The 56,377-nt window shown below is 66.4% G+C and carries 54 protein-coding genes (2 of these 54 running past the window's edge); 19 read left to right on the forward strand and 35 right to left on the reverse strand.

All coding sequences use genetic code 11. From position 1 onward, the window contains the following. The 9 genes from BG61_RS08760 to BG61_RS08800 all read right to left on the reverse strand — a co-directional run. A protein-coding gene (locus BG61_RS08760) for a GMC family oxidoreductase (protein ID WP_035939157.1) crosses the window boundary here: on the reverse strand, positions 1-216 show its start. Its footprint begins 1,353 nt before the window's first position; the window shows 216 of its 1,569 coding nt (coding positions 1-216); the start codon lies at positions 214-216; its stop codon lies beyond the left edge, outside the window. A gap of 35 nt (positions 217-251) precedes the next feature. Next, positions 252-887, reverse strand: coding sequence for a twin-arginine translocation signal domain-containing protein (locus tag BG61_RS08765; protein ID WP_129572318.1), 636 nt, complete (start codon positions 885-887; stop codon positions 252-254). A gap of 40 nt (positions 888-927) precedes the next feature. Beyond that, complete coding sequence (locus BG61_RS08770; RefSeq protein ID WP_035939159.1) at positions 928-1,323, reverse strand: VOC family protein; 396 nt, start codon at positions 1,321-1,323, stop codon at positions 928-930. Positions 1,324-2,323: 1,000 nt separating this feature from the next. Continuing rightward, positions 2,324-3,796, reverse strand: a complete 1,473-nt coding sequence (locus BG61_RS08775) for a heavy metal sensor histidine kinase (RefSeq protein ID WP_035939162.1) — start codon at positions 3,794-3,796, stop codon at positions 2,324-2,326. Continuing rightward, positions 3,793-4,497: a heavy metal response regulator transcription factor gene (locus BG61_RS08780; protein ID WP_035939164.1), complete on the reverse strand. Its 705-nt coding sequence runs from the start codon at positions 4,495-4,497 to the stop codon at positions 3,793-3,795. The genes BG61_RS08775 and BG61_RS08780 overlap by 4 nt, the downstream gene beginning before the upstream one ends. A 71-nt stretch (positions 4,498-4,568) precedes the next feature. Then, on the reverse strand, positions 4,569-6,038 hold the full coding sequence (locus BG61_RS08785; RefSeq protein ID WP_035939166.1) for an efflux transporter outer membrane subunit: 1,470 nt from the start codon (positions 6,036-6,038) through the stop codon (positions 4,569-4,571). After that, a complete protein-coding gene (locus BG61_RS08790) occupies positions 6,035-7,309 on the reverse strand; it encodes an efflux RND transporter periplasmic adaptor subunit (RefSeq protein WP_035939169.1) in 1,275 nt (424 codons plus the stop codon). Before BG61_RS08790 ends, BG61_RS08785 begins: the two co-directional genes overlap by 4 nt. 45 nt (positions 7,310-7,354) lie before the next feature. After that, entirely contained in the window at positions 7,355-10,555 is a 3,201-nt protein-coding gene (locus BG61_RS08795; RefSeq protein ID WP_035939171.1) for an efflux RND transporter permease subunit, read from the reverse strand. 351 nt (positions 10,556-10,906) lie between these two features. After that, positions 10,907-11,191: a DUF4148 domain-containing protein gene (locus BG61_RS08800; protein WP_035939173.1), complete on the reverse strand. Its 285-nt coding sequence runs from the start codon at positions 11,189-11,191 to the stop codon at positions 10,907-10,909. Positions 11,192-11,402: 211 nt separating this feature from the next. On the opposite strand from BG61_RS08800, the gene BG61_RS08805 reads away from it, so the two are divergent. The 4 genes from BG61_RS08805 to BG61_RS08815 all read left to right on the forward strand — a co-directional run bounded on the left by BG61_RS08805 (position 11,403) and on the right by BG61_RS08815 (position 15,477). Beyond that, positions 11,403-11,705, forward strand: coding sequence for a putative quinol monooxygenase (locus BG61_RS08805; protein ID WP_035939175.1), 303 nt, complete (start codon positions 11,403-11,405; stop codon positions 11,703-11,705). A 90-nt stretch (positions 11,706-11,795) separates the two neighbouring features. Beyond that, positions 11,796-11,957 (forward strand): hypothetical protein, encoded by a 162-nt coding sequence (locus tag BG61_RS42750; protein WP_161783667.1) that lies wholly within the window; start codon positions 11,796-11,798, stop codon positions 11,955-11,957. A gap of 118 nt (positions 11,958-12,075) precedes the next feature. After that, positions 12,076-12,981 (forward strand): hypothetical protein, encoded by a 906-nt coding sequence (locus tag BG61_RS08810; RefSeq protein WP_035939177.1) that lies wholly within the window; start codon positions 12,076-12,078, stop codon positions 12,979-12,981. A 96-nt stretch (positions 12,982-13,077) separates the two neighbouring features. Further along, positions 13,078-15,477: a DNA polymerase II gene (locus BG61_RS08815; protein ID WP_035939180.1), complete on the forward strand. Its 2,400-nt coding sequence runs from the start codon at positions 13,078-13,080 to the stop codon at positions 15,475-15,477. A gap of 80 nt (positions 15,478-15,557) precedes the next feature. On the opposite strand, the gene BG61_RS39945 is transcribed toward BG61_RS08815, so the two are convergent. Further along, positions 15,558-15,728: a DUF3563 family protein gene (locus tag BG61_RS39945; protein ID WP_075584135.1), complete on the reverse strand. Its 171-nt coding sequence runs from the start codon at positions 15,726-15,728 to the stop codon at positions 15,558-15,560. A gap of 695 nt (positions 15,729-16,423) precedes the next feature. On the opposite strand from BG61_RS39945, the gene BG61_RS08820 reads away from it, so the two are divergent. Next, positions 16,424-17,695 (forward strand): right-handed parallel beta-helix repeat-containing protein, encoded by a 1,272-nt coding sequence (locus BG61_RS08820; protein ID WP_232256422.1) that lies wholly within the window; start codon positions 16,424-16,426, stop codon positions 17,693-17,695. A gap of 117 nt (positions 17,696-17,812) precedes the next feature. Here BG61_RS08820 and BG61_RS08825 read toward each other — a convergent pair whose 3' ends face one another. The 3 genes from BG61_RS08825 to BG61_RS08835 all read right to left on the reverse strand — a co-directional run bounded on the left by BG61_RS08825 (position 17,813) and on the right by BG61_RS08835 (position 21,347). Next, positions 17,813-18,439, reverse strand: a complete 627-nt coding sequence (locus tag BG61_RS08825; protein WP_035939184.1) for a cysteine hydrolase family protein — start codon at positions 18,437-18,439, stop codon at positions 17,813-17,815. 39 nt (positions 18,440-18,478) lie between these two features. Then, positions 18,479-20,185, reverse strand: a complete 1,707-nt coding sequence (locus BG61_RS08830; RefSeq protein ID WP_035939186.1) for an FAD-dependent oxidoreductase — start codon at positions 20,183-20,185, stop codon at positions 18,479-18,481. Between the two features lie 424 nt (positions 20,186-20,609). After that, positions 20,610-21,347 carry a DUF899 family protein gene (locus BG61_RS08835; RefSeq protein ID WP_035939188.1) on the reverse strand — a complete coding sequence of 246 codons (738 nt, stop codon included), beginning with the start codon at positions 21,345-21,347 and terminating at the stop codon, positions 20,610-20,612. A gap of 326 nt (positions 21,348-21,673) precedes the next feature. On the opposite strand from BG61_RS08835, the gene BG61_RS08840 reads away from it, so the two are divergent. Continuing rightward, positions 21,674-21,841: a hypothetical protein gene (locus BG61_RS08840; RefSeq protein WP_174479715.1), complete on the forward strand. Its 168-nt coding sequence runs from the start codon at positions 21,674-21,676 to the stop codon at positions 21,839-21,841. Between the two features lie 49 nt (positions 21,842-21,890). Here BG61_RS08840 and BG61_RS08845 read toward each other — a convergent pair whose 3' ends face one another. From BG61_RS08845 to BG61_RS08875, 7 genes are all read right to left on the reverse strand, one after another. Next, positions 21,891-23,408: an efflux transporter outer membrane subunit gene (locus tag BG61_RS08845; protein ID WP_035939193.1), complete on the reverse strand. Its 1,518-nt coding sequence runs from the start codon at positions 23,406-23,408 to the stop codon at positions 21,891-21,893. Then, complete coding sequence (locus BG61_RS08850) at positions 23,405-24,412, reverse strand: efflux RND transporter periplasmic adaptor subunit (protein WP_035939196.1); 1,008 nt, start codon at positions 24,410-24,412, stop codon at positions 23,405-23,407. The genes BG61_RS08845 and BG61_RS08850 overlap by 4 nt, the downstream gene beginning before the upstream one ends. Positions 24,413-24,430: 18 nt before the next feature. After that, complete coding sequence (locus BG61_RS08855) at positions 24,431-24,634, reverse strand: DUF1656 domain-containing protein (protein ID WP_035939199.1); 204 nt, start codon at positions 24,632-24,634, stop codon at positions 24,431-24,433. Between the two features lie 28 nt (positions 24,635-24,662). Further along, the gene (locus BG61_RS08860) at positions 24,663-26,744 is read right to left on the reverse strand and encodes an FUSC family protein (protein ID WP_035939202.1); all 2,082 of its coding nucleotides are present in this window, start codon (positions 26,742-26,744) and stop codon (positions 24,663-24,665) included. Continuing rightward, positions 26,741-27,232 (reverse strand): MarR family winged helix-turn-helix transcriptional regulator, encoded by a 492-nt coding sequence (locus BG61_RS08865; RefSeq protein ID WP_081868017.1) that lies wholly within the window; start codon positions 27,230-27,232, stop codon positions 26,741-26,743. Before BG61_RS08865 ends, BG61_RS08860 begins: the two co-directional genes overlap by 4 nt. A 199-nt stretch (positions 27,233-27,431) precedes the next feature. Next, positions 27,432-27,746, reverse strand: coding sequence for a DUF4148 domain-containing protein (locus BG61_RS08870; RefSeq protein ID WP_051672383.1), 315 nt, complete (start codon positions 27,744-27,746; stop codon positions 27,432-27,434). A 213-nt stretch (positions 27,747-27,959) separates the two neighbouring features. Continuing rightward, positions 27,960-28,811: a LysR family transcriptional regulator gene (locus tag BG61_RS08875; protein WP_035939205.1), complete on the reverse strand. Its 852-nt coding sequence runs from the start codon at positions 28,809-28,811 to the stop codon at positions 27,960-27,962. Positions 28,812-28,936: 125 nt separating this feature from the next. On the opposite strand from BG61_RS08875, the gene BG61_RS08880 reads away from it, so the two are divergent. Both BG61_RS08880 and BG61_RS08885 read left to right on the forward strand, forming a co-directional pair. After that, complete coding sequence (locus BG61_RS08880) at positions 28,937-29,641, forward strand: haloacid dehalogenase type II (RefSeq protein WP_035939208.1); 705 nt, start codon at positions 28,937-28,939, stop codon at positions 29,639-29,641. A 28-nt stretch (positions 29,642-29,669) separates the two neighbouring features. Beyond that, entirely contained in the window at positions 29,670-30,458 is a 789-nt protein-coding gene (locus BG61_RS08885; protein ID WP_035939211.1) for an aldolase, read from the forward strand. An 826-nt stretch (positions 30,459-31,284) separates the two neighbouring features. On the opposite strand, the gene BG61_RS08890 is transcribed toward BG61_RS08885, so the two are convergent. The 3 genes from BG61_RS08890 to BG61_RS43225 all read right to left on the reverse strand — a co-directional run bounded on the left by BG61_RS08890 (position 31,285) and on the right by BG61_RS43225 (position 33,357). Beyond that, on the reverse strand, positions 31,285-31,701 hold the full coding sequence (locus tag BG61_RS08890) for a hypothetical protein (RefSeq protein WP_075584138.1): 417 nt from the start codon (positions 31,699-31,701) through the stop codon (positions 31,285-31,287). A gap of 84 nt (positions 31,702-31,785) precedes the next feature. Beyond that, positions 31,786-33,093: a PQQ-dependent sugar dehydrogenase gene (locus BG61_RS08895; protein WP_035939216.1), complete on the reverse strand. Its 1,308-nt coding sequence runs from the start codon at positions 33,091-33,093 to the stop codon at positions 31,786-31,788. A 96-nt stretch (positions 33,094-33,189) separates the two neighbouring features. Then, complete coding sequence (locus BG61_RS43225; protein WP_169743294.1) at positions 33,190-33,357, reverse strand: hypothetical protein; 168 nt, start codon at positions 33,355-33,357, stop codon at positions 33,190-33,192. Positions 33,358-33,561: 204 nt separating this feature from the next. On the opposite strand from BG61_RS43225, the gene BG61_RS43230 reads away from it, so the two are divergent. Further along, positions 33,562-33,729, forward strand: coding sequence for a hypothetical protein (locus BG61_RS43230; RefSeq protein ID WP_169743293.1), 168 nt, complete (start codon positions 33,562-33,564; stop codon positions 33,727-33,729). A gap of 65 nt (positions 33,730-33,794) precedes the next feature. On the opposite strand, the gene BG61_RS08900 is transcribed toward BG61_RS43230, so the two are convergent. From BG61_RS08900 to ehuB, 7 genes are all read right to left on the reverse strand, one after another. Continuing rightward, a complete protein-coding gene (locus tag BG61_RS08900; protein ID WP_035939217.1) occupies positions 33,795-34,178 on the reverse strand; it encodes a DUF3175 domain-containing protein in 384 nt (127 codons plus the stop codon). A 33-nt stretch (positions 34,179-34,211) separates the two neighbouring features. Continuing rightward, positions 34,212-34,829, reverse strand: a complete 618-nt coding sequence (locus BG61_RS08905) for a UdgX family uracil-DNA binding protein (RefSeq protein WP_035939220.1) — start codon at positions 34,827-34,829, stop codon at positions 34,212-34,214. A gap of 6 nt (positions 34,830-34,835) precedes the next feature. After that, positions 34,836-36,374 carry an FAD-dependent oxidoreductase gene (locus BG61_RS08910; protein ID WP_035939290.1) on the reverse strand — a complete coding sequence of 513 codons (1,539 nt, stop codon included), beginning with the start codon at positions 36,372-36,374 and terminating at the stop codon, positions 34,836-34,838. Between the two features lie 109 nt (positions 36,375-36,483). After that, complete coding sequence (gene ehuA, locus BG61_RS08915; protein WP_035939291.1) at positions 36,484-37,308, reverse strand: ectoine/hydroxyectoine ABC transporter ATP-binding protein EhuA; 825 nt, start codon at positions 37,306-37,308, stop codon at positions 36,484-36,486. A 73-nt stretch (positions 37,309-37,381) separates the two neighbouring features. Next, positions 37,382-38,041, reverse strand: a complete 660-nt coding sequence (ehuD, locus tag BG61_RS08920; protein ID WP_035939223.1) for an ectoine/hydroxyectoine ABC transporter permease subunit EhuD — start codon at positions 38,039-38,041, stop codon at positions 37,382-37,384. Then, the gene (gene ehuC / locus BG61_RS08925) at positions 38,038-38,709 is read right to left on the reverse strand and encodes an ectoine/hydroxyectoine ABC transporter permease subunit EhuC (protein WP_035939226.1); all 672 of its coding nucleotides are present in this window, start codon (positions 38,707-38,709) and stop codon (positions 38,038-38,040) included. Before ehuC ends, ehuD begins: the two co-directional genes overlap by 4 nt. Before the next feature lie 88 nt (positions 38,710-38,797). Continuing rightward, the gene (ehuB, locus tag BG61_RS08930; protein WP_051672390.1) at positions 38,798-39,652 is read right to left on the reverse strand and encodes an ectoine/hydroxyectoine ABC transporter substrate-binding protein EhuB; all 855 of its coding nucleotides are present in this window, start codon (positions 39,650-39,652) and stop codon (positions 38,798-38,800) included. A 251-nt stretch (positions 39,653-39,903) separates the two neighbouring features. Between ehuB and ehuR the strand changes: the two genes are divergently transcribed. The 8 genes from ehuR (at position 39,904) to BG61_RS08970 (ending at position 49,107) form a co-directional block, all read left to right on the forward strand. Then, positions 39,904-41,301: a MocR-like ectoine utilization transcription factor EhuR gene (gene ehuR / locus BG61_RS08935; RefSeq protein WP_035939231.1), complete on the forward strand. Its 1,398-nt coding sequence runs from the start codon at positions 39,904-39,906 to the stop codon at positions 41,299-41,301. A gap of 78 nt (positions 41,302-41,379) precedes the next feature. Next, positions 41,380-42,342 carry a hydroxyectoine utilization dehydratase EutB gene (gene eutB, locus BG61_RS08940; RefSeq protein WP_035939234.1) on the forward strand — a complete coding sequence of 321 codons (963 nt, stop codon included), beginning with the start codon at positions 41,380-41,382 and terminating at the stop codon, positions 42,340-42,342. Position 42,343: 1 nt separating this feature from the next. Continuing rightward, positions 42,344-43,336, forward strand: a complete 993-nt coding sequence (locus BG61_RS08945) for a cyclodeaminase (RefSeq protein ID WP_035939236.1) — start codon at positions 42,344-42,346, stop codon at positions 43,334-43,336. A 9-nt stretch (positions 43,337-43,345) separates the two neighbouring features. Further along, entirely contained in the window at positions 43,346-44,569 is a 1,224-nt protein-coding gene (gene doeA, locus BG61_RS08950; protein WP_035939238.1) for an ectoine hydrolase DoeA, read from the forward strand. A gap of 3 nt (positions 44,570-44,572) precedes the next feature. Then, positions 44,573-45,601 (forward strand): N(2)-acetyl-L-2,4-diaminobutanoate deacetylase DoeB, encoded by a 1,029-nt coding sequence (gene doeB / locus BG61_RS08955; protein WP_035939240.1) that lies wholly within the window; start codon positions 44,573-44,575, stop codon positions 45,599-45,601. A gap of 4 nt (positions 45,602-45,605) precedes the next feature. Then, on the forward strand, positions 45,606-46,073 hold the full coding sequence (locus BG61_RS08960; protein WP_035939294.1) for an Lrp/AsnC family transcriptional regulator: 468 nt from the start codon (positions 45,606-45,608) through the stop codon (positions 46,071-46,073). 127 nt (positions 46,074-46,200) lie between these two features. Further along, a complete protein-coding gene (locus BG61_RS08965) occupies positions 46,201-47,682 on the forward strand; it encodes an NAD-dependent succinate-semialdehyde dehydrogenase (RefSeq protein ID WP_035939242.1) in 1,482 nt (493 codons plus the stop codon). Positions 47,683-47,709: 27 nt separating this feature from the next. Beyond that, the gene (locus BG61_RS08970; protein ID WP_035939244.1) at positions 47,710-49,107 is read left to right on the forward strand and encodes an aspartate aminotransferase family protein; all 1,398 of its coding nucleotides are present in this window, start codon (positions 47,710-47,712) and stop codon (positions 49,105-49,107) included. Between the two features lie 168 nt (positions 49,108-49,275). Here BG61_RS08970 and pqqA read toward each other — a convergent pair whose 3' ends face one another. The 3 genes from pqqA to BG61_RS08980 all read right to left on the reverse strand — a co-directional run bounded on the left by pqqA (position 49,276) and on the right by BG61_RS08980 (position 53,786). After that, positions 49,276-49,350, reverse strand: coding sequence for a pyrroloquinoline quinone precursor peptide PqqA (gene pqqA / locus BG61_RS44635; RefSeq protein ID WP_008353049.1), 75 nt, complete (start codon positions 49,348-49,350; stop codon positions 49,276-49,278). A gap of 327 nt (positions 49,351-49,677) precedes the next feature. After that, positions 49,678-52,569 carry a bifunctional diguanylate cyclase/phosphodiesterase gene (locus BG61_RS08975; RefSeq protein ID WP_051672385.1) on the reverse strand — a complete coding sequence of 964 codons (2,892 nt, stop codon included), beginning with the start codon at positions 52,567-52,569 and terminating at the stop codon, positions 49,678-49,680. A gap of 257 nt (positions 52,570-52,826) precedes the next feature. Next, on the reverse strand, positions 52,827-53,786 hold the full coding sequence (locus BG61_RS08980; RefSeq protein WP_035939297.1) for a GlxA family transcriptional regulator: 960 nt from the start codon (positions 53,784-53,786) through the stop codon (positions 52,827-52,829). A gap of 120 nt (positions 53,787-53,906) precedes the next feature. Between BG61_RS08980 and BG61_RS08985 the strand changes: the two genes are divergently transcribed. Continuing rightward, positions 53,907-54,611, forward strand: coding sequence for a DJ-1/PfpI family protein (locus tag BG61_RS08985; protein WP_035939247.1), 705 nt, complete (start codon positions 53,907-53,909; stop codon positions 54,609-54,611). A gap of 15 nt (positions 54,612-54,626) precedes the next feature. Here the strand turns inward: BG61_RS08985 and BG61_RS08990 are convergent, their stop codons facing one another. After that, positions 54,627-55,061 carry a GNAT family N-acetyltransferase gene (locus BG61_RS08990; RefSeq protein ID WP_035939250.1) on the reverse strand — a complete coding sequence of 145 codons (435 nt, stop codon included), beginning with the start codon at positions 55,059-55,061 and terminating at the stop codon, positions 54,627-54,629. Between the two features lie 43 nt (positions 55,062-55,104). After that, the gene (locus tag BG61_RS08995; protein ID WP_035941629.1) at positions 55,105-55,845 is read right to left on the reverse strand and encodes an ABC transporter substrate-binding protein; all 741 of its coding nucleotides are present in this window, start codon (positions 55,843-55,845) and stop codon (positions 55,105-55,107) included. 133 nt (positions 55,846-55,978) lie between these two features. Between BG61_RS08995 and BG61_RS09000 the strand changes: the two genes are divergently transcribed. Beyond that, positions 55,979-56,377, forward strand: the 5' portion of a protein-coding gene (locus BG61_RS09000; protein WP_035929402.1) for a cupin domain-containing protein. The gene runs 120 nt beyond the window's last position; only the first 399 of its 519 coding nucleotides appear in the window; its start codon is at positions 55,979-55,981; the stop codon falls past the right edge of the window.

Genomic DNA, 56,377 nt, shown 5'->3' on the forward strand with positions numbered 1-56,377 from the left:
CCAGTTTCCCGAGGTCGTGCGCGTATCGGTCCAGGCGAGCTGGCCGAACGATTTCCATTCGTCGTTGACGAAGGTGGCCGACGACTGGCGCTTGCCGGCCTCGAGCAGAACAACCTTCACCCCTTTCTGGCACAGCTCGTTCGCAAGCGTCCCGCCGCCCGCGCCCGAGCCGACGATCACGACGACCGAGTCGTCGCTGTAGTCGAACCTGGTCATGCTAGCCTCCTCGGCCTGGATTGAGCGAAACCATTTCAGGCGACGGGCGGACTGGCGTCCGCCGGCGGATTCGGCAGCCACGTGAGGTCGTTGAACCCGCGCGTGAGGTAGCCGCCGTGGCTGAACGCCTCGCCCTGATAGCCGAAGTGCGCGTAGGCCATGTCGTTGTCGTAGAGCGATGTGATGCACTGGCCGCGCACGAGCTGGATGAACGGGTCCGACTGATTCGCGGTCACGATCGCGGTGCGCGCATCGGCGCTCGCGTTCGTCCACTTGCCGGCTGCCTGCTGGTCGAGCTTCGCCACGCCCGCGCTGATCAGGGCGGCCGTTTTCGGGTCGGCGGCCTTCACGTCGAGATCCTTCACGACGAGCGCATAGACGGCGTCGGGCAGGGTCGGGTGCGGGTAGAGCGTGCGGGCGAGGTCCATGAGCGCGTTTGCCTGCGCCTGGTCGATGTGCGTGAGCGCGACGGCCCATGCGCGGCTGGGCGCGAGGAGCGCGATCGGCGTGCCCGCGACGAGGAGGCCCGACAGTACCGTGGAGCCTTCGAGGAAGCGCCGGCGGGCGGTGCTCGCGGGCGCCTCTTGCGCGGCGCGGCGGGCGGTCGCGCCGACGGCCCCGGCTGCAAGGGCCGGGATGGCGCGGATGTATATGGGGATTGCCTTTGGCATGATTGTCTCCGTTTATATTTTGTGTGCTGCCGGTGCTACTTCATACGTAATGTCCCTCCCTTGAAAGCACTTCGATCTTGTAGCCGTCGGGGTCGGTGATGAAGAAGAAGCGCGCCGCAACGTAGTCGCCATGAGAGAGCGACTTGAGTTCGCCGGGTTGCAGGCCAAGCGACAGCAGCCTGTCGCGAAAGCTCTCGATGTGATCGACGGCGAACGCGACGTGACCGTAGCCTGTGCCGTGCGTGTAGGGCGTCGTGGTGGCCTTGTTCAGCGTGAGCTCGATCTCGGCGCCGCTCTCCGGCTCGCGGAGGTAGACGAGGGTGAAATCGCTGAAATCGAGACGATGCGATTCGGTCATGCCGAAGGCACTGCGGTAGAACCCGATCGAGCGATCGAGATCTGCGACGCGGATCATCAGGTGGATGAGTTTTGGCATCGAAGCCCCCCGAGGTGTTGCGTCGGATCAGTATGCGACGATGTCGGGGGATTGGGTAATAATCGGCTATTACTTTCCGGTTTGCTCGAGAGTGGATGTTGGCGCTGGCGCTTGGACGGGGGGCGGGCGTGGTGTGTTTGCACCGTCTGATGCGCTGTGCTTCTATGAAACTTGCTTTGCTATCGGTCTATCAGCTTCGCCCCTGTGCGGGGCGGCAGTCACTTTCTTTGCACAGGCATGCCGCTGGCGCTTGCGTTGGGTGTTTTTTGAACCGTTTGATGCGCTTGCGCTTCTATGAATCTTGCTTTGTTCGCGTTCTATTAGCACGCCCCTGTGCGGGGCAGCAGTTACTTTCTTTGCTGCTGCAAAGAAAGTAACCAAAGAAAGCAGCTATGGGCTCAGTGGTGTCAGGAGGGGATCGCATCGAGTCTTTCAAAGTGGCCCGACCGTGGGAGTGTCCACCTCGGTATGTTGAGCGGATGGGTACGCGGACCCACTGCGCCCTCGCACCTTCAAACGGAGTGGTAAGGCAGTCATCCATCCGTCCTCGCTTCGCTCGGACGCAGGGTTTTTTGCTACGACCCAATTCCTTCGCTTGTTGCAGTGCGCATTCAAGGCGCCTTGCTATGTAGAAGCTTTGCCATCCTGCCGTGCCTTACCGCCTTGAAAGTCTTTCGTCGGGCACGCAGTGCCGAGACGGATGAATGACTGCCTTACCACTCCGTTCAAGGGCGCGACGACGCAGTGGGTCCGCGTACCTATCCGGCTGAAATACAGAGGTGGACGCTCCAACGGTCGGGCCACTCTGAAAACTCAAACGTGGTCACGTCCTAACACCGCTTGCCCCATAGCTGCTTTCTTTGGTTACTTTCTTTGCAGCAGCAAAGAAAGTGACTGCTGCCCTGCACAGGGGCGAAGCTTATAAACCAAAGCCAATACAAGTTTCATAGGAGCACAAGCGCATCAAACGGTTCAAAAATTCGGCTCGCGGCCCGGCCGCTCAACTGACCGAGCGCCTGCGTCGCTCATCGAGCGCGACATCGCGCGCGCCGCGGCCCGCCGCCGCCGGCACCGCAGACCCGGGGGGCGGGCCCATCGTGCGGTGATCGGCCTCGAAGCGCGCGACCGAGAACGCGAACGTGTTGATGCCGCTCGCGCTCGTCGCCGACACCGTGCCGCGATGCATCTCCGCCACCGCCTTGACGATCGCGAGGCCGAGGCCGTGGTTCTCGCGGCTGTTGGTCCGCGAACTCTCGGCGCGGTAGAAGCGGTCGAAGAGGTGATCGAGCATCTGCGGGGCGATCGGCTCGCCTGGATTGGCGACGGCGATCTGGATCCGGTCCCGGTCTCGCGTGATCGCGACCGAGATGGTCGCCCCGGGCGCGCAGTGCTGGATCGCATTCATCACGAGATTGGTGAGCGCGCGCCCGAAGAGCGACGTGTTGACGAACGCGCGGGCGTCGCCCGTCGCCACCGCGCGCACCTGCGCCTCGTCGAGCGGGATCTCGAGAAATTCCAGCGTACGCGTGACCTCGGCCGCGAGCGACACCTCCACGAGCCCCGTCGCGCGCTCGCCCTGGTCGGCGCGGGCGAGGAACAGCATGTCGTTGATGATCGCGCGCACGCGCTCGAATTCCTCGAGGTTCGACTGGAGCGTGTGGCGCAGTTCGTCGATGGAGCGGTCGCGCGTCAACGCCACTTCGGTCTGCCCGATCAGGATCGTGACCGGCGTGCGCAATTCGTGCGCGACATCGGCGTTGAACGATTCGAGGCGCGCGTACGACCGGTCGAGCCGCTCGAGCGCGCCGTTGAACGACTTCGCGAGATCTTCCAGTTCGTAAGGCAGCGAGAGCGCGTTCAGGCGCTGCGAACGGTTGTTCGGACTGACGCCGGACGCGTCCCGCGTGAGCCGCGTGAGCGGCTCGAGCCCGATTTTCGCGACCGAATAGCTGAGCAGCAGCACGGTGATGGTGCCGAGCGCCGTCAGCGCGGCGAGCGCGAAGCCGAAGACGCGCAGCGTGCGCACGTTCGGCGAGCAGTCCACGCCCACGAGAAGCCGCAGCGGCGGACGCTCGTTGTGCGCCGGGATCGCGACCTCGGTCATCAGCATGTCGTAGGCGCGGCCGGTCGGGCGAAAGCGCATGTAGCCGTCCGGCATGCGCTCGCCGATGCCGCCCGCGGGCGGGCTGCCGTACGAAAAGCGCGGGTCCGCGCTCGACACCGCGAAGAGGGTCGAGCGGTCGCGCGGCGTGATGTCGGCGAGTTTTTCCTTCGCCATGATCCACTTGTCCGGCGTGGACGCGTGCATGACGATGAGCCGCGCGATCTCGGCGCGCGTGTCGAGCGACTCGCGCAGGTGATGTTCGAGCTGCGCGCGCAGCACGAGAAAGAGGCCCGTGCCGACCAGCGCGAACACGAAGAGCGCCACGACGGCGAACATCGCGGCGAGACGGCGGGAGATGGAGCGCTTCATGACGGCCTCGCGTCGTCCCGCAGCTCGCGCGCCTCGCGTACTTCCAGCACATAGCCCATGCCGCGCACCGTGTGCAGCAGCTTGGTGCGGAACGGGCCGTCGAGCTTCGCGCGCAGCCGCTTGATCGCGGTCTCGACGACATTCGTATGACTCTCGAAATCGACGTCCCAGACGAGTTCCGTGATCGCCGTCTTCGACAGGATGTCGCCGTGGCGCCGCGCGAGCACGCTCAGAAGCTGGAACTCCTTCGCGGTCAGGTCGAGCCGCACGCCGTCGCGGGTGGCGCGCCGGCCGATCAGGTCGACGTAGAGATCGCCCACGGAAATGAGCGTCGATTCCTGCGCCCGCGTGCGGCGCGCGAGCGCATGCAGCCGCTCCACCAGTTCGAGGAACGAGAACGGCTTGGTGAGGTAGTCGTCGGCGCCTTCGCGCAGGCCGCGCACGCGGTCGTTGATGTGATCGCGCGCGGTCAGCATGATGACGGGCGTCGATTTCTGCATGCGCAGCGCCTTGAGCACGGAAAAGCCGTCGCGCCTCGGCAGCATCACGTCGAGCACGATCACGTCGTAGTCGTACTCGGTGGCGAGATGCGTGCCTTCCTCGCCGTCGAGCGCGACGTCGACCACCCAGCCCTGCTCGGTCAACCCCGATCGCAGGTAATCCACCACCTTGTGTTCATCTTCCACTATGAGGACTTTCATGCCGCCACCTGTATGTGCGTACTGTCTCTGCGTACTATAGGAGTGTCGTGGCCGCCATGCTTACCTGCGTTTCATCCCGGCGGCGCGCGGTTCGCCATCTGTTCGCCCGCGGGCGGCTGCGCCGCGTCCCAGCCGCCGCCCAGCGCCTTGACCAGTGCAACCGACAGTGTCCACTGCTGGCCGCGGATCTGCACGTCCTGCCGCTCGCTCGTGAGCAGCGACTGCTGCGCGGTGATCACGTCGAGATAGGCGACGAGGCCGCCCGAATAGCGGTCGTTCGCAAGCGAAAGGAGGCGCTGCGCGTCCACCACGGCCGAGTGCGACTGCTTCGCGGCGCCGTCCAGCACCGATAGTCCCACGATCCCGTCCTGCACCTGCTGGAACGCGTTCAGCACCGTCTGACGATAATTCGCCTCGGCGGCCTTGTAGCCCTCGTTCGCGAAATCGACATTGGCGGCGCGCCGGCCGCCGTCGAACACCACCTGGCCCACCGTCGTGCCAAGCATCCACAAGAGGCTCGGCGCGCTCAGCAGGCTCGCAAATTCCGTGCTCTCCCACCCGATATTGCCATTGAGCGCGACACTCGGGAAGAACGCGGCCTTCGCCACGCCGATCTGCGCGTTGGCCGCGGCCATCGCCCGCTCCGCCGACGCGATGTCCGGACGCCGCTGCAGCACGTCGCTCGGCAGCCCGAGCGGGATCGGCGGAATGGTGCCGGCGATGACCTTCGGCTCGATCGAGAACTGCGGCGCGGGCACCCCCGCGAGCGCCGCGATCGCGTGTTCGAACTGCGCGCGCTGATTCAGCAGCAGCTGGGCCTGCACGCGCGTGGTGTCGAGCAGCGACTGCTGCTGGAGCACGTCGAGGCCGGATACCGCGCCCAGGTCGTGCTGCGCCGTCACGTAGTCGAGCGCCTTTTGCTGCAGGTCCACCGAGCGGTTCAGAACATCGATCTCGGCGTCGAGCTCGCGCATCGAGAAATAGTCGGTGGCGAGATCGGTGGTGAGCACGAGGCGCGCATTGGCGAGATCGTCCGCCGACTGCTGCGCCGAGGCCGCCGCGCCCTCGACTTCGCGCCGGATGCGCCCGAAGAGATCGGTGTCGTAGTCGATGGTCGGACCGACCACGAGGTCGTTCTGCACCGTCGAATGATTCGGGATCGAGAAGTTGGTGAGCGGGCGGTTGCTCGAAATCCGCGCGCGCGATGCCTGCGCGTTCAGGTCCACTTCGGGCAGGCGCTGGGCCGACGTGTTCGCGAGCGTCGCCTTTGCCTGCGCATAGTGCGCGCTCGCCGCGGCGAGCGTCTGGTTCTGCGCGAGCGCCTGCGTCTCGAACGAGTCGAGCAGCGGGTCCTGAAAACCTTGCCACCAGTCGGGCGCGAGCGGCGCATGCGACGGCTGCGCGACGCGCCAGTACGAATCGGTCTTCCAGGCGGGCGGCGTGTCGGCGTGCGGCTGCCGGTAGTCCGGCCCCACCGTGCAGGCCGACAGCAGCGCGGCGCACAGGGCCGCGCCGCAAAGCGCCGGGCGCGTGCGCTTCATGATGTGCCCTTCGTGGTCTGCGTCTGCGGGGCGATGGATACATGGTCGCCATCCGCGATCGAATCGCTCGGATTGATGATGACCTTGTCCGTCGGCTCGATGCCGCTTTCGATTTCGAGCGACTGCCCGAGGTCCTGCGCGATCACGATCTTGCGCAGATGAACCTCGCCGTTCGCATCGACGACCGCGAGGCGCGGGCCCTCGGCGCGAAAGAGCAGGGCGTTGCCCGGCACGAGCAGGCGCGGATGCGCGGCCGCGGGCAGCGCGACCTGCACGTAGGCGCCCGGCCTCAACTTCCCGTCCGGATTCGGCAGCGTCACTTGGATCTGCAGCGAGCGGGTCGGCACGTCGATCGCGCCGGAGATGTGCGTGATCGTGCCGTGAAACGGCTGGCCGGGCAGTTCCGCCTGCGTCACGGTGACCTGCTGGCCGTCCTTCACGTTCTGCGCGTAAGCCTGCGGAAGCTGCACGTAGACGCGCAGCGGGTCCGACTGGGCGAGCGCGAAGAGCGGGCGGCTCGCGCCGCTGCCGGCGCTGCTGCCCGCGCCGCTGCCGGCGCCGCTACCCACGCCGCTGCCGGCGTCGATCAGGTCGCCGACATCGACGTTGCGCTGCGTCACCACGCCAGAGAACGGCGCGACGATGCGCTTGAACGATTCGAGCTGGCGCAGGCGCCGCACGTTCGCATCGGCGGCGGCGAGATTCGCGACATCCTGGTTGTACGTGCTCTGGCGCTCGTCGAGCTCCTGCTGCGAGACGGCGTCGCGCTGGCGCAACTGCAGCCAGCGGTCGAGCGAGCTTTTAGCGAGCCCGAGGCTGGAGCTCGTCTGCTCGCGCTGCGCCACGGCCTGCGCGAGCTCCTGGTCGATCTCGGGCGTATCGAGGTCCGCGAGCAGCTGGCCCTGCTTCACCTGCGCGCCGATATCGACGTACCAGTGCAGCAGATAGCCCGTCGCGCGCGCGAAGATCGGCGACTCCACGTAGCCGCGCAGCGTGCCGGGCAGGAGCGTTTCACCGCCGTGGTCGGTCTGCGTCGGCGTGACGGCGTTCACGTACTGCCGCGCGTTCTGGCGTGTGGTGGCCTCGACGGAACGGCTGTGCAGGTTGCCGACGACCACCGTGCGCGCCGCGCCCAGCGCGAGCAGCAACAGTACGATCACGAGCGCGATGCGGGCGCGTTTCCACTCGAGGTTGCGCGGCGGCAGCGCGTGGCCGCCTTCCTCCGGGTCTCTTGCCGGAATGGCAAGGGAAGCATGGGTTTTCTCGGTCATGTCAGTCGGTCGGGAAGAGAGGTGTCGGGCTCATGAGGTATTGGCTCAAGCGTGCTCGCCGTCGCCGTGCGCGTTGTCATCCGCGCCGTCTCCGGTCGTGCGCGTTGCTGCGCGCCGGGCAAGACGGCTATGGATGCCCGCGAAAACGAGCGGCACGAAAAAGAGTGTCGAGACGGTCGCGAACAGCAGTCCGCCGATGACCGCGCGGCCGAGCGGGGCGTTCTGCTCCGCGCCTTCGCCGAGACCGAGCGCCATCGGGATCATGCCGATGATCATCGCGAACGCGGTCATCAGGACCGGGCGGATGCGGCTCGCGCCCGCTTCGAGCGCGGCGGTGAGCGGCGGCGCGCCGGCCGCGAGCCGCTGGCGGGCGAACGCCACCATCAGGATGCTGTTCGCGGTCGCAACGCCCATCGTCATGATCGCGCCCGTCAGCGCAGGCACGCTCAGATGGGTGCCGGTCAGGAACAGCATCCACATGATGCCGGCGAGCGCGGCGGGCAGGGCGCTCACGATGATGAGCGGATCGACCCACGACTGGAAGTTCACGACGATCAGCAGATACACCAGCACGATCGCCATCGCGACACCGACACCCAGGCCGAAGAACGAACTGCGCATCGTCTGCACCTGGCCGCGCACGACGATCTGGCTGCCGCGCGGAAGCTCGGCGCGTGCCTTCCCGACGAGCTGGTCGACCTGCCGCGCGACGCTGCCCAGGTCGCTTCCCTCGACGCTCACGAAGAGATCGATGACGGGCCGGATGTTGTAGTGCGTGACGACGGCGAATTCGTTTTTCGGCTTCAGCCGCACGAGGTTGCCGAGCAGTTGCGTCGGTCCGGTCGCCGCGCCCGACACCGGCGTGCGCAGCAGCTCGTCGACCGAGCCGACCTGGTATTGCGGCGTCTGGATGGCGAGGTTGTATTCCACGCCGTTCTGCGGGTTGAACCAGAAGGCGGGCGCCGTCTGCGTGCTGCCGGAAAGCGAGATCAGCACGTTCTGCGCCACGTTGCTCGCGCTCAGGTTGAGCTGCTGAAGCCGCGTGCGGTCCATCTGGAGGCTCAGGGTCGGCTCGTCGAGCTTCTGCTGGATGTGCGTGTCAACCGTGCCGGGAATCAGGCGCACCTCTTTCATCAGCTTGCTCGCCACCGCGAAGTTCGCCTGCTGGTCGGCGCCGGCGATCTGCACGTCGATGGCGGCGGGCAGGCCGAAGTTCAGGATCTGCGTGACGATGTCGGCCGGCTGGAAGAAGAACTCGACGCCCGGAAAGCGCTGCGGCAGGATCGCGCGCAGCTTGTCGATGAACGTCTGCGTCGGCGAGTGGTTCTCGTCGAGCGCGACCTGGATCTCGCCGTCGAGCGTGCCGATCGTGCCCGCGTTGCTGTACGACAGGTTGATGCCGCTATAGGGCAGGCCGAGGTTGTCGAGAATGGTGGAAAGCTGCGTCGGCGGCACGACCTGGCGCACCACTTTTTCGACTTCGTCCGCGAGCCGCGCGGTCTCCTCGATGCGCGTGCCGGTCGGCGCGCGCATGTGCAGCCGGATGTCGCCGGCATCGACGGTCGGGAAGAAGTCTTCGCCGAGCACGAACACGAGCCCCGACGACAGCAGGCAGAAGCCGAGGAAGAGCGTTGCGAAGCGGCGGCGCCGCACGAGCAGGCTGCTCAGAATGACGATGTAGCCCGCGCGCATCTTCTCGAAGCCGCGGTCGAAGCGCTGGTAGAGGCGCGCGAAGAGCCCGGGCGTCGCGCCGGGCTTCGGCTTGTGCGCGTGGCCCATCAGCAGCATCGCGAGCGTCGGCACGAGCGTGCGCGAGAGGACGTACGACGCGAGCATCGCGAACACCACCGCTTCCGCGAGCGGCACGAACAGGTAGCGCGCAACGCCCGTGAGAAAGAACATCGGCACGAACACGATGCAGATGCAAAGCGTCGACACGAGCGCAGGCACCGCGATCTCGCCCGCGCCTTCGAGAATGGCATCGTGCAGGTTCGTTCCCATGTGCAGGTGCCGCTCGATGTTCTCGATCGTCACCGTGGCGTCGTCGACGAGAATGCCCACCGCGAGCGCGAGCCCCCCGAGCGTCATGATGTTGATGGTCTGCCCGAGCGCGTGCAGCGCGAGCAGCGACGAGAGGATCGACAGCGGAATCGATATCGCGATGATGCAGGTGCTGCGCCAGTTGCCGAGAAAGAGCAGGATCATCGCGGCCGTCAGCGCGGCGGCGATCAGCGCTTCGCGCACCACGCCCTGCACGGCCGCCTTCACGAACACCGACTGGTCGAAGAGCGCCGTGATCTCCAGGTCCGGCGGCAGCGCGGCGCGCGCGCCCGGCAGGAGGCTGCGCAGTGTGTTGACGATCGAGAGCGTGGAGGCGCTGCCGTTCTTCAGTACCGAGATCAGCACGCCGCGATGGCCGTTCTGGCGCACGACGTTGGTCTGCGGCGAGAAGCCGTCGCGCACGTGGGCCACTTCGCGCAGGTAGGTCGTCGCGCCGTTCACCGTGCGCACGGGAATGTCGTTCAGGCCCGCGACGGTCTCGGGCGAGCCGTTCATGTCGATCGTGTATTCCTTCGGACCGATCTTCGCGGTGCCGGTCGGCAGGATCAGGTTCTGCGCGTTCACCGCGCTCACGACGTCGGAGGGCGTGAGCCCTTTCGCGAGCAGCGCGCGCGTGTCGAGATCGACGGAGATGACGCGCGTCTTGCCGCCGTAAGGGTAGGGCACGGCCGCGCCCGGAATCGTCACGAGCTGCGGGCGCAGGAAGTTGAGCGCCGTGTCGTTCAGCGCCTGCTCGGAAAGCTTCGGGCTCGACAGCCCCAGCTGGATCACCGGAATGCTCGACGCCGAGTAGCTGATCACGAGCGGAGGCGTGGCGCCCGGCGGCATCTGCTTCAGCTGCGCCTGCTCGACGGCGACCGTCTGCGCGATGGCGGTCTGGATGTTCGCGTCGGGCTGGAGGAAGATCTTGATGATCGCGATGCCCTGCAGCGACTGCGACTCGATGTGCTCGATGTCGTTGACCGTCGTGGTGAGGACGCGCTCGTTGACGGACGTGATGCGGTTGGCGATGTCCTCGGCTGAAAGGCCCGAGTAATTCCAGATGATGCTGACGACAGGAATGTTGATGTCAGGAAGGACATCGGTGGGCGTCGAAAGCAGGACGAAGGGTGTCGCCAGCAGGATCATGATGGCCATCACGATGAACGTGTATGGCCGCTTGAGGGCAACGTTGACTATCCACATTGAGACGTGCTCGGAGCTTGCGGCGGAGGGAAATCAATCGGAGGCTGACGCGAGCGCATTGCGCCTGAACGGCGCGGACATGCATTACACGGGAGGGAGACCTGCCGATAAGCGAATTGGCCCAATGTTAGAGGTCGGGTGCCAACGCCGACATGACGCCAAAATGGCAGAACAGTCAGTAATGAAAATGAAGGCGCGGGCTATGCCCGGGGAACGATCGCACTGGCGGCGCGCCACCTGCGATGCGAATGCGGATAGAGGCGCGAGAAGCGGGAGCAGAGAGGGCGCGGGGTCAGTCGCATGATGCCGGGAGCCGCGGCGAGTCCCTCGTGTTGCGGCAGCGAGGAGCGCTTACTCGCTGGTGCCGGTGCGGGCGGGCTGGCCGGCACCCGAAGTCCCTTCCGCCGACGGTCCATAGGCGGCCGAGCTGCCGTTGTCCGCCTGCACGCGTGCTTCGGCGGCCTGGATGTCGCGCGGATAGTACGGGTCTTTCACCGAGGGGTTGTAGCCTGCGTTTTCGAGTTGCACGAGTTCCGCGCGGACCTCTGCGCGCGTGACGGGCTCGTTCGTCTGGGCGAGCGCCGCGATCGGTGAGATGGCGAGAGCGACGATGGCGACACGGATCAATGGCTTCATGATGAACTCCTGAACGAATGAGATAGCGATATGGCGTGCGCGTCGCGCATGACCGATTCGCGCGCGGCACGACGCACTCATTGTATTTTCCGGACCGTGGCGAGATGCTGGCATCGACATGGCATTGCGGTCAGGTGGCCGCACCCGGCAGAGCGCGATGCGAGCACGTATCATCAATACGCACCCCGCACACATCCGAAGGAGAAGCATCATGGTCAAAGTTGCGCTGTTCGTTCGTCTAGAAGCGAAGCCGGGAAAGGAGCAGGAAGTCGAAAGCTTCCTGATGGGCGGGCTGCCGCTCGTCGAAGACGAGCCCGCCACGATCGCATGGTTCGGCCTGCGCCTGGGTCCGGCCACGTTCGGCATCTTCGATGCCTTCCCCGATGACGCCGGCCGCCAGGCCCATCTCGCCGGCAAGGTAGCCGAGGCACTGATGGCGAAGGCCGCTGATCTGTTCGCGAAGCCGCCGGAGATCATGCACGTCGACGTGCTCGCGGCGAAGCTGCCGGCTTAGCTGACCGGGTAGCTGCCCGGTCAGCCAGCCGCGCGGACGGGCACCGGGCTCCGTGACCCGGCAGGTTCGATCGTTGATGATTGCGCAGACATGACTTCCAGGGACCTGCCTTCCATCCGGCCAGCGCACCGTGCATTGCCGCGCGGCTTCGAGCGCGGGTACGGCCTCAGGAGCTTCGACGTCGCCATTCCCCGCGGCACGCTCGTCGTCTTCACCGGCCAGCCCGGTCCTCCGACGATAGACGCGCGGTGAAACCGCGTGACATAACTTTCCAACAGACTGGATTCGCGCGTTCTTCTATATTTCGTTCGTCGCCACGCCGCAGCCCGCGCAATGTGCGACCTGGCCCGAAACCGTGAAGGACATCCCCGTGAAAATCCGATCGTTTGTCATCCCGACCACCGGCGCTTCGCCGGCTTCATCCGCGGCCACCGCGTTCGCCGGGCTCACGCTGCGGCACCTCCTCGTCGCGGCTGCCGCCGCCCTGCTGGCGCTGGCGAGCGCGCCGGCGTCGGCGGCGTGGGGCGCGCGGGGAACCGCGGTCACGTCGCGCGGCGCCTACAACGGCGCTCACTACGGATCCTGCGGCGGCGGCAGCTGCTCGCACGCGGGCGGCGTGGCCGGGCCCTACGGCGGCCTCGCGACGAACACCGGCACCGTGACCCGCACCGCGCCGGGCCAGTTCTCGAACTCGGGAACCGCGACGGGCCGCTATGGAAACTCCGTCCAGCACGCCGGGGACACGAGCTGCGCGGGCGGCACCTGCGCGCACACCGGCAGCCTCACCGGACCCGACGGCAACACCGCCACCACCGCAGGCAGCGCGATGCGCACCGCGCCGGGACAGTATTCGTCGTCGGGTACGGTCAACGGGGCGTACGGCAACACGGTGAACCACTCGGCATCGACGAGCTGCGCGGGCAATTCCTGCTACCGCTCGGGAACCGCGACCGGCACGTACGGAGGCACCGTCAGCCACTCCGGCACGGCGACGAGCGTCGCGCCGGGCGTCGTCGTGACCTCGGGCAGCGCGACGACCGTGCACGGCACCACGGTCACGACGGGCGGCTCGGTCACGACCGTGAGCGCGACGGTCGGGTATGTGGCGCCGCCGCCGGTCGTCTATGTGCCGCCGCCGGCGACGGCGACCGTCTACGTCGCGCCGCCCCCGCCGCCCCCGCCGGCCGTCGTGTATGTCGCGCCCGCGCCGAAACCCGCCGTGTACATTCCGGGCCACTGGGTCAACAACGTGTGGGTGCCCGCCCACTGGGCCTGAGCGCAGGCGCAGGCGGTTTGCAGCGCGATGTGGCCGGCCGCCGCATCGATTGGAAAGTAAAATGCGCTGACCACACAGGCTCTCGAAGGCATCAGCTTGATTCAGGCACAGCAGGGCTTCATCCTGACCCGCCACTGGAGGGACACGGCTGCGGGGACCGAGGTCGAATTCTGGCTCGCGACCGACCGCGGCCCGCAGAAGATCCGCCTCGCGCCGCAGACGTCCGTGGCGTTCATTCCGGCGGAGCAGCGCGCGCTTGCCGAGCCGTTCGTCGCCGGAGCGCGCCAGGCGGAATTGCGCGCGCTGCCGATGAAGGATTTCCAGCATCGCCCGGTGCTCGGATTCTACTGCCCGCAGTACCGGCAACTGGCCGCGCTGGAGAAGTCGCTGAAGGAGGCTGGCGTGCAGGTCTACGAAGCCGACATCCGTCCGCCCGAGCGCTATCTGATGGAGCGGTTCATCACCGCGCCGGTGCGGTTCAGCGGCCAGCCCAGCGGCACGTCAGACGGCACGTCAGGCGGCAAGTCCGGCGACGGCGTGCTACTCGACTGCGAAATGAGACCGGCGCCCGGCTACCGGCCGCAACTCGCGATGGTGTCGCTCGACATCGAGACGAGCGAGCGCGGCGATCTCTATTCGATCGCGCTGGAAGGCTGCGGCGAGCGTCAGGTGTACATGCTCGGCCCGCCGAACGGCGACGACGCCCCGCGCGATTTCGACCTCGAATACTGCGAGAGCCGCGCGCAGATGCTGGAGCGGCTCAATGCGTGGTTCGCGCGGCACGACCCCGACGCAATCATCGGCTGGAACCTGATCCAGTTCGACCTGCGCGTGCTGCAAAAGCACGCCGACCAGTTCCGGATTCCGCTCGTGCTCGGCCGTGGCGGCGGCCTGATCGAATGGCGCGAGCATGGCGTGAAGCAGAACCATTTCTTCGCGTCGGCGGCGGGAAGGCTCATCATCGACGGCATCGAGGCGCTCAGGTCCGCCACCTGGAGCTTCCCGTCATTCAGCCTGGAGTACGTGGCGCAGGCGCTGCTCGGCGAGGGCAAGTCGATCGACAATCCCTATCAGCGGATGGACGAGATCAACCGCCGCTTCGCCGAGGACAAGCCCGCGCTCGCGCGCTACAACCTGAAAGACTGCGAGCTGGTGACGCGGATCTTCGCGAAGACCGAACTGCTGACGTTCCTGCTCGAACGCGCGACCGTCACCGGGCTCGCGGCGGACCGGAGCGGCGGCTCGGTTGCGGCCTTCAGCCATCTGTACATGCCGCGCATGCACCGGCTGGGCTACGTCGCGCCGAACCTGGGCGACGTGCAGGAGGCGGGGAGTCCCGGCGGCTTCGTGATGGATTCGAAGCCGGGCCTCTACGACTCGGTGCTGGTGCTCGACTACAAGAGCCTGTATCCGTCGATCATCCGCACGTTCCTGATCGACCCCGCCGGACTGGCCGAAGGCATGCGCCACCCCGGCGACGCCGATTCCGTGCCGGGCTTTCTGGGCGCGCGCTTTTCGCGCGAGAGGCATTGCCTGCCGGCCATCGTCGAGCAGGTGTGGCAGGGGCGCGAGGCGGCCAAGACGCAGAACAACAAGCCGCTGTCGCAGGCGCTGAAGATCATCATGAATTCGTTCTACGGCGTGCTCGGGTCGAGCGGCTGCCGCTTCTTCGATCCGCGTCTCGCGTCGTCGATCACGATGCGCGGGCACGAGATCATGCATCGCACGCGCGAGCTGATCGAGGATGCGGGCTATCAGGTGATCTACGGCGACACCGACTCCACCTTCGTCTGGCTCAGGCACGCGCACACCGAAGAGCAGGCCGGGGAGATCGGAGACGCGCTCGTCGGGCATGTGAACCGGTGGTGGCAGCGGCACCTGAAGGAGCAGTTCGGCCTCGACAGCGCGCTGGAACTGGAAGTCGACACGCACTACCGCCGCTTCCTGATGCCGACCGTGCGCGGCGCCGAGCAGGGCAGCAAGAAGCGCTATGCGGGACTGATCACGCGAGCGGATGGCGGCGACGAAATGGTCTACAAGGGCCTCGAAGCCGTGCGCACCGACTGGACGCCGCTCGCGCAGCAGTTTCAGCAGGAACTGTATCTGCGCATCTTCAAGCGGCAGCCGTATGAGGAATACGTGCGGGACTACGTGGGCCGCACGATGAGCGGCGAATTCGACGCGCTGCTCGTCTATCGCAAGCAATTGCGAAGGCGGCTCACCGACTATCAGCGCAACGTGCCGCCGCATGTGCGCGCGGCGCGCATCGCGGACGAATTCAACCAGTCACGGGGCCGTCCGCTGCAGTATCAGAACGGCGGCTGGATCAGCTACGTGATGACCGTCGCCGGGCCCGAGCCGGTCGAGACGCAGCGCTCGGCGATCGACTACGACCACTATCTGACGCGTCAGTTGCAGCCCGTCGCGGACGCCATCCTGCCGTTCCTGCGCGACGATTTCGCGGGGCTGATGTCCGGGCAGAAGGAATTGTTCTGACCCGCGCCCGATGGGCCGGTCCGGTGCGCGCGCCCGGCTTCGGCGGGCGCACGCGCCGGGTGGCGCCCGAGTTCAGGCGCTCAGGCGTTCAGGCCGAAATTCGCTTCAGTCGGAAAGCCGTTCGCTTCGAGGGAGCGCATGCGTCGCTCGAGATCGGCGAGATCAGCCGACGAAGCAAGGTAGGCTTCGCGGCGATACTGTTCGCTGCGCTCGAGCAGGCTGCCGAGTTTTTCAAGGAAATAAGCAATCATGGTGTACTCCTGGGTAGCCGACGAGTGTCGGTTCATTCAGGAGAACACCCGGGTGCCCGGGTTTATTCACGATCAAATGCATTTCTGTCGGGGCTGATCGTGAATCAGGATCGCGAATCGTTGCTGCCAGGTGCCTTCCTCCCGTGAGAGGGTTGTCAGGGCCGGAGTGCAATCGCGGCTTGCCGCTACATTCGCGATCTTCGCGGTCTTCGCCTTCGAGAAGAGATGAACGGCATGCACGACAGGCCGCCTCGAATCATTCGATATTCGCATCATTAACTCGCCCGATAATCCTTTCAATTTGAAATGATTAATTGTCTAAAGATATAAGCTCAAACGGTAATTGTCTTATTTAAACGTTACATTACGTAACAACCATACGGTATGACTTTCTTTTGTATTCTGATACGATTATTTCAAGGCGGTAATATATTAACTGCCAGCTAAGTCGCGTTTCATCGGCTGCTCTGGCGCCATCGAACCGCAAATAGCAGCAAGTCCCTTCCGGAAGACCTGTTTTACCCATCTGGCGTTTCTTTGCTCGGGCGAAGACGCGCCGGGCATCTGCGTCGTTCCCTGCATTTGCCAATGTCGATCGCGATATTGCGGACGTTCGCGTTCGTGCTTTCGTACGCCCGTTAAATCCGGTTGAACTCCTTTTAACACTCGTGTGCGGCTGACGTCATATGGCGCCAATGGGAACGGTTTTAAGCCGCACCATTAAATGGGAAACGATTTTAATGTTTTTTAATAATGCCCCTGCCAAGCAACTTAACAATTACGGAGAAGAAAGCGTTATTCGGCGTAAATTACTGACATCATTGCTCGCCGGCGGCGGCGCACTCCTGCTCGCTGCCTGCGGCGGCGGCGGCGGTGCCGACCCCGAATCGGCGGCCAATCGAGGCAAGGGCGGCAAGGGCGCCAGTGCTCCCGCCGATGGCGCAAGCACACCGGCTGCGGCGAGCGCGCCGGCTGGCGCGAGCGCGCCGGCTGCGGCAAGCACGCCGGCCACCGCGAGCACACCCGCCGCGGACAACGCGCCGGCCGCCGCCAGCGAGCCGCCGGCGACCGGAGTCCTCCTCGATACGTCGTTCGGCGTGAAGGGCGACGGAACGACCAACGACCGCGCCGCGCTCCAGGCGGCAATCGACGGCTCGATCGGACAAATTCTCCTGATTACCGGAACGAGCCGGATCGACGCGACCGGCCTCGACCTGCGGACCAACAGCCACGTGCGCTTCGCACCCGGCGCGTCGATCAAGCTGCTTCCCCACAATGCCGGCACGTACGAAATGATCCGGCTCGCGGATGTGGACAACGTCACGCTCGAAAGCCCGAATCTCGACGGCAGCAAGGAGTTGAATTCGGCGACGACGGGGCAATGGGGAATGGGGATTTCGATTAATGGGGCGACAAACTGCACCATTACTTCGCCGACCACGATTAATACCTGGGGCGACGGAATCTATGTGAACAACAGCGACAGAAAGACCGGCAGTTACAGCACGAACATTACCGTGAGCGATCACCACGCGAGCGGCTGCCGTCGGCAGGGCGTATCGATTATCAGCGGCAAGGGGATCGTCTTCAATAATCCCCTGTGGGAAAACATCGGCGGCACCGAGCCGGGATGCGGGCTGGATATCGAGCCGAACGACAACACCGCCGTGCTGGAGAATATCCAGATCGTCAATCCCACGACGAACAACTGCAAGGGCGGCGGCATTCTCATCTATCTCGGCTTTTTCGCCGGCCCGGTCGCCAAGACGGTCAGCATCGCCATTAGCGGACACACGGACCTGACGAGCCCCGGCGGCTCGTTCAATGTCCAGGGCCTGAAGCTCAATGGCAACGTGGTGAACGGGACGATCACGAGCGCCAATCCGGTCTGGAAACAGCCGATGAGCCTGGAAGACTGGGACAAGGCAGGTCCGACGGTCACGGTGACCAACCCGAAGATCGGTTAATTGCCGGCACGGCGCGATGGGCGTGTTCCATCGCGCCTTTCTCCTTCGGTTGCGTCTCGATGCGTTTCGCTGCGTTTTCAACGGTGCCGGAGCGCAGCGAATCGACGGCCGACCTGTTCAGGCCTCCGGTAACGCCTCGACGAGTTCGCGGGTGCTGACGATGCTGTGCGCGAACGTCGGCCCGTTCAGTTGATGTGCCGCGTGCATCATCTCGCGCCTGAACGCGGCCGTGGCGTCCTTGACGAGCGTCACGTGATACCCGAGTTCCGATGCATACCGCGCAGTGCATTCGATGCACGTGTTGGCCAGCAGCCCGGCGACGATCACGTGCGAGATGCCGTGCTGTTTCAGCTGGAAATCGAGATCCGTATTGGCAAAGCCGCTCGATCCCCAATGTTCGGATGCGACGATGTCGCCCGGTTGCGGTGCGAAGTCGGGATGCCACTCGCCTCCCCATTCACCGCGCGCAAAGTGATGGCCCGCCATGACCTTGCGCTGGTTCGGGTTCGGATGGCCCCAGGACGCGTAGTCGCCCGCCTGCCAGCGGCGGTGCGGCACGATGACGACCTGGATGCCGGCATCCCGGACGGCCCGGGCGATGGTGCGCAGGTTGTCGAGCAGTCCCACTTCTTCGGCGACCTCCCTGATCAAGGGCCACACCTTGCCGCCCTCCGACATGAAGTCGTTATAGGGGTCGACAAGCAGCAGCGCTGTTGACTTTGCATCGTAGACTGCGTCGCCCATGTTCGTTGCTCCGGAAATCGGCCGCTCGGACCCGTGCGTTCACCGAGCAGCGGCCAGAAAACGATGAATCTGCGCCACGACGGCCGCGCCTTCGCCGACCGCCGACGCAACACGCTTGGTGGAACCCGAACGAACGTCGCCGATCGCGAACACGCCCTGGACGCTCGTCTGCATCGGCAGCGTCTGCGCGCCGGCATCCGCTACATCGATGCCTGTCAGCACGAACCCCTTGCTGTCGAGCGCTACGCCGCATGTCCTCAGCCACGCCGTATTCGGGTCCGCGCCGATGAATACGAACAGATGATGGGTGGTCATGCTGCCTTCGATACCGCCCGCACCCCGGTAGTGCACGCGCTCGAGGCGCGCAATCCCTTCGAGCGCCGTCAGTTCGATACGCGTATGAACGGTCACGTTCGCGAGCGACGCGACGCGTTCGGCCAGATAATGGGACATGCTGTGTTCCAGGCTCGCGCCGCGAACGAACATATGCACGTGCTCGGCGTGCGTTGCCAGAAACACCGCCGCCTGCCCCGCCGAATTGCCGCCGCCCACCAGCAGCACGGGCTCCTTGCGGCACAGTCTCGCCTCGATCGGCGTGGCCCAGTAGTAGACGCCGCAGCGCTCGAAGTGAGCGAGGCCCTCGACGGCGGGACGCCGGTACTCCGCGCCGCTCGCAATGACAACTGTGCGCGCCGTGATGCGGCGGTCATCGGTCAGCTCGACGACGGGCGGCTGCTTGTCGCAATACAGGGCCTTGACCTCGCACGGGATGCCGATGTGCGCACCGAACTTCTGCGCCTGCACGAAGGCGCGGCCCGCCAGCGCCTGACCCGTGATGCCGGTGGGAAAGCCCAGATAGTTCTCGATGCGCGCACTCGTGCCGGCCTGTCCACCGGGCGCACGGCAGTCGAGCGCCGCGACCGACAGCCCTTCGGACGCCGCGTAGACGGCCGTCGCGAGTCCGGCCGGGCCTGCGCCGACGATCGCCACGTCGTAGACGTGCGCCGGATCGAACTCGGGAATCAGTCCGAGACAGGAGGCAAGCTGTCCCTCATCGGGGTTTCGCAGCACGGTGCCGTTCGGACAGACGACCAGCGGGAAGTCGTCGGGCTGCGGCGTCAGGCGCTCGAGCAGCGCGACGGCTTCGGCGTCCTGCTGCGCATCGAGCGTCATGTTGGGAAACGCGTTGCGGCGCAGGAAATTCTGCAGCGCGGAGAGCCGCGCGTTGCCGGCAGCGCCGACAAGAACGACACCCTGTCCGCGCTCGATCACGAGCACACGCCTCAGAATCAGCGCGCGCATGATCTTTTCGCCGAGATCGGCTTCGCTGATCATCAAGCCGCTGAGTTCGGTGGGCCGCAGCAGGACCGCTTCGACATCCTCGACGACATGCGCGTCCACGACGGCGGGCTTGCTCGAAAGCTGGGTGACGTCGGAGGTGAATTCGCCGCGCTTCGTATAGGTGTGGATGATCCGTTCGTGACCCAGGCCATCGCGCCCGACTATCCGCACTTTGCCCGACAGCAGCACGAACACGCCCGGACAGAGGCTGCCCGCGCGATAGAGCAATTCGCCCTGGGCGTAGCGGGAGACCTTGCCGAAGCGATGCACGCGGTCGAGTTCGACATCCGTCAGGACCGGAAACATCTGATGGTAGCGCGGGTGGTCGCGCACGCTCGGGTCGTCGACGATCGTGTCGTCGCTGCCATGGGTCGCATCCCCGCCCGGCCTTGACTCATTGCTCATCGCGAACGTTCTCCCGGCAGCTGGTGGGCGCCGCCATCGATTGCCCCGATTGTCCTGGCTGTCCCGATTGTCCCGGCTGTCCGGTCGTCGCCGCTGCTGGCTGAAGGGTCCGCAACGTCGGCTGAACACGGAGCGGCCACCCGATATCGGCGCAGCGCGCTCTGCCGGCGCCGGTGCGCAACGACATGACCGGACGCGGCCGCCGGTGCGATTCCAATGAAGAGATTAATCGAGTTGCCGCGGCGCAGTCACGGATTCTTTACATCCGCCTTCCGCGCCGCGTCGAACTCGTCAGCGCGCCCGGTGCCGGGAAGGGACTCGAGGCGATTCGTGCCTGCATTCGCCGGGCCCGGCGCGCCCGGCCCGCAACCCGCAGCCCGCAGCCCGCAGCCCGCAACACCGCGCAAGCCGGACCCGAATCCCGCTACCGCCTGCCCGCCGGCGCCGCGCCGTACTCCAGCTTCGGATACCAGTCCGGCGCGCGGCCGTCCGGCGTGAGATCGAGGATCGTCCAGATCGGCATCGCGTCGGGGGCGCCGCGCGGGTCCTGTCCGGGATCGGCCGTCTCCGGCCCCATTTCGTCGCCGTAGAAGTGGCGCACCACGCCGCCTTTGCGCGTAAAGACGTTGAACGAGGCGTTGTCGCCGGCGTCGGGCGCTTCGTCGGCGTAGTCGCGGTTGAAGCTGTTGCCGCCCGACGAATAGAGCCGCAGATGCCGCCAGCCCCGCTCGTGCTTGAACGCGACCATGCGCTCGATCGGCGAGCGCGCGATCACGGCGAACGCGACGCGCTGGAGGATGTCGGGCATTTCGCCGTCGAGCGAGCCGAGCAGCGACGTGCACATCGGACACGGCCGCTCGCGCCGGGGCCCGAACATCCAGTTGTAGGTGACGAGCGTGTCGTGCTCGCCGAACATCTGCGACAGCGTGAGCTGGCCGTGCTCGCCGTCGAACCGGTAGTCCTCGGGTACTTCGCCGCCCGGAGGCAGCGCCCGGCGCTGCGCGGCGACACGCTCGATATGGCGCCGCAGCTCGATTTCCTCCGCGAGCAGGGCGTTGCGCGCGCTGCGGTACTGCGCGCTCTCGCCCGGAAACCGGCGGGCCGACCGGGCCAGCTCCACGGCCGGCTTCAACATCTGTGAAAATCCATCTGCGGAAGTCATGAATGAGCTCCTCGTCGGTTGACCATCAGGGGATGACTGCGGGGCGGGCCTGCGCGGGCCCCGTCCCATCTGCACGACGAGCGACGCGCCGGAAAATCGACACTTCCTGCCGGATATCCCGCGATCCGCCACAATGAACGCACGGGCGCGACCGCGGCGGCGCGGCGAGCGGAGCTAGCGCGGGGCGTTTGCCGCATCGTGCCATGCTCCGCGGGAGTAAAATTGACCAATATTGACGATGCGGATGCACGTCACGACATGCTTCTGGTGCTTCGATGAATACGCCTGACACAAAAGAAAGGACGCGACGGCGTCCATCCACCCGGATGCTGAACGTCCTCACGGCGCTCATCGGGCTCGCGACGCTCGCGGCCGGCATCGCGTGGCTCGTCTACACGTGGGTCGTGCACCTGGAGGTGCCGTATTTCGCGATACCGCTCGTGCTCACCGTGCCGGTCATCGTGGCCGCCGCGTTCCGCAACTACTGGGACTGAGGCGGCGCCCGCCGTCCCCGGCGCTCCATGCGCGGGGACGCCACCCGGTTCAGTCCACCTTGACGCCGCTCGCCGGCACGGCCGCCGAAGGCGTTGCCCCCGCCGAAGGCGTTGACCCCGTCGCAGGCGCGGATGTGGCCGCCGCCTGCGCGTTCTCCCAGCCGCCGCCCAGCGCGAGAAAGAGATTCACCTGATCGACCGCCACCTGGCCGATGGCGGCCGCGAGCTGCGCGTTCGTCGATGTCAGCGTGCGCGTCGCGTCTAGGTCCGAGAGGTACGATTCGCGCCCCGCGACGTACAGCCGGTGCGTTTCGTCCGCCGATTTCGCCGCCGATTTCTGCGCCTCGCGCAATGCGTCGGCGCGGGCGTAGTCGGCGGCGTAGGCGGCGAGGCTCGACTGCGTCTCGCGCAGCGCGTTGAGCACGATGCCGTCGAAATGGGCGAGCGCCGCGTCGGCGCCGTACTCGGCCTCCCGCACGCGGGCGCGCTGACCGTTGATCGGGAATGTCCAGCTGATGAGCGGGCCGAACCCCCAGCGCGCGGTCGAGGCGGTGCCGAGGTCTTCCAGGATGCCCGTCAGTCCCGCCGACGCGCCGATGCTCACGCTCGGGTACAGCGCGCCCGTCGCGACGCCGATGCGCGCCGTCGATACCGCGAGCCGCCGCTCGGCCTCGCGCACGTCGGGCCGGCGCCGCAGCAGGGCCGCGCCGTCGCCGACCGGAATCGGCTGAGCGATCTGCGGGACCTTGCTGCACGTGCGCACCGCCTTCGGCAGATCCGACGGCGCGCGGGCGAGCAGCATCGCGAGCCGGTATTGCGCGATCCGGCGCCGCGCTTCGTAGCGCGGAATGTCGGCGGTGAGCGTGGCGGCCTGCGTTTCGCCGCGCGTCACGTCGGGCGTGTTGCCGCGCCCGGCCTTCTGCAGCCGGCGCGTGAGCGCGACGCGCTCGCGCTGGAGAGCAAGCGAGCGTTCGGCGATTTCCAGCTCGTCGGCGGCCGAGCAGTTCTCCACGTACGCCCGCACGACGTCCGCCACCACGGTGATGCGTGCGACGTCGGCGGCGGCCTGCACGGCCTCGCTGTCCGCGCGCGCGGCTTCCACGCCCCGGCGCAGCTTGCCGAACAGGTCGAGTTCGTAGGAGACGTTGATGCCGATGTCGCCTTCGTACACCACCGGCACCTTTTCGGTCAGCAGGAACTGCTGGGCCGATTCCTGCGCCCGCGCGACCGACGCCGACGTGCCGCCGGACAAGCCGCCCTGCTGCTCGGCGAAGCTCACCCCGGCGCGCGCGCGGCCGATGTTCGCGGCGGCGACGCGCAGGTCGGTGTTCGACGCAAGGGCTTCGCGCACGAGGTCTTCGAGCACCGGGTCGTCGTAGAGATGCCACCAGTCCGGCGGCACGGGAGCGCTCGTGGCCGTGGCGCCGTCTACGCCGTCGAGCGGGGCGTTCGCGAGCGGCGCGTTGATCGCGGCCTCCTGCGGCAGCTTGTAGTCCGGGCCGACCGTGATGCACCCCGCGATTGCCAGCGCGGCGGGCAGCAGGGCGAGAAAACGCGGCGCCTTCATTTGACGCCCGGTGCGGCGGTGGATGAGCCTGAAGGGGCCGACGCCGCGGGAGCCGCTGGAGCAACCGAAACCCCCGAAGCCGCTGAAACCCCCGAAGCAACCGAAACCCCCGAAGCCGCCACCGGCCGGCCGACGAGCGACAGGTCGCGCATCGACACCGTCGCCGTGCGGCCCGCGATCATGCGGAAATCGGGCGGCACCTCGTCGAGCGCGACGCGCACCGGAATGCGTTGCGCGAGCCGGACCCAGCTGAACGCCGGGTTCACGTTCGGCAGCAGGTTCGACCCCTGCACGCGGTCGCGGTCCTCGATCCCGGCGACGATGCTCTGCACGTGCCCGCGCAGCACGTGCGGCTCGCCCATCACCTTGATGTCGACCGCCTGGCCGATGTGAATGCCGCGCAGCTTCGTCTCCTCGAAATAGCCGTCGACGCGAAACGAGTGCTGGTCCACCACCGAGAGCACCGGCCGCCCCGGGCTCACGTATTCGCCCGCGCGCGGCGCGCGGTCGTTCAGGTAGCCGTCGACAGGGCTCACCACCGTCGCGCGCTGCTGGTTCAGCCGTGCGGTATCGATCGCGACGATAGCGTCCGCGAGCTGCGCCTCCGCCGTCTCCACGCGCGAGCGGCTTTCCTCCGACACTTCCCGCGCCACCAGGTCGCCGAGCGCGCGGTTGCGGGCGTCCTCGCGGCGCGCCTGCGCGAGCGTCGCGCGCCGCTGCTGCGCGGTCGCCTCGGCCTGGCGCAGCGCGAGCGTGTAGCGCGCCGGGTCGATGACGAAGAGCGTCTGGCCGCGCGTGACCGGCTGGTTGTCCACCACGTGCACCGAGACGATCAGCCCGCCGACATCCGGCGCGACCTGCACGACGTCGGCGCGCACGTGGCCGTCGCGCGTCCACGGTGCGTACATGTAGTACTCGACGAGGTGCCACAGCACGTAGCCGGCGACGCTCGCGACGACGAGCGTAAGAAGGATCTGTCCGACGGAAAACCAGGTTCTTTTCACTTTTTAAAACCGCTGCTCTCAGAGACGCTGCGAAAGGATGACGACGCCCCCCAGCACGATCACATAGATGCCGAGATCGAAGATGGAGCGGTGCCAGATGAAACGGTACAGCCCGAGGCGCTCGAATACCCAGCGCCCCGCGAGGCTCACCAGATAGGCGACGAGCATCAGCACGAGGACCGAGGGCACGAAGACGCCGTAGAAATCGATCTCGCCGATCATCGCGCGCTCACCGGCCGAAAGAAATGGTTCACGATGCCGGCTCCCGCCCGGGCGGATGCGCCGCGCCCGGAAACAGCGACAGCCGCATGCCGACGAGCGCATGCAGCGCGTCGCGGCGCAGCCGGCGCGACATGGAGGCGGGCTGCGCGCCTTCTGCCGCTGCCGCTTCGCCCCATTTCACGACGCGCTCGAGTGCCGTGTCGATGGCCGTCTCGAGGCTCGCGGGCACCGGCTGGCGATCGCTGCGCGCAAGGCAGCGCTGGAAATACACGCGCACCTCGTCGAGCACGCGCTCGAGCGCGGCGAACTCGTCGGCGCCGAGGCGGCGGCGCAGGCGCCGCAGGTCGAGCGCATTGAACGCGACGCGCAGGTCGCGAAAGCTCTCGACGGGCGTATGCCGCGTGTCGCCCGTCGCGGCGACGCGCGGCAGGATCTGCAGCAGGCGGTCGAGCATGCGGGCGGTCAGGTTGCGCTGGTCCGCGACGGGCCGCGTCGACGCGCTCAGCACCACGTCGTGCCAGCTCGAGCGGATGAGCCGCGCGGCCGCGAACTCGGCGCCGAACGGGCGCGTGACGCGGGTCCACACGAACGCGAACAGCAGGCCCGCGGGACCCGCCAGGTTGCCGTTGACGAACGTGAGGAAGTTCGCGTCGTAGGTGCCCTGGATGCTGAGGAAGGTCGCCGTGTTGACGGCCGTGAGCATGGTGGCGAGGCTGTACTGCGGCCGCGGAATCAGGCTGCCGATCACGATGAACGGCACGGCGAAGAACAGCACGAGCATCGGGAAATCATGCACCGTCGGCAGGATGACGAAGAGGTAGAGACCCGCCAGCACCACCGAGAGGCACGTGTAGACGAAGAACGTGAACACCTGCGGGGCGGGCTCGTCGAGCGCGGCGAAGAAGCAGACGGCCACCGCCGCGAGCGTCACCGCGCCCGCGCCGTCGTTCCAGCCCGATGCGATCCAGATGCACATCGAGACGAAGATCGCTCCCCCCGCCGATGCCGCCGAGAAGAGCAGCATGCCGCGGTCGAAATACTGTTCCGTGCCGCCGAGGCGCCAGTGGCGGTAGCGCGGCGTCCAGCTGCCTTTCTCCTGCGTGATGATCACGCGCAGCGTGCGGCAGTCCTGCCACACGTCCACCACCTGCTTCAGGCGCCAGAGCGCGCTCGAAAGCAGCACGCCATCCCAGGCCGCGAGTTCGTCCGGGCCGGGCTGCATGTCCGCGATGCGCTGGCGCAGGTCGTCCGCGACGGGCTCGGGCGTGTCGTCGGTCGGCAGCGGGGCGTTGAACCACGCGACGATATCGGCGAGCAGCGCCTCGAACGGGGCAGGCAGCGGACGCCCTGTGCTGGCGAGCGCGACGAGCGGGTCGCCGAGCGCGGACATCAGCGGCAGCAGCAACTGCATGCGACCGCGCAGCTCGCGGGCGCGCGCGACGATGTCGGGCCGCGTGTGGTCGTAGGCGAGCTGGCTCAGCAGGAGCTCGAGGCCGTTGATCGTCGTGGCGAGCCGCTGCCGGCAGGCCGCCAGCGTCGCGCCGCCGATCCGGCCGGCGAGCGTCTCCTTCGCATAGAGCGCGGCGTCGCGGAACCAGGCGTCGGTGCGCGCGACGATGGTCGGCGCGAGGCGGCTCGGAAACACGGCGCTGCCCACCACGCTCGCGCAGACGATGCCGAGCAGGATCTCCTCGGTGCGCGTCAGGGCGAGGTCGAAGACGCCCGCCGGATTCAGGACGGCAGGCAGCGCGATCAGCGGCATGGTGTAGCCCGCGAGCATGAACGCGTAGCTGCGCGCGCTGCGGTCGTTGATCGCGAGAAAGAGCAGGGTGGAGGTCCACAACGCGACGACCGCGGCGAAGATATACGGCGACTCCACGAACGGCGGCACGAACAGCACTGCGGCCGCCGCGCCGAGCATCGTGCCGGCCGCGCGGTAGAGCGCCTTCGAACGCGTCGCGCCGACGAACGGGTTCGACACGATATAGACCGTCGCCATGGCCCAGTAGGGGCGCGGCAATTCGAGCTTGAGGCCGATGTAAAGCGCGAGCATCGCCGCGGCGAAGGTCTTCACCGAAAAGAGCCATTCGCGCGCGGTGGGGTAGATCAAGATGCGTCTGCCGGCGTCTTCCGCGCTCCGGCACCGGAGGGCGGGGCGCTGCCAGCGGCATGCGACGCGTGAAACGCGCTCAGCACGCGCAGGGTCGTTTCGAGTTCGTCGCGCGTGAAGCCTTCGAGCACCTTCGAGCGCAGGCCGACGAGCTGCGCTTCGACCTTCGAGGTGACGGCGCGGCCTTCGTCGGTGAGGGAGATGATCTTCGCGCGGCGGTCGTCGGGGTCTTCTTCGCGGCGCACGAGGTTCGCCGCGCACAGCTGATCGAGCAGACGCACGAGCGACGGCCCTTCGATGCTCACCATTTCCGCGAGCACCACCTGGCGCACCGGCTCGCCGAGTCTTCCGGCGACGAGCAGCGGCGTGGCGCAGGCTTCCGAGACGTTATGCGAGGCGAGCACGCTGTGGCTCGCACGGCGCCACTTGCGCGAGGCGATGACTAGAGCGGTGCTGACCGAGCGGCGCAGCGATTCGAGCGTTGACATGCCGCGCATTGTATAGGCGTCAAATATTCGTTAGCAAGCTATGCATGCGCAGGTGGAAGGTGCGTGAAAGGACGCTGCGTACACCATGGACATGAGTCGGCGGGCGCGATCGCGCAAGCGGCCGGCCGGGAAAACATCCCCGGCCGGCCGCTTGTGTTGCTTGTGCTTGTGCATCGACGTCTGGTCGATGCGCTACCGCTTACGGACGCTGAAAGTCGGGGCGTGCCGGGAAGCCGGGCGTCGCAATGGAGCCGGCACCCGCTGCCGACGAACCCTCAGCCACGCCGCCATACCCGGACGTCGCGCCGTTTTGCGCGGCCACGCGTTGCTCCGCGGCGAGGATGTTCTTCGGATACTGCGTCTGGTCGCTCGACGGGTCGTAGCCGGCCTTCTCGAGTTGCACGAGTTCGGCGCGGACCTGCGCGCGGGTGAGAGGCTGGTTCGACTGGGCGAACGAGATAGCGGGAACCGCGATGGCGGCGGCAAGTGCAACGGCTTGAATAAGTGCTTTCATGATGGACCTCGACTGACTTGGTTTGACGCGGACGTTTGTGTTCGCGCTTTGGTGACTCAAGTCTAGGTGCGAGGGCTCTTTTGATTAAGTATGTTGCGAACAAGGGATAATTGTCGAATTAGGTGTAAACCCTAATCGATTCTGATGCAGGTGCGGTCCGGCCCGCGCTTTCGGTTTGCAAGGAGGCGCCCGACGCCGCCCGGGAGCGCGCTGCTAGGCATTCACTTCGGCCCGCAGGAAATCGACGAGCGAGCGCTGAAGCGCGTTGAGCATCCCGCCCGAGGTCACGAGCGCAAGTTCCGTGGGCGGCAGTTCCGGCAGCCCGGTGCACAGCCGGTGTTCGGGCAGCACGGCGGTCGTGGGCAGCACCGAAATGCCCAGTCCCGAGGAAACCGCGGCCTGAATGCCCGTCAGGCTCTGGCTGCCGAACGCGATGCGCCAGCGCCGGTGCGCCTTGTCGAGGCTGCGGATCGCGCGCTGCCGGTACACGCAGCCCTGCGGAAAGAGGGCGAGCGGGATCGGCTCGTCCGTGCGTTCTTCGGACACGTCCGCGTTGTCGCCGCGCACCCAGACGAGCGATTCCGGCCAGGACGCGACGCACTCGCCGCTGCCCGGCTCGCGCTTGATGAGGGCGATCTCGATCTCCCCGGACGACAGCTTGCGCTGCAAGTCAGTGCTCATGCCGGCGACGGTCTCCAGCCGCACGCCGGGCTTCGCCTTGACGAAGCCGGACAGCATCGTCGACATGCGCCGCGCGTCGAAGTCCTCCGGCACGCCGATGCGCACGGGCATGAGCTTCACGTCGCTCGCGAGCGCGTCCTGCGCCTCCTGCGAAAGCGCGAGCAGCCGCCGCGCATATTGCGAAAGCAGCTCGCCGTGCTCCGTCGGGGTAACCTGATTGCCCGCGCGGTCGCGCGAAAGCAGCGTGCGGCCGACGGCTTCCTCCAGCTTGCGCACCTGCTGGCTAACGGTGGATTGCGTGCGGTGCACGCGCTCGGCGGCGCGCGTGAAGCTGCCTTCGTCGACGACGCAGATAAGCGTATTGAGCAATTCGAGATCAAGCATGACGGGCTCGCACCGATGGTTATTCGATATTCAACTGCGACTTAGAGTTTAATTTAATTTTCAAATATTGACCGGAGAAATTAATCTGGGGGCACGGCAAACCACAATTCGATTTTGGAGGACGTATGTCACTTTTTCACACCGCGCGGCCGCGATGGCTCACGTTTGATTGCTACGGCACGCTGATCCAGTGGGACGAGGGGTTGCAGGCAGCCGTGCGCGAGATTCTGGCGACGAAGGGCGGCAGCGACGTCGATCCGGCGAAGCTCATCGCCGTCTACGACCACCACGAACATGCGCTCGAGCAGACACCGCCGCACCGGTCGTTTCGCACGGTGGCGGGAGAGGGCCTGCAGCTTGCGCTGACCGAACTCGGCCTGCCGAGCGAACCCGGCGACGCCGACGTGCTGACCGGCCGCATCTCCGCGATGCCGCCGTTTCCCGAAGTGGTCGAAACGCTGCGGCAACTGAAGGAAGAGGGCTATCGGCTGTGCATCGTGTCCAATACGGACGATGACGTCATCGCGGGCAATGTCGCGCAGCTCGGCGGCTACATCGACCGCGTGATTACCGCCCAGCAGGCGGGCGCGTACAAGCCCGCGCGAAAATTGTTCGATTACGCTCACGAACAGCTTGGCGTGACGAAGGACGAAGTCGTGCACATTTGCGCGAGTCCGCATCTGGATCATGCGGCGGCGCGCGATATCGGCTTTCGCTGCGTGTGGATCGATCGCGGGACCGGGCGCACGCTTTTGCCCGACTACACGCCCGATGCCACGCTCACGACGCTCGACGGCGTGCCGCCGCTGTTCGCTTCGCTCGGCTGGTAACCGCCGGTCACTTTCGAGGACAACGATCATGGCGCATACACTCTCGACCACAACGGTCACCAGGCCGTCGCGTAGCGCGACGCTCGACTCCGACGCCGTCATGGAGGCGCGCCGCGAGCTGGCCGCGTGCTTTCAGCTCGCGGCGCGGCACGGTTTCGAGGAAGGCGTGTGCAATCATTTTTCTGCCGTCGTGCCGGGGCACGACGATCTCTTCTTCGTGAATCCTTATGGGTACGCGTTTTCGGAGATCACCGCGTCGCGGCTGCTGATCTGCGATTTCGACGGGCATGTGATCGACGGCGAAGGCAAGCCCGAGGCGACGGCGTTCTATATCCATGCGCGGCTGCACCGGCTGATGCCGCGCGTGAAGGCCGCGTTCCACACGCACATGCCGAACGCGACGGCGCTCTGTCTGCTGGAGGGGCCGCCGCTCCTGTGGCTCGGACAGACGGCGCTGAAGTTCTACGGGCGCACCGCCGTCGACGAGGACTACAACGGTCTTGCACTCGATGAATCCGAGGGCGACCGCATTGCAGGCGCGATGGGCGATGCCGACATCCTGTTCCTCAAGAACCATGGGGTGATGGTGGCGGGGGCGAGCATCGCGGAAGCCTGGGACGATCTGTATTACCTGGAGCGCGCGGCGGAAGTGCAGTTGCGGGCGATGAGCGCGAACCGGCCGCTCAAGCAGGTGCCGCACGATGTGGCGCAGCGCGCTTACGAGCAGATGCGCCTCGGGGACAAGGAAAGCGCTCGCGCGCACCTCGACAGTGGTATGCGGGAGCTGTGCCGGGAAGGGAATCTGTTTGATCGGTGAGAGTTCGGTGGTGTGTTGCTGGGGCTTGGACGGGGTGTTTACACCGTCTGATGCGCTTGCGCTCCTATGAAACTTGCTTTGATATTGGTTTATTTACTTCGCCCCTGTGCGGGGCGGCAGTTACTTTCTTTGCTGCTGCAAAGAAAGTAACCAAAGAAAGCAGCTATGGGCTCAGCGGTGTTAGGACGTGACCACGTTTGAGTGTTGCAGAGTGGCCCTACCGCCGGAGTGTCCACCTCTGTATGTTGAGCGGATGGGTACGCGGACCCACTGCGTCGTCGCACTTTCAAGCGAAGTGGTAAGGCAGTCATTCATCCGTCTCGGCACTACGTGCCCGACGTAACGTTCGCAAGGCGGTACGACACGCACTGCGACGTGACGAAGCCCCTCATGCGCAACCGAACGGAGCGCCTTGGTATTCGCGGCCGAAAAGCGAAGCGATTGGTTGTAGTAGACCTTGCGTCGGAGCGAAGCGAGGACGGATGAATGACTGCCTTACCACTTCGTTTAGCGGTGCGATGACACAGTGGGTCCGCGTACCAAGTCCGGTGACTGCATGGCGGCGACACTCCCACGGTCGGGCCACTCTGCAACACTCAAACATGGTCACGTCCTAACGCCGCTGACCTAATAGCTGCTTTCTTTGGTTACTTTCTTTGCAGCAGCAAAGAAAGTGACTGCTGCCCCGCACAGGGGCGAAGCCAATAGACCAATAGCAATGCAAGCTTCATAGGAGCGCAAGCGCATCAGACCGTTCAAAAAACACCAGCCCCAAGCGCGAGCAGACCCACCAGGAACGAGCGAGGCCACGAGCCGAAACGTGGGATCAGGCCTTGCCTGCTCTGCGAAGGGCTTTCGCCTGAACGAGCGGATTGAATCCAGGGCTTTGGCGTGTCGCGGCCTCCGGGCGTTCGCGCGAACGAGTGCCCGGCTCGCTGCCTGCCATACCGGAGGAAAGCTGGCTGAGCAGAGCATCGTCGTCTTCGGCTTCGACAGAAGAAGCGGCAGCGGCATCGGCACTACTGCCCATCAAATGCCCGACCACGGAAAGAAAATCCTTCTGCGCTTGACGAAGCGCACGTCCGGGCATCATCGTCAGCACGACGACTTCGTGTACCGAATGATGATCGACGCTGCGTTCGCGAGCCTCCTCGTGCCAGTCGACATCACGCCCCGCATAAGCGGCAATCACATGCTGCAAAACAGCCGGCGACAGCACCCCGGCGTCATAAAGCGCGATCACCTGCCGCTCCGCGAGCGAAAAAAGGCTTCCCCGGGCGGTCCGCCCGGGCGCGGCTCCGGCCTTTCTGGAGCCCCGCGCGGCCATTTAGGGCTTCCCCGGCGCGACGCGCCACACCGCATTGCCGACATCGTCCGCGACGAGCAGCGCGCCCGTGCGATCCACCGCGACACCGACCGGCCGCCCGAACGCATGCCCGTCGGCGGAGAGGAACCCCGTCAGCACGTCCTCGGTCGAACCCGACGGCTTGCCGTCCTGAAACGGCACGAACACGACCTTGTAGCCGCTGTGCGGCTTGCGGTTCCACGACCCATGCTGACCCACGAACGCGCCGTTCCAGTAGCGCGGGGGAAACGCCTTCGCATCGTAGAAGGTGAGCCCGAGCGACGCCGTATGCGCGCCGAGCGCATAGTCCGGCGCGATCGCCGACTGAACGAGATCGGGACGCTGCGGCTTCACGCGATCGTCGACGTGCTGCCCGAAATAACTATAGGGCCAGCCATAAAACGCGCCGTCCTTCACCGAAGTCATGTAGTCGGGCACGAGATCGTTGCCCAGTTCGTCGCGCTCGTTGACGACCGTCCACAGCGCGCCGCTTTGCGGCTGCCACGCCATGCCGTTCGGATTGCGCAGGCCGGTCGCGAAGAGGCGCGACCGGCGCGTGGCGATGTCCACTTCCAAGATCGCCGCGCGGCCGTTCTCGGCGTCGATGCCGTTCTCCGCGACGTTGCTGTTCGAGCCGACCGTCACGTACAGACGCTTGCCGTCGCGGCTCGCGATCAGGTTCTTGGTCCAGTGATGGTTGATCGCGCCGGCGGGCAGGTCGATGACCTTTTCGCCGGGCGACGCGATGCGCGTTGCGCCCTTGCTGTACCCGAAGCGCACGACGGCATCGGTATTCGCCACGTACAGGTCGTCGCCGACGAGCGCCATGCCGAACGGCGAATGCAGCTTGTCGATGAACACGGTCTTCGTTTCCGCGACACCGTCGCCATCCGCATCGCGCAGCAGGACGATGCGGTCCGGGCTCGGCACGGCCGCGCCCGCACGCTTCATGACCATGTTCATCACCCAGCCCTTGATGCCGGCGTTCTCGTCGTGCGGCGCGGGCGCGTTGCTCTCCGCGACGAGAACGTCGCCATTGGGCAGCGTCGCAATCCAGCGTGGATGATCGAGGCCGGTGGCGAACGCGTTGACCCCGAATCCCGCGGGTGAAACCGGCATCGCGCCTTCGGGCCACGGCGACGCCGGCGCGATATTCACGGTCGGCATCAGCGACTTCTGCGGCGCGGGCAATTGCGGGTTCGGGCCGAAGCCGATGGCGCTCTCATCGGCGGCGCGCACGGCGGGTGCGGTAGCTGCGAGCGCGATCGAGCAGGCGGCCGCGAACCGCATGCGTCGTTTCTGGAGCGTGGAGTGTGTCGGTGATGAACGATGCGCCGTCAAAGTGAACTCCTGTTAATCGGAATGCGGACGGAGTGACCGGTTGCATCAGCCTCCGCCGATGCCCTGGACGATCTTGCCAGTACCGCCGCACGTTTCGCAAGTCGCGCCTTCGATGGCTCCGGCGCCATCGCATGCGGGGCAGATGTCCTCGCCGCTGCCGGGCGTGCCGGGTTCGGCCTCGTCGCCGGGATTGAGTGGAGATTGCTGCGTCATGATGTGCTCCTTTGCGGGTCGGCAATATTTTCGAAGCGCCCCAGCCGGAGATAGCAAGCAACGTTCCATGTCGGTCGCCTGCAGTTTTTTCAACGCGCGCAAAGCGCGCATGCCGCGCAGACAGGCTGCACGGAGGCGCACGGGGTGGAACGCGTGTTGCTGCTATCCAGGTGCGGCGCAAGCCGTGCAACCCAAGGAGGATGTATGGGCGATAGGAACAAGGATCAAAAGCAGAAACAGATGGGCAACCAGCCGTCGAATCCGAATCAATCGGACAAGCAACCGGGGCAACAGCAGCAAGGTCAGCAACCTGGCCAGAAGCAGCAGAACCAGCAGCCGCCGCAGCATCAGGGCGACAAGCGCCAGCCATAATCGGTAGCGTCGCACGGCCCCGCATCGCGGGGCCGTGCGATTGTTTATCAAACCACTTCACGCGTTCACGGCTTGCGGCCAAATGCTTCACGCAGGCGCTTTTTCGCCTGATCCAGCGTGCTGCGCCGTGCCTTCGGCAGGTTGCGTCCCGCGCGATTGATGTAGAAGTTGAGCATCGACATGGCCGACTGAAACGGTGTGCCCTTGCGCCGCTTGCTGTGCGTGGAAGAACGCTTGAGCGAGTCCGCAATTTCCTGCGCGCTGCCTTCCCTGAAGATATCCTTTTCGATGTCCATCGCGTCGCTCGTCTCCATCACGTGATGCGACCAGCGGTTCGCGCTCTTCGCGGGCTTTCTCTTTGCGGCCGCGGTTGTCTTCCTTTCGCTTGCGATCGCATGACGCTGGCGCGATGCACGCGCGCCTTTCGCTGTCTTACGCTTTGCCGGCATGCCTGCTCCCTGATGTTGCTCATTGGCGTTGAATCAGTCCTTGCGCCCGATGAGCCGATGCGCGTGGCGCAGCGCATCGACGATCGAGCGATAAGCCATCTCGCGCGTCCCGGCGTCGGGGGCGCGCAACGCAAACGACGGATGATAGGTCGCGATCACGGAACGTCCTTCGTGCTCGATAACGTGCGCCATTGAAGCCTGCAGCGTGACGCCCGATTTGCGCAGCACGGACTTCAGCGCAGTTGCGCCAAGCGCGACGATTACCTTTGGCGCGACGCTCGCGACCTCGCGATCCATCCAGTAATGGCACGCGTCAATCTCGCGCTGCGCCGGCGTCTTGTGCATGCGGCGCGTGCCGCGCGGCGCCCACTTGAAATGCTTGACCGCGTTGGTCACATACACGTCCTTGCGTTCGACACCCGCTTCGGCGAACGCCCGGTCGAGCATTGCGCCCGCCGGGCCGACGAACGGCCTGCCCTGCAAGTCCTCCTGGTCACCCGGCTGCTCGCCGACCACCATCAGCGGCGCGTGCTTCGGTCCCGCGCCGGGTACGGCCTGCGTCGCATCCTTCCACAATCCGCAGCGGCGGCACTGGTCGAGTGTCGCGGGTTGCTGGTCCGGTTCGACACCAGGAGCGGGTTTCGTCGCCATCGCGCTTCATGCGTTCGCGGCCCGGCGCGCGGCTTCGAGCGTCAGCGGTTCGCGCAGCGCTTCCGCGAGCCGCGCCGTGGCTTCGTTGCGATCGCAGGAGACAATCGCGCCGACTTCGCTCCCCTTCATCAGATACGCGATGAACTGCGGCCCATCGAGTTCGCCGTCGATCACGACTTCGTCCGGCTCGCTCGTGTGGCCGAGATAGTCGAAGGTCTTCTCGAAGTGATAGGTCCAGAAGTAGGGGACGCCGGCGTACTCCCTCTTTGCGCCCGCCATGTTGTATGCGGCGACGCGCGCATGCTGCTGCGCGACGCGCCAGTGCTCGATGCGCACGCGCTCGCCCGAATGCGGCAGCGCGAAGCGCGCGACGTCGCCAGCGGCATAGAGGCCGGGCGCGGCACACATCGATGCATCGACGGGAATGCCGCCGTCATCCGCAAGCTCCACTCGCTGGAGGAACGATGTCGCGGGCTTCACGCCGGTGCCCGCGATCACGATGTCCGCCGCGACGCGCTCTCCGTTGTCGAGCACGACCTCGCGCACGCCGTCGCCGCCTTCGAGCGCGCTTACGTGGGCGTTCATGCGAAATGACACGCCGTTGTTCTCGTGAAGGCGCATGAACATGCCGCCGATGCGCTCGCCGAACTGCTTCGCGAACGGCACCTTGCCGGGCGCGACCACGGTGACGTCGATCTTGCGCCTGCGCAGGCACGAAGCCACTTCGAGCCCGATGAAGCCGGCGCCGACGATGACCGCGCGGCTGCGTCCGTCGAGCGAGGCGAGGATCGCGCGTGCGTCTTCCAGATTGCGCAACAGATGCACGCGGGCGAGCGCAGCGCCCGGCACATCGAGCGGCTTCGGAATGCCGCCGGTACATACGAGTGCGGCGTCGTAGCGGAGCACGCTACCGTCTGCGAGTTCGGCCTCTTTCTTCGCCGCATCGAGCCTCACGATTTCGGACTCGATCCGCTCGATCCCGTGCTTCGAAAAGAATGCAGGGTCGAGAAGCGGAGGGACATCCGCGGGCGTCATGTCGCCCGCCACGACGAATTTGCTGAGCGAGGTCCGGTCGTAGGGCATGCGCGCATCGCCGCCCGCAAGCACGATGCGACCGCTGAAACCCGCTTCGCGAAGCGCGGCGCAAGCGGCGGCCCCCGCCGCGCCCGCGCCTGCGATGAACATCGTCGCGGGATCGGGTGCGCGCCGGTCTTCCTGCTGTCTGACCGGCTCGGGCGACACGTACACGTCGCCGTCATCGACCGACGCCGGGTAACGCGTGAGCCCGACGAGCGCAGGCGGCTCGACGAGGCTGCCGTCGCTCGCGTCGAACGTGCCCTTGTGCCACGGACACACGATGCGTCCGTTGCAGATCGCGCCTTCTTCGAGCGGCGCGCCCGCATGCGGGCAATCCGCTGCGTAGGCGTGAACGGTGTCGCCCGTGCGCACCAGCATGACCGGCGTATCGGCGATCTTCACGCGCGTGCCACGATCCTCGGGCAGGTCGCCGAGGCGGGCGACCTTGTGCATTTTCTGATGCTGCATCTCACGCTCCGGTAGCTTGCCTTCATCGACCAGCAAAAACCGGACCGCGCAGCAAACGAAAAAGCCGCCGGAATGCGGCGGCCTTCGAGGCCATGGCAGCAGGAAGTCTTTACATCGCTTCAGTCACCGCGCGCAGGAATTGCCGCGTGCGCTCATGCTGCGGCGCGGAGAAAAACTGCTGCGGCGGCGCCTGCTCGACGATCTTGCCCTGCGAGAAAAAGCACACGCGATCGGCGAACTCCTTCGCGAAACCCATCTGGTGCGTGACCATCAGCATCGTCAGGTTGTGCTCGTGACCGAGCTTGCGGATCACGTTCAGCACTTCGCCGCACAGTTCGGGGTCGAGCGCGGACGTGACTTCGTCGAAGAGCATGACCTTCGGGCGCATCGCGAGTGCGCGCGCAATCGCGACGCGCTGCTGCTGGCCGCCCGACAATTGCGACGGGAAGTGATTGCACTTGTCGGCGAGACCGACCATCGAAAGCAGGTCGCGGCCGCGCTCGGTTGCATCCTTCTTCGACATGCCGAGCACGCGCATCGGCGCTTCGATCGTATTCGCGAGCGCGGTCATGTGCGGAAAGAGATTGAAGCTCTGGAACACCATGCCGATCTTGCTGCGCACCTTCCTGACATGCCGCTCCGAAGCGGGCACGAGCACGCCGTTGCGCAACTGGTGCGTGAGCGGTTCGCCCTCCACTTCGATCACGCCGTCGGTCAGCGGATCGAGCGTCATCAGCACGCGCAGCAGCGTGGACTTGCCCGAGCCGCTCGGCCCGATGATCGCAACCTTCTCGTTGCGCGCGACGTCGAGGTTCAGTTCGTCGAGGACGGTGAGCGCGCCGTAGCGCTTGGTCACGCCCTTGAAGCGGACCATCGGGGCGGTGGCGGCGGCATCGGCGGCGGCGCCGAGAGCGGGGTCGAGATCGCGTTTCATCTGCTTTTCCTTGAGTTCCATCACCGTGCACCGCCCGGCTGAGTGTGAGTGGCGAAGACCTGCGGGTTCGGGTTCATGGCAGCCTCACGCGTCGTTCGAGGTGGCGCACGCCCGAGGCGAACGTCACGCTGATAAGAAGAAAGAACAGGCCCGTCATCGTGATCGGTTCGAGATAGCGGAACGTTTCGGAGCCGATGTTCTTCGCCTGCTGCATCAGTTCCACGACGGTGATGGCGGAGAGCACCGGCGTGTCCTTGAACATCGCGACCAGATAGTTGCCGAGCGCGGGAATGATCGGGCGAATGGCCTGCGGCAGGATCACGCCGCTATACGTGCGCCACGGCGAGAGCGACAGCGCGCACGCCGCTTCCCACTGCCCGCGCGCCACGCCGTTCAGCCCCGCGCGATACACCTCCGACACGTAGCATGCGTAATGCACCGCAATGCCGATCGTGCCCGCGGTGAGCGCCGACATCGTGATGCCGTAGATCGGCGCGACATAGAAGAGCACGTACACCTGGATCAGGAGCGGCGTGCTGCGAATGAACTCGATGAAGAGGGCCGTCGGCTTCGCGATGAACTGCACGTCGCTGCGGCGCATGATCGCGAGCACGAGTCCGAGCACGAGCGCGATCGCGAAGCCGATGATCGTGATGCCGATCGTGTACATCGAGGCGCGCAGCAGATCCGGCAGGATGGAGAGCGCGTACTTCATGTCGAAGAAGTGATTCATTTGGCGATCCCCGGAACGGCGCGGCGCGCGACATGGCTGCTGAAGCGCCGCTCGAAACGGCGCATCACGAAGGCGATGACCTGTGCGAGCACGAAATAGATTACGAGCGTGAGCGCGAAGATCTGCGCCGTCTTGAAGGTGGATTCGTCGAGCTGGCGCGCGCGGAAGGTGAGGTCGGACAGCGTGATGAGCGACACGAGCGAGGTACCCTTGAGCAGCTCGATCATCAGGTTCGTCGCCGGCGGCAGCGCGTTGATCATGGCCTGCGGCAGGACGATACGGCGCATGCGGGCGGAGGCCGGCATGTTGAGCGCGATCGCTGCCTCGTACTGGCCGCCCGGCACCGAGCGCAGCGCGCCGCGCAGGATCTCGGACCCGTACGCGCCGTAGTGCAGCCCGAGGCCGACGATCGCGACGGTGAACGGCGTCAGCGCGAGATTGAACGGCGGCAGCGGCAGCACGAAAAAGAACCAGAACAGCTGCACGAGCAGCGACGTGCCGCGGAAGATCTCGACGTAGATGTTGCCGAGCCAGCGCACCGGGCGCCAGGGAGCCGTGCGCAGCGCGGTGGCGACGCCCGCTATCACGATCGAGAGCAGGATGCCGTACACGGCGATCTCGACGGTGACGAGCGTGCCTTTGATCAGAAGGGGCATGAGTTCGCGCATGGCGGTTCCTCGCTGGTTGCCCGGCGAGAGACGCGTGCTCGCCGGGAAATGCTACGGGTGGCGCGATGCTGCGCGCCACGTTGCTGCATCAGCCGCCGCAGAGTTCAGCGGTTTTCTTTTGCGGCAGGTTGCTCTTGTCGAAGCCGAACGGCGCGACGGTCTTCAGGTGGTCTTCAGTGCCGAGCCACGCCTGAAGCTCCTTGTTCACGGCATCGCGCAAGTCCGTGTCGTCCGGGCGGAAGGCGAGCGCGCCATAGCCCGTGTGCTTCGGATCATCGACGAAAGTCCCGATCGCCTCGACCTGCGGCCCGCCTTTCGCGGCGAGGCCCTTCATCGTGAGCTGGGTGCCGGCGGCGGCATCGGCGCGGCGGGCGCGCACGGCCTGCAACTGGGCCGTCGTGTCGGGCACCTGGAGCAACTGGTCGTCCTTCACGCCCGATGAACGCGCATAGCCGAGCTCGACCGCCCCTGCCATCACAGCAAGTTTCGTGTCCGCCTGCTTCGCGACATCGGCATAGCTGTGAAGATTCTTCGGATTGCCTTTCAGCACGAGCAGGGTGTCCTGGATCTGATACTGCGGGTTCGCGAACGCGACCTGCTTGCAGCGCTCGGGCGTCACGTACATGCCGGCTGCAATCACGTCGAAGCGGCCCGCGCGCAGGCCCGGAATCAGCGCGCCCCACTCGGTCAGCACGGCATCGACCTTCTTCACGCCGAGCTTCGCGAAGACTTTCTTCGCGATCTCGGGCGATTCGCCCGTGACGGTGCCGTCGGGCGTGGTGTAGGCGAACGGGCTTTCGTTCGCATAGCCGATGCGCACCTCGCCGGTGCGCTGGATGCGCTGCAACGTGGTTTCGGCGCCGGCGGGCAACGCGTGCACCGCCAGCCCCGCCGCTGCGACGCAAAGCGCTCCCAGCATTCCAGACACTCGCTTAGATTTCATGTCGATCCCGTTCTGTGGTTCGTAATTCATCGCGTGGTTGGTTGCGCCGCACAAGCTCCGGACGCCCCGGCCGGATGCTCGCAAACCCGTAGGACCATTGCTGCAAGCCCCTTCGCCGGTGTCGCGGAACACAGCCATGAACGCAGCATACAAAGCCATATATTTGTTCCGATTGCTCTAGGACAATAATTTTCAGGCCGTCTTTTGAGCGACCATGGAGGCACGAAAAGCGTGCAGGAAAGGAGCCGAAAGTGAACGAGCGATGGCGCGAAGCGGTGCGGACGGTGCAGGGTGTCCAGTCGAAATACAAGCGGCTGGTGAAGGCGATTGCGAGCGACATTGAAAGCTCGGCGCTGGGTTCGGGCGCGCGCCTGCCGCCGCAGCGCGAGGTCGCGGCCGACCTCGAGATCAGCGTGCAGACCGTGACGAACGCCTACAAGGAACTGGAGCGGCAGGGGCTGATCCGCTGCGAGGTCGGGCGCGGCAGCTTCGTCGCGGCGCGCGTCACCGAGACGATGTCGAACTACATGCTCGATACGGCCGAGCGCTCGGTCGTCGATTTTTCGATTGCGCGCATCATTCATACGCCGGAGCACGACGCGATGTGGCGCAAGGTATGCGCGTCGCTCGCCACGCTCGACGACCAGCCGTGGATCCGCGCGATCCGGCCGATCGCGGGCTTCGAGCATCACCGGCAGGCAGGCGTGCAGTGGCTCGCGTCGCTCAACATGCCGGCGAACCCGGACACGCTGCTCGTCACGAACGGCGCGGCGCACGGCATCTTTCTCGCACTCGCGTCGACGGTCGGCCCCGGCGACACCGTGCTGTGCGAGAACCTCACGGACCACGGCGTGATCGGCTCGGCGAACGTTTTGGGGTTTACGCTCAAGGGGCTCGAAATCGACGAGCACGGCATCCGGCCCGAGCACTTCGAGGAAATGTGCGACAGCGAGCGCGTCTCCGCGCTCGTCTGCACGCCGACGCTGAACAACCCCACCGTGGCGCTGATGCCGGACTCGCGGCGGCGCGCGATCGCGCGCATCGCCGAGCGCTACGGCGTCTACGTGATCGAGGACGACGTCTACGGCGCGCTGCCCGCGAAGGCGCAAACGCCGATATCGAGCCTGATCCCCGAACTCTCGTTCTACTGCACGAGCATGACGAAATCCGTGTTGAGCGGCCTGCGCACCGGCTACCTGACGATGCCGCGGCGGCTCGCGCTGCGCGCGGAAAGCGTGCTGCGCGTGAGCAGCTGGATGGCGACCTCGCCGGTGGCGGAAATCGCGACGCGCTGGATCATGGACGGCACCGCGCAGCGACTCGTCGAGATCCAGCGCGAGCGGCTCGCCGCGCGCCAGGCGGTGGTGCGCGACCTGCTCGGCGCCTACGTGCTCGGCAGCCATCCGCAGGCGCTCTCGGTGTGGCTGCGCGTGCCCGACTACTGGCAGGCGGATCGCATCACGCGCGAGCTGCGCAATCGCGATATCGCGGTCACGTCGCCTGATCCGTTCCTCGTGCGCGGAGCCGAGCGGCCGAACGCGGTGCGGCTTTGCGTGGGCGCCGAAGTGAGCGAGACGGCGTTCCGCGCGGCCGTCGAAACGATGCGCGAAGTGTACGGGCAGTATCCGCACGTGCACGACTTCAGCTGAAATGATCTAGGACATTCAAAAACGATTTTTTAGGACATTAGACTGGGTTGCACTGGAACTCAACGCAGCCAAGCCCACATGTCCGCCTTCTCGCTTGCCGATGTCTATCGCGCCCGCCGGCGCATCGAAGGGCGCGTCTGCCGCACGCCACTCGTCGAATCGCCCGCGCTCTCGCGCATCGCCGGCGTTCCCGTCCATCTCAAGCTCGAAACCGTTCAGCCGACCGGCAGCTTCAAGCTGCGCGGCGCGACCAATGCGCTCGCCGGACTGGCGGAAGAGGGCGTGACGCGCGTCGTCACCGCATCGACCGGCAATCATGGCCGCGCCCTCGCGCATGCGGCGCGCTCGCTCGGCTTGGAGGCGGCCGTGTGCATGTCGTCGCTCGTGCCGAAGAACAAGGTCGATGCCGTCGCTGCGCTGGGTGCGCGCGTCGTGATCGCGGGCAGGAGCCAGGACGACGCGCAGGTCGAGGCGCTGCGCCTCGTGCGCGAGGAAGGTTTCGCATTCGTGCCGCCCTTCGACGATCCGCGCGTGATCGCCGGGCAGGCCACCATCGGTCTGGAAATTCTCGAAGCGCTGCCCGATACCGCGGGCATCGTCGTGCCTCTCTCGGGCGGCGGGCTCTTCAGCGGCGTCGCGTTTGCAGCGAAACGCATCGCGCCCGCCGTGAAGATGACCGGCGTCACGATGGCGCGCGGCGCCGCGATGCATGCGAGCCTCGCGGCGGGCAAGCCTGTGCTCGTCGATGAACTCGAGACGCTCGCCGATTCGCTCGGCGGCGGCATCGGGCTCGACAACCGCCACACGTTCGCGATGACGCGCGAGCACATCGACCAGCTCGTGCTGCTAGACGAGGCGTCGATTGCCCGCGGCATCGTGCATGCGTATCGCGAGGAGCGTCTCGTCGTGGAGGGTGCGGCGGCGGTGGGCATGTCCGCCGTGCTGGATCGCGTGCTCGACGAGCCGCGCGGGCCGCTCGTGATCATCGTGAGCGGCTGCAATATCGATATCGAACTGCATCGACGTCTTGCTGGAGCGTGACATGTCTGCCATTTCCATTCTGGGCGAGGCGCAACTGCGCGCGCTCGTGCCCCTCGATCTCGCCGCCATCGACCAGGTCGAGGCCGCGTTCCGCTCGCTCGCGACCGAAGCCGTCGCGATGCCGCCGGTGCTTCGTCTCGACATTCCCGAGCACGCGGGCGAAGTCGACGTGAAGACGGCGTACCTGTCGCGTTTCGAGAGTTTCGCGATCAAGGTCAGCCCGGGCTTCTTCGACAACCCGAAGCTCGGCCTGCCGAGCCTCAACGGGCTGATGCTCGCGCTCTCGGCGCGCACCGGCCTGACTGAGGCGGTGCTGCTCGACAACGGCTATCTGACCGCCGTGCGCACGGCGGCGGCGGGCGCGGTCGCCGCGCGCTGGCTCGCGAAGAAGGACGCGAAGCGCGTCGCGGTGATCGGCGCGGGCGAGCAGGCCCGCCTGCAACTGAAGGCGCTGATGCTCGTGCGCAAGATCGAGCATGTGAGCGTGTGGGCGCGCGATCCGCAGCGCGCGGCGCGCTTCGCAGAGGAGACGGAAGGCGTGCGCTGCGAAGTCGCCGCCAGCGTGCATCAGGCACTCGAACACGCGGACATCGCCATCACGACCACGCCGAGCCGCGAGCCGCTCATCCATGCACGCGACCTGCATCCCGGTCTGCACATCACCGCGATGGGCTCGGACGCGGAGCACAAGAACGAACTCGCGCCCGATGTCTTCGGCGCGGCACGCTACATCTGCGACCGCGTGCAGCAGACGCGCGTGCTCGGCGAACTGCATCACGCGATCGTGGCGGGCGTCGTCGCAGCCGATGCGGCGTTCGCGGAACTCGGCCAGGTGATCGCCGGGCGGGCGCCGGGCCGCACGAGCGACGCCGACGTGACCGTCTGCGATCTCACCGGCACCGGCGCGCAGGACACGGCCATCGCCGCACTCGCGATCGCGCGTGCGAAGGCGGCCGGAGCAGGAACCATCTTCAACAACGACGTGACGCTCTGAGAGGGGACGATGTCTCAAGCAATGCAACAGGAAGCAACGAAGGCGGGCGCGCCCGCCGTGCGCCTGCCGTTCGAGCGCAGCGAATACGACGCGCGCATCGCGAAGACGCGGCGCGCAATGCAGCAGGCGGGCGTGGATCTGATGATCGTCACCGACCCGACCAACATGGCGTGGCTCACCGGCTACGACGGCTGGTCGTTCTATGTGCACCAGTGCGTGCTGCTCGCGACGGAAGGTGAGCCGGTGTGGTTCGGCCGCGGCCAGGATGCGAACGGCGCGAAGCGCACGGTGTTCATGAAGCACGAGAACATCGTCGGCTACCCGGATCACTACGTGCAGTCGCAGGCGCGCCATCCGATGGACTACCTGTCGGCGGAAGTGATCGCGGCGCGCGGCTGGGACACGTGCCGCATCGGCGTGGAGATGGACAACTACTACTTCAGCGCGGCCGCGTACGCGTCGCTCACGAAGCACCTGCCGAACGCCCGCTTCACCGACGCGACCGCGCTCGTCAACTGGCAGCGCGCGGTGAAGTCGGCGCGCGAGATCGAATACATGCGCGTGGCGGCACGCATCGTCGAGAAGATGCACGCGCGCATCGTCGAGAAGGTCGAGCCGGGCATGAAGAAGAGCGATCTCGTCGCCGAGATCTACTCGGCCGGGATCACCGGCGTCGAAGGCTATGGCGGCGACTATCCCGCCATCGTGCCGCTGCTGCCCACCGGTTCCGATGCGGCCGCGCCCCACCTGACGTGGGACGACTCCGCGTTCACCGCGAACGCCGGCACGTTCTTCGAAATCGCGGGCTGCTTCAGGCGCTATCACTGCCCGCAGTCGCGCACCGTGTATCTCGGCCGGCCGCCGAAGCATTTCATCGAAGCGGAGAAAGCGGTGGTGGAAGGCATCGAGGCGGGGCTCGCCGCGGCGAAGCCGGGCAACCTGTGCGAGGACATCGCCAACGCGTTCTTCGCGGTGCTGCGCAAGTCGGGCATCGAAAAGGACAGCCGCTGCGGCTATCCGATCGGCGCGAGCTATCCGCCGGACTGGGGCGAGCGCACGATGAGCCTGCGTCCCGGGGACAAGACCGTCCTCGAAGCCGGCATGACGTTTCATTTCATGCCCGGGCTGTGGCTCGACGACTGGGGCCTTGAAATCACGGAGAGCATCCTGATTACGGACACCGGCGTCGAGACCTTCTGCAACACGCCCCGCAAACTGTTCGTGAAGGAGTAGCGAATGCGTGAGTCACCGATCCGGCCGACGGTGGATTTTTCCGCCGACGGCGAGCAGCACGGCTTCCTCAAGCTGCCGTATTCCCGCGACGATTCCGCGTGGGGCGCGGTGATGATTCCGGTCACCGTCATCAGGCGCGGCGAAGGTCCGACCGTGCTCCTCACGGGCGGCAATCACGGCGACGAATATGAAGGCCCGATCGCGCTGTCGAAGCTCGCTTCGACGCTCAAGGCGTCCGACATCACCGGCCGCGTGATCATCGTGCCGTTCATGAACTTCCCCGCGTTTCAGGCGGGCACGCGCACGTCGCCGATCGACGCGGGCAACCTCAACCGCAGCTTTCCTGGCAGGCCCGACGGCACGGTGACGGAGAAGATCGCGGACTACTTCCAGCGGCATCTGCTGCCGCTCGCGGACTACGTGCTCGACATTCACGCGGGCGGCCGCACGCTCGACTTCGTGCCGTTCGCCGCGATCCACGTGCTGCCCGACGCGGCGCAGCAGGCACGCTGCGAAGCGGCGATGCGCGCGTTCGGCGCGCCGTATTCGATGCGCATGCTCGAACTCGACAGCGTCGGCTTGTTCGACAGCGCTGTCGAGGAAGCGGGCAAGGTGTTCGTCTCGACGGAGCTCGGAGGCGGCGGTTCCGCGAGCGCGGCGAGCGTCGCGGTGGCGGAGCGCGGCGTATATGGACTGCTCGCCCATGCTGGCGTGCTCGCGAAGGAAGCCTTCGAGGCGGGCGAGTCCGGCCGCACGACCACGCTCCTCGACATGCCCGACGGCACCTGCTATACCACCAGCGAGCACAGCGGCCTGCTCGAGATGTGCCGTGATCTCGGCGACATCGTGAAGGAAGGCGACGTCATTGCGCGCGTGTACGACGCGACGCGCACGGGCGCTGCGCCCGTCGAGTACCGCGCCCGCCGCGGCGGCCTCGTCGCGGCGCGCCACTTCCCGGGCCTCGTGCAGACGGGCGATACGGTGGCCGTGGTCGCCGATATCGTGGAGCGCAACATTCCGGTGGCGATTTAAGTTGATCAAGCTCGACCGCTACGACCTCGCCATCCTGCGCATCCTCGCGCGGGATGGCCGCATCACGAAATCAAGGCTCGCCGAAGAGGTGAACCTGTCGATCTCGCCTGCGTGGGAGCGCGTGAAGAAGCTCGAGGAGAGCGGGATCATCAGGGGGTATCGGGCCGACGTGGACTGGGCGTCGGCGTTCAAGGGCAGCCGCATCGTGGTCGAGGTGACGCTCGCGCGCCATACCGCGCACGACATGCGGCGCTTCGAGGAGCGCGTGAGCGCCGCGCCCGAAGTCGTTCAATGCTATGCGACGGGCGGCGGTGTGGACTACGTGCTTCATGTCGTGTCGCGCGACATCGACCACTATCAGCGCTTCATCGATTCGCTGCTCGTGGATGAACTCGGCATAGAAAAGTACTTCACGTACATCGTCACGAAGATCGTGAAGAGCATGCCCGACGACGTGCCGGACTGGACCTGAAAAACCACATGCCGGCGGCATTCGAATCAGAAAAAACGTGAATTCCAGGCGGCCGCAACAAAAAATTCATGCGGCGCCGCGACCTTAAAGTGGATGCATACCGCAACAGAACAAACAGGAGGCGTTCATGATGCTCGGTCATCCCATCCTTTTCAAGTCGCTGTGCTATGTCGACGGCCGCTGGATCCACAGCGACAGCGCCGCCACCGTCGCCGTGCAGAATCCCGCCGACCAGAGCGTGATCGGCCACGTGCCGATGCTGGAGGCCACGCAGATCGAAGCCGCCGTCGATGCCGCCGAGCGCGCGTTTGGCACGTGGCGCTGGGTGCCGCAGGAAAAGCGCAGCGCGCTGCTCCTGCGCTGGCATGAACTGATCCTGCGCCATCAGCACGACCTCGCGGGCATTCTCTCGCTCGAACAGGGCAAGCCGCTCGCCGAAGCGCGCGGCGAGATCGCGTATGCGGCGAGCTTCGTCGAGTGGTTCGCGAACGAGGCGAAGCGCCTCGCGGGCCGCACCATCCCGACCCACATCAACGGCGCGCATCTTGGCACGGTGATGGAGCCGGCCGGCGTGGCGGCGCTCATCACGCCCTGGAATTTTCCGGTCGCGATGATCACGCGCAAGGCCGCGGCTGCGATCGCGGCGGGCTGCACGACCGTCATCAAGCCCGCGCACGAGACGCCGTTCTCCGCGCTCGCGCTCGCGCAGCTCGCGGAAGAAGCGGGCTTCCCGGCGGGTGTATTCAACGTGGTGCTCGGCGAGCCGCAGATGGCGATGGAGACGCTCGTGCGCGACACCCGCGTGCGCGCCGTGAGCTTTACCGGATCGACGCGCGTGGGCGGGCTCGTCGCGCGCGCGGCGGCCGAGTCGGGCATCAAGAAGCTCGCGCTCGAACTGGGCGGCAACGCGCCGTTCATCGTGACCGCGGACGCCGATCTCGACGACGCCGTGCGCATTGCGGTGGGCGCGAAGTTCCAGACCTCGGGGCAGGACTGCTGCGCGGCCAATCGCATCCTGGTCGCCGCGCCGCTGTACGAGCGTTTCGTCGCGCAATACAGTGAAGCGGTGAGGCGGCTCAAGGTCGGTCCCGCGTTCGATGCGAACGTCGATGTCGGGCCGCTCATGCATCAGGCCGCGTTCGATGCGACCGCCGCCCGCGTGGAGGACGCGAGGGCAAAGGGGGCGCGCATCACGGTGGGCGGCAGGCAGCACGCGCTCGGCGGATGGTTTTTCGAACCGACGGTCGTGGCGGATGCCAAACCGGGCATGCGCATTTACGACGAGGAGAATTTCGCGCCCATATCGGCCATTTCGTCATTCGAAACAATCGATGAAGTCGTGGCGCTCGCCAACGACACCGAATACGGCCTCGCGGCCTACGTATGCGCGCAGCGCGTCGACACGATCTTCCAGCTCGTGAGAAGGCTCGATTTCGCGATGGTGTCGGTGAACGGCGTCAAGTTCACGGGCGCGCCGGTTCCGTTCGGCGGCATGAAGGCATCGGGCCTCGGCCGCGAAGGCGGCGCGGAAGGCTTCGAGCCGTTCGTCGAAACCAAATACTTCTGCCTCGGCAATCTGGGCCTTCCGCTCGCCAGCGCCGCGGCTTAACCGAAACGAAGCAACAAGGAGAAGCACATGACCCAACTCGACCAGCTGTTCAACGAAGACCGCGCGCACTTCATGCACCCGTCCACGCACGCACACGATCACGCGAGCGGCGCGCTGCCGGGCAAGATCGTGACGGGCGCGAAGGGCATCCGCATCGAAGACCATCAGGGCAAGAGCTACATCGACGCGTTCGCGGGTCTCTATTGCGTGAACATCGGCTATGGCCGCACCGAAGTGGCCGACGCGATCTACGAGCAGGCGAAGAAGCTCGCGTACTACCACACGTACGTGGGCCATTCGACCGATACGATCATCGAATTGTCGTCGCGCATCATCGACTGGTCGCCGGCGGGCATGAAGAAGGTGTACTACGGCATGTCGGGGTCGGATGCCAACGAGACGCAGATCAAGATCGTCTGGTACTACAACAACGTGCTCGGCCGCCCGAACAAGAAGAAGATCATCTCGCGCCAGCGCGGCTACCACGGCTCGGGCATCGTGACCGGCAGCCTGACGGGCCTGGCGAGCTTTCACCAGAACTTCGACTTGCCGGTCGACCGCGTGAAGCATACGGTCTGTCCGCACTGGTATCGCCAGGCGCCTGCCGGCATGAGCGAAACGCAGTTCACCGCGTATTGCGTCGAGGAGCTCGAAAAGCTGATCGCGCGCGAGGGCGCCGACACCATCGCCGCGTTCATCGCCGAGCCGGTGATGGGCACGGGCGGCATCATCACGCCGCCGGAAGGCTACTGGGCCGCGATCCAGCAGGTGCTGAAGAAGCACGACATCCTGCTGATCTCCGACGAGGTGGTGTGCGGCTTCGGGCGGCTCGGCTCGAAGATGGGGGCGCAGCACTACGGCATCCAGCCGGACCTGATCACCGTCGCGAAGGGCCTGACGAGCGCTTACGCGCCGCTCTCGGGCGTGATCGTCGGCGAGCGGGTGTGGGACGTGATCGAGAAGGGCTCGCAGGAATACGGCGCGATGGGCCACGGCTGGACGTATTCGGGCCATCCGATCTGCGCGGCCGCCGCGCTCGCCAATCTGGACATTCTCGAACGCGAGAACATCGCGCAGAACGCGGGAGAGGTGGGCGGCTATCTGAACGCGCAACTGCACGCGGCGTTCGACGACCATCCGCTCGTCGGTGAAGTGCGCGGCGCGGGCATGCTCGCGGCGCTCGAATTCATGGCCGACAAGGAAGGCCGCAAGCCCTTCGACGCGGCGCTGAAGGTCGGGCCGAAGGTGTCGGCGGCGGCGCTCGAGCGCGGCGTGATCGCACGGGCGATGCCGCATGGCGACATCCTCGGCTTCGCGCCGCCGCTCATCACGACGCGCGCCGAAGTGGACGAGATCGTGAAGATCGTGCGTGCCGCCGTGGACGACGTGGCGAACCAGGTGATCGGCACGGCAGTGGCCGGCTGACGTCGCCGGAAGCGTTTGGTGAAAGCAAGAGCCCGCGTGAAAACGCGGGCTCTTGCGCTTTCGGCGGGTATGGCGGTTGCCCGGGTCCGGCCAGAGCGGGGCGCTGACGGAAGACGGGCGAAAAAGGCGGACAAAAAAAAGCGGCCGCATCGAGCGGCCGCGATTCGGTTAACGCGTGGCGATATACATCGTAATTTCAAAGCCAAAGCGCATATCGGTAAAGCTTGGGGTTTCCCACTTCATAAAGCCTCCTTTTGCGATGGCCGGCCACACGGGATGCGTGACCGCTGCGCTGTCCCTCTCTGCAAGCGCCGTGCCAAGCAGCGCCGTCTTTGTTATATCGCTTTGTTCTGTCGACGTGTGTCTATATCCTAGTCCTTCTTTACGAAGTGCATCACTAGAAATTATCCCGACGTTCGTTTACGGGATCTTACCGCCGTGGCGAACCGCGCGTGCGGCGGTCGTTCATGCCGCGCGCGCCGCCTCGCGGAGCACGTCGGCGGGCCTGTCGGCGTTGCGCGCCGTTCTGTTTCTGTCGAGCACCGCCATCACCTTGCCGTCGCGGCCTTCTCAGGACGCGCGCCGCTTCGCGCGAAATCCCGAACTCGCGAGACGCAGCGCGAGCGGCGAGCGCATCAACTGGTCGAGCGGCATCGGCCTCGCGAAGAAATAGCCCTGCGCCTGCGCGGCGCCCATTTCGCGCAACACCGCGAGCGTCGCGCCGTCCTCGACGCCTTCCGCCACGAGCGTCAGGTCGAGCGATTCCGCCATGCGCACGATCGCCCGCACGATTGCGCGGCTGCGCGAACTCGCGGTCAGCTCGAAGATGAACGACTTGTCGATCTTCAAGCCGCTGAAGCGGTACTGGTGCACATAGCTCAGCGACGAGAAGCCCGAGCCGAAGTCGTCGAGCACGACCGACATGCCGTTGTCCGCCAGGCGCTGCATCGTGCGCCGCGCGAGATCGGGTTCCGCGACAAGCGCGCCCTCCGTCAACTCCAGGCACACCCGCGACGGCGCGACGCCATGGCGGCGCAGCAGCGCGAGCACCTCGTCCGCGAATTCGGGGCGCGTCATGCTGTAGCTCGAACAGTTGACGTGCACGGGCGGCCAGACCGCGTACTGCGCGTCCGACAGGATGACCGCGACGCGCGTGAGCATGTACAGGTCGAGCCGCCCGATGAGCCGCAAGCCCTCCACGGCCGGCAGGAACTCGCCCGGCCCGACGACGCTGCCGTCCGGCTGCTGCCAGCGGATCAGCGCTTCGAGCGCGACGATCTCGCCCGTCTTCACATCGACGATCGGCTGGAAGTACGGCAGCAGTTCGTCGTCGCGCTTGAGCGCGTTGCGCAGCGCGCCTTCGCGTTCCACCTGGTCGGACACCTCGCGGCGCAGCTCCTGGTTGAACACGATGAAGCTGTCGCGCCCCGCGTTCTTCACGCGGTACATCGCGGTATCGGCGTCGCGCAGCAGATCGGCCGGCTCGGTATGGAACTGGCTGTCGGCGCTCACGATGCCGATGCTGCACGACGAGAACACCGCGTGCTCGTCGATATGGAACGGCAGGTCGAAGGCCGCCAGCACCTTCTCCGCGATGCCCACCGCCGCGTGCACCGTCGCATTCGGCGAGAGCACGGCGAACTCGTCGCCGCCCAGGCGCGCGAGCAGGTCGGTTTCGCGCAGGCAGTTGCGCAGCCGCTCGGCCGCCTGCACGAGCAGCAGGTCGCCGTAGTGATGGCCGAGGCTGTCGTTCACCACCTTGAAGCGGTCGAGATCGATGAACATCACCGACAGCTGCCGCCCGTCCTCGCGATACTCGCGCCACGCCGCCTGCAGCCGTTGCAGCAACTGGCTGCGATTGGGCAGGCCCGTCAACGCGTCGTGGGAATTTTCGTGCAGGAGGCGCGCGTTCGCGTTGTCGAGCTCGCGCGTGCGGATCTGCACGCGCGCCTCGAGTTCGAGGTTCGCCGCGTGCAGCGCTTCGGCGGCGCGCCGCCGCGAGAGCGCGGTGTCGATATGGCGCGAGACGAACGTGAGCAGTTCCTGGTCGCGCTGCGAATAGCGCACGAGCGGCGAATAGCTCTGCACGGCGAGCACGCCGCGCACGACGTCGCCGTCGAATAGCGGGATGCCGAGCCACGAGCGCAGCCGCACGCTTTCGTTGCTCCTGTCGATCGCGCCCTTTTCGATCAGGCGCAGCGCCTCGTCGAAATCGATCAGGCACGGACGGCGCTCGCGGATCACGTACTCGGTGAGGCCGCGCTGGCCGCGCCGCGGCGCAGGCAGTATCTGCAAGATTTCATCGACGTAATACGGAAACGACACTTCCTCCGTCTCGGTCTCGAACAGTGCGATGTAGAAATTGCGCGCGTACAGCAGTTCCCCGACAATGCCGTGCAGGCTGCCGAAAAACTCCACCATGTCGCCGGGGCGGCTCGACAGTTCCGCGATCTGAAAAAGCGCGGCCTGCAGATGCTCGGCGCGCTCGCGCTCGGCGATGCCTTCCCGCAGCACCGCGTTCAGTTGCGAAAGCTCCGACGTGCGGCGCGCGACCTGCTCCTCGAGATCGGCGCGGTGCAGGATCCGGTCGAGCGCCATCGCCACATGGCGCGCGACCACCAGAAAGAGCGCGCGGTCCTCGGCGCTGTAGACGCGCGAGATGTCGTAGACCTGCATCGCCAGCATGCCGAACACCTCGTCGGAGGCGTTTTTCAGCGGCGCGCCCATCCAGAACTCGGGGCGGTCGCCGATGCAGAAGAAGCGGCCCTCGGACTCGGCGGCGCGGATGGCCGCGGCGTCGACGAAAAGCGGCTGGGCGCTCGTGAGCACCGTGGCGGTCATCGAGAGGCGCGCCGGGTTCAGCGTGTCGTAGTTCTCGGCGGCGATGACGTCGGTGTCGATCACGTCGACGTAATACGGATAGGTGATCTTGCCCGTCTTGCGGTCGTAGAGCGCGAGGTAGAAGTTCTCGGCGTCGATCAGCGTGCCGAGCCGCTCGTGCACGCGCTGCAGGAACGCGGAGCGCTCCGGCACCGAACTCGCGAGATAGGCGATTTCATACAGTACGCGCTGCGTGTTCTGCGCGTGCGCGAGCGCGTCGGACTGCACGCGTTCGCCGAGCGACCGGGCGAGTTCGCGCAGCGTTTGGTCGTGTGCGTGTTCGGCGGGCGCGACGAGCCACCCCAGTACGCTTTCGCCGCGGCCCGTCGGCCACCGGTGCCAGCCGTGCGCGGCGCACAGCGGCGCGAGGCGCTCGTCGGCGATGCTGCGCGGCCAGTCGAGCGGCGCATCGCCCTGTCCCGCGAGATGCAGTTGCTCGCCCGCGCGATACCACGACCACGCGGCCGGGGAGCCGCTGCCGCGCGCCGCGCGCAGCAGGGCGTCGATCGACGGCGCGCTGGCCGCGGCGCTGTCCACATCGTCCGGGTCCGGCAACGCGTTGTTCATGGGAAAGAAACTCATCGGCACTCCAGGCGAAAGCCAGCCTCATGGCGTGATTCGTTCGGTGCCCGGCGCGGCAGGGGACGCACGCCCGTCTCTGTTCCCTGCTCGCCCATCAAAGCGCGCGGTTCATCGTCCAGCCTGGCGGGAGCGCAATCGATCGCGGGAGCACGTCGCTCGCGGTTCAATGTATCCGTGTCATCGTAGTAACGGCATGACAAATGAAGCCTTGAGCGGAATTTGTAAAAAGTTTGAAGGGCGGCCGCGTGAACGCGGCATCACGCGTTTCCCGATGCGAACCGCTCCCGGTAAGCCTGCGGCGTCACGCCGATCGCGCGCAGAAAGCCGCGCCGCATGGTTTCCTCGGTGCCGAAACCGCAACGCGCGGCGATGCGCTTCACCGGCAGTCCCGTATCGCCGAGCAGGCGGCGTGCCGCTTCCAGCCGCAACTGCTCGATCGAGCGCGCCGGCGTGAGTCCCGTCTGTGCACGATAGTGGCGCACGAAGCTGCGCTCGCTCATGCCGGCGCGCGCCGCGAGCGCGCCTACCGAGAGGTCCGCCGAGAGATTTTCCGCGATCCACGCGTGCAATTCTCCGAAGCGCTCGCAGGCGTTTTGCAGCGACAGCGCGGCGCTGAACTGCGCCTGCCCGCCCGGACGCTTGAGGAAGACGACCAGATGCCGCGCGACATCGAGCGCGAGCGCGCGGCCGAGATCCTCTTCGATCAGCGCGAGGGCCAGATCGATGCCCGCCGTGACCCCCGCCGACGTCCACACCGCGCCGTCGCGGATGAAGATCGGATCGGGCTCGACGTGCACCGCCGGGTAGCGTTCGGCCAGCTCGGCGCAGCGGGTCCAGTGGGTGACGGCGCGCCGGTCGTCGAGCAGGCCTGCCGCGGCGATCAGGAACGCGCCAGTGCAGACCGACGCGACCCGCCGCGCGCCCGACGCCTGCGCGCGCACCCACGCGACGAGCGCCGGATCGCGCGACGCCTCGTACACCCCCCAGCCGCCCGCGACGACGAGCGTATCGGCGGGTTCGTCCGCGCCCGGCAGCGGCGCCGCGGCGATCCCGAGCCCAGCCGACGTCATGACCATGCCGCCGCCCGCCGCGACCACGCGCGGCAGATAGGGCGCGGCGAGCCCACGCGCGATGGCCAGTTCGCTGGCCGAGGCGAACGCCTGCAGCGGTCCGGCGACGTCGAGCAGCTGCACGTTCGCAAAGGCGAGCACATCGATACGGCGCGGCGCGGTTTTCATGGTATTGGCGTGAAATGTGGGCTATGTGTCATTTCCGCCATAGCCTACCGGCGTACGATTTCCCCGTCCATCCCGTTTTCAGCCAAAGAGAGGTTTCAGATGACGCTCCATATCGGCCTGATGTGTTTTCCGCGTGTCCAGCAGCTCGACATGACGGGCCCCCACGACGTTTTCGCGCAGATTCCCGGCGCCACCACGCATCTGGTCTGGAAGACGCGCACGCAGATCGAATCGAGCAGCGGGATGCTGTTGCGGCCCGACACCACTTTCGACGACTGCCCGCCGCTCGACGTGATCTGCGTGCCGGGCGGATCGGGCGTCGGCGAGCTGATGGAGGACGACGAAACGCTCGATTTCATCCGCCGCCAGGCGAAGGGCGCGCGATTCGTGACGTCGGTGTGCACGGGCGCGCTCGTGCTCGGCGCGGCGGGCCTGTTGCGCGGACGCCGCGCGACGACGCACTGGGCCTTTCATTCGCTGCTCTCCGATCTGGGCGCGATTCCCGTGCGCGAGCGCGTCGTGCGCGACGGCAATCTGCTGACGGGCGGCGGGATCACGGCGGGCATCGACTTCGCGCTGACGCTCGCGGCCGAGCTGGCAGGCGACGAGGAGGCGCAGGCGATCCAGCTGGAACTCGAGTACGCGCCGGCGCCGCCGTTCGATGCGGGCACGCCCGAGCGCGCGCCGCGGGCGGTCGTCGAGCGGGTGCGCGAGCAGTCCGCGGCGGCGCTCGCAAAACGCGCGCAGATCGTCGGCCGGGTGGCCGGGCGGCTCGCGATCGGCGAGCCGGGCGGGGCTCAATGAGCGCTCAATGAGCGTTCATTGGCGCGGCGCTTGGCCGAACCGCTTCTGCATGAAAAACCGCGTGCGGCCGGCGAAGAAGTCGTCGAGCTGGCCGAACACGGAGAAGCCGCATCGCTCGTACAGGCGTCGCGCGCCGGGGTTGAGCGTATCGACCCAGGCCGCGCGGCAGCCGCGCCGGACGGCTTCCTCCTCGGCGGCGGCCAGGGCGCGCGCGCCGAGCCCGTGGCCGCGTGCGTCGTCGCGGACCCAGAGCCATTTGACGAAAAGCCAGTCCCATGCCGTGAAGCCGGCCAGGCCGCCGACGAGCTCGTCGCCGCGATAGAGCGACACCGCGAGGTCGCGCTGGCTCGACGGGCCGAACTCGGCGGCATTGAAGCCGGCGAGCCCGCCGCGCACCTCCGCCTCGAACTCCTCGTCGATCCAGTCCGCGACTTCGATCGTGACGTCCATGCGACCGCCGGTAAAAGTCAGCCCGCGAGGTCAGCCCGCGAGGTCAGCCCTGCGCGGGCGGCGCCACCGACGCCCCGCTCACGCCGTGCCGCGCGAGCGCCGCCTGCACGAAGCCCGAGCGCTTCATCTCCTCGACGAACGCGTGCAGGTGGCGAGCCGCCGCGTCGCCGCGGCTCTTCGGCGTGCCCATCGCCTGCTGGATCACCATGAACCGCTCGCCGAGCAGTCGCAGGCCCGCGCGGCCCGCGATGTCGGCTTCGAGCTGCTGCTTCACGCCCGCCGCGACGTCGAGGCGCTCGCGCAGGAACGCCTCGACCACCGCCTGCGACGACGCCTCGCGCACGATCTGCGCATGCTTCAGTTCGCGCGTGAGAAAGAGGTCATACGCGCTGCCCTTGCCGACGACGACGCGGTTCGTCTCGCGGTCCACGTCGGCGTTATCGCGCACGGGCGAATCTTCGCGCACGAGGTAGAAGCCTTCGATCAGCACGTACGGCGCCGTGAACGCGATGCCCGCGCAGCGCAGCGGATCGATTGCGAAAAAGCCGATATCGGCGGCTTCGGTCGTCACCGCTTCGACGGATTTCGCGGCGGTATCGAAGACGACGAGATCGGTGTCGACGCCGAGGCGCGCCGCGAATTCCCGCGCCAGATCGACGGACACGCCGCCCGCCGCGCCGGTCGCGGCGTTCCGGTTGGCGAGGATCGGGTTGCCGAGATTGATCGAGGCGCGCAGCTTGCCGGTGGGCGCGAAAGCTTTCAGCAGGGTCGGGTCGGAGGTCATGGGGGCGTCTGGTGGGTGGGCGGGGTGATGATCACGACATGATGCCTTTTTTTGACGGAACGGCGCGGCCGCGCCCGCCGATTCGATGCAGAATGGCGATCCACCGTTTTGCATCGCACGAGAGGCACCGACCATGCAGGCTCCGCGCATCGACAAGGACGAACTCATCCGCCGCTTCAACTTGCAGCCACATCCCGAAGGCGGGTTCTTTCGCGAGACCTATCGCGCGCAATCGCGCGTGACACGGGAGAACGACGGCGGCGGCGAAACCCGTTCGGCATCGACGGCCATCTACTTCCTGCTCTGCGACGGCGCGCATTCCGCGTGGCACCGCATCCGTTCCGACGAACTCTGGCACTTCTACGCGGGCGATCCGATCGACATTCACGTGATCGACGCGAACGGCCGGCTGAACACCACTCGCCTCGGCAACGCGCTCACGCATCCCGGCGCCGTGTTCCAGGCGGTCGTGCCGGCAGGTGACTGGTTCGCCGCCGAATGCAGTTCGGCGGCGGGCGCGGCGCTCGTCGGC

It is taken from the genome of Caballeronia glathei, from assembly GCF_000698595.1.
Lineage (GTDB): Bacteria > Pseudomonadota > Gammaproteobacteria > Burkholderiales > Burkholderiaceae > Caballeronia > Caballeronia glathei.

Excerpts from the sequence above, each read along its gene's own strand:
- BG61_RS08765 (WP_129572318.1), bottom strand. The coding sequence starts at position 887 with ATGCCAAAGGCAATCCCCATATACATCCGCGCCATCCCGGCCCTTGCA.
- BG61_RS08770 (WP_035939159.1), bottom strand. The coding sequence starts at position 1,323 with ATGCCAAAACTCATCCACCTGATGATCCGCGTCGCAGATCTCGATCGC.
- BG61_RS08775 (WP_035939162.1), bottom strand. The coding sequence starts at position 3,796 with ATGAAGCGCTCCATCTCCCGCCGTCTCGCCGCGATGTTCGCCGTCGTG.
- BG61_RS08780 (WP_035939164.1), bottom strand. The coding sequence starts at position 4,497 with ATGAAAGTCCTCATAGTGGAAGATGAACACAAGGTGGTGGATTACCTG.
- BG61_RS08785 (WP_035939166.1), bottom strand. The coding sequence starts at position 6,038 with ATGAAGCGCACGCGCCCGGCGCTTTGCGGCGCGGCCCTGTGCGCCGCG.
- BG61_RS08790 (WP_035939169.1), bottom strand. The coding sequence starts at position 7,309 with ATGACCGAGAAAACCCATGCTTCCCTTGCCATTCCGGCAAGAGACCCG.
- BG61_RS08795 (WP_035939171.1), bottom strand. The coding sequence starts at position 10,555 with ATGTGGATAGTCAACGTTGCCCTCAAGCGGCCATACACGTTCATCGTG.
- BG61_RS08800 (WP_035939173.1), bottom strand. The coding sequence starts at position 11,191 with ATGAAGCCATTGATCCGTGTCGCCATCGTCGCTCTCGCCATCTCACCG.
- BG61_RS08805 (WP_035939175.1), top strand. The coding sequence starts at position 11,403 with ATGGTCAAAGTTGCGCTGTTCGTTCGTCTAGAAGCGAAGCCGGGAAAG.
- BG61_RS42750 (WP_161783667.1), top strand. The coding sequence starts at position 11,796 with ATGACTTCCAGGGACCTGCCTTCCATCCGGCCAGCGCACCGTGCATTG.
- BG61_RS39945 (WP_075584135.1), bottom strand. The coding sequence starts at position 15,728 with ATGATTGCTTATTTCCTTGAAAAACTCGGCAGCCTGCTCGAGCGCAGC.
- BG61_RS08820 (WP_232256422.1), top strand. The coding sequence starts at position 16,424 with ATGGGAACGGTTTTAAGCCGCACCATTAAATGGGAAACGATTTTAATG.
- BG61_RS08825 (WP_035939184.1), bottom strand. The coding sequence starts at position 18,439 with ATGGGCGACGCAGTCTACGATGCAAAGTCAACAGCGCTGCTGCTTGTC.
- BG61_RS08830 (WP_035939186.1), bottom strand. The coding sequence starts at position 20,185 with ATGAGCAATGAGTCAAGGCCGGGCGGGGATGCGACCCATGGCAGCGAC.
- BG61_RS08835 (WP_035939188.1), bottom strand. The coding sequence starts at position 21,347 with ATGACTTCCGCAGATGGATTTTCACAGATGTTGAAGCCGGCCGTGGAG.
- BG61_RS08840 (WP_174479715.1), top strand. The coding sequence starts at position 21,674 with ATGCTGAACGTCCTCACGGCGCTCATCGGGCTCGCGACGCTCGCGGCC.
- BG61_RS08845 (WP_035939193.1), bottom strand. The coding sequence starts at position 23,408 with ATGAAGGCGCCGCGTTTTCTCGCCCTGCTGCCCGCCGCGCTGGCAATC.
- BG61_RS08855 (WP_035939199.1), bottom strand. The coding sequence starts at position 24,634 with ATGATCGGCGAGATCGATTTCTACGGCGTCTTCGTGCCCTCGGTCCTC.
- BG61_RS08865 (WP_081868017.1), bottom strand. The coding sequence starts at position 27,232 with ATGTCAACGCTCGAATCGCTGCGCCGCTCGGTCAGCACCGCTCTAGTC.
- BG61_RS08870 (WP_051672383.1), bottom strand. The coding sequence starts at position 27,746 with ATGAAAGCACTTATTCAAGCCGTTGCACTTGCCGCCGCCATCGCGGTT.
- BG61_RS08875 (WP_035939205.1), bottom strand. The coding sequence starts at position 28,811 with ATGCTTGATCTCGAATTGCTCAATACGCTTATCTGCGTCGTCGACGAA.
- BG61_RS08880 (WP_035939208.1), top strand. The coding sequence starts at position 28,937 with ATGTCACTTTTTCACACCGCGCGGCCGCGATGGCTCACGTTTGATTGC.
- BG61_RS08885 (WP_035939211.1), top strand. The coding sequence starts at position 29,670 with ATGGCGCATACACTCTCGACCACAACGGTCACCAGGCCGTCGCGTAGC.
- BG61_RS08895 (WP_035939216.1), bottom strand. The coding sequence starts at position 33,093 with ATGCGGTTCGCGGCCGCCTGCTCGATCGCGCTCGCAGCTACCGCACCC.
- BG61_RS43225 (WP_169743294.1), bottom strand. The coding sequence starts at position 33,357 with ATGACGCAGCAATCTCCACTCAATCCCGGCGACGAGGCCGAACCCGGC.
- BG61_RS43230 (WP_169743293.1), top strand. The coding sequence starts at position 33,562 with ATGGGCGATAGGAACAAGGATCAAAAGCAGAAACAGATGGGCAACCAG.
- BG61_RS08900 (WP_035939217.1), bottom strand. The coding sequence starts at position 34,178 with ATGCCGGCAAAGCGTAAGACAGCGAAAGGCGCGCGTGCATCGCGCCAG.
- BG61_RS08905 (WP_035939220.1), bottom strand. The coding sequence starts at position 34,829 with ATGGCGACGAAACCCGCTCCTGGTGTCGAACCGGACCAGCAACCCGCG.
- BG61_RS08910 (WP_035939290.1), bottom strand. The coding sequence starts at position 36,374 with ATGCAGCATCAGAAAATGCACAAGGTCGCCCGCCTCGGCGACCTGCCC.
- ehuA (WP_035939291.1), bottom strand. The coding sequence starts at position 37,308 with ATGAAACGCGATCTCGACCCCGCTCTCGGCGCCGCCGCCGATGCCGCC.
- ehuD (WP_035939223.1), bottom strand. The coding sequence starts at position 38,041 with ATGAATCACTTCTTCGACATGAAGTACGCGCTCTCCATCCTGCCGGAT.
- ehuC (WP_035939226.1), bottom strand. The coding sequence starts at position 38,709 with ATGCGCGAACTCATGCCCCTTCTGATCAAAGGCACGCTCGTCACCGTC.
- ehuB (WP_051672390.1), bottom strand. The coding sequence starts at position 39,652 with ATGAAATCTAAGCGAGTGTCTGGAATGCTGGGAGCGCTTTGCGTCGCA.
- eutB (WP_035939234.1), top strand. The coding sequence starts at position 41,380 with ATGTCCGCCTTCTCGCTTGCCGATGTCTATCGCGCCCGCCGGCGCATC.
- BG61_RS08945 (WP_035939236.1), top strand. The coding sequence starts at position 42,344 with ATGTCTGCCATTTCCATTCTGGGCGAGGCGCAACTGCGCGCGCTCGTG.
- doeA (WP_035939238.1), top strand. The coding sequence starts at position 43,346 with ATGTCTCAAGCAATGCAACAGGAAGCAACGAAGGCGGGCGCGCCCGCC.
- doeB (WP_035939240.1), top strand. The coding sequence starts at position 44,573 with ATGCGTGAGTCACCGATCCGGCCGACGGTGGATTTTTCCGCCGACGGC.
- BG61_RS08965 (WP_035939242.1), top strand. The coding sequence starts at position 46,201 with ATGATGCTCGGTCATCCCATCCTTTTCAAGTCGCTGTGCTATGTCGAC.
- BG61_RS08970 (WP_035939244.1), top strand. The coding sequence starts at position 47,710 with ATGACCCAACTCGACCAGCTGTTCAACGAAGACCGCGCGCACTTCATG.
- BG61_RS08975 (WP_051672385.1), bottom strand. The coding sequence starts at position 52,569 with ATGAGTTTCTTTCCCATGAACAACGCGTTGCCGGACCCGGACGATGTG.
- BG61_RS08985 (WP_035939247.1), top strand. The coding sequence starts at position 53,907 with ATGACGCTCCATATCGGCCTGATGTGTTTTCCGCGTGTCCAGCAGCTC.
- BG61_RS08990 (WP_035939250.1), bottom strand. The coding sequence starts at position 55,061 with ATGGACGTCACGATCGAAGTCGCGGACTGGATCGACGAGGAGTTCGAG.
- BG61_RS08995 (WP_035941629.1), bottom strand. The coding sequence starts at position 55,845 with ATGACCTCCGACCCGACCCTGCTGAAAGCTTTCGCGCCCACCGGCAAG.